Origin of the sequence: Erythrobacter sp. (assembly GCF_011765465.1) — a bacterium.
Classification (GTDB): domain Bacteria; phylum Pseudomonadota; class Alphaproteobacteria; order Sphingomonadales; family Sphingomonadaceae; genus Erythrobacter.
In genome coordinates, this window is the sequence record NZ_CP050265.1 from 1,239,511 (window position 1) to 1,294,758 (window position 55,248).

At 66.2% G+C, this 55,248-nt stretch carries 60 protein-coding genes and 1 tRNA gene (1 of these 61 only partly in view); 24 read left to right on the forward strand and 37 right to left on the reverse strand.

What is annotated here, in order from left to right:
- The first annotated feature begins 196 nt into the window (after positions 1-196).
- The 5 genes from G9473_RS05970 to G9473_RS05990 all read left to right on the forward strand — a co-directional run bounded on the left by G9473_RS05970 (position 197) and on the right by G9473_RS05990 (position 2,282).
- On the forward strand, positions 197-592 hold the full coding sequence (locus tag G9473_RS05970; RefSeq protein ID WP_291137197.1) for a metallopeptidase family protein: 396 nt from the start codon (positions 197-199) through the stop codon (positions 590-592).
- 151 nt (positions 593-743) lie between these two features.
- On the forward strand, positions 744-1,256 hold the full coding sequence (locus G9473_RS05975) for a hypothetical protein (RefSeq protein WP_291137200.1): 513 nt from the start codon (positions 744-746) through the stop codon (positions 1,254-1,256).
- The gene (locus G9473_RS05980; protein WP_291137203.1) at positions 1,253-1,756 is read left to right on the forward strand and encodes a hypothetical protein; all 504 of its coding nucleotides are present in this window, start codon (positions 1,253-1,255) and stop codon (positions 1,754-1,756) included. The genes G9473_RS05975 and G9473_RS05980 overlap by 4 nt, the downstream gene beginning before the upstream one ends.
- Positions 1,753-2,121 (forward strand): hypothetical protein, encoded by a 369-nt coding sequence (locus tag G9473_RS05985; RefSeq protein ID WP_291137206.1) that lies wholly within the window; start codon positions 1,753-1,755, stop codon positions 2,119-2,121. Before G9473_RS05980 ends, G9473_RS05985 begins: the two co-directional genes overlap by 4 nt.
- The gene (locus G9473_RS05990) at positions 2,106-2,282 is read left to right on the forward strand and encodes a hypothetical protein (protein ID WP_291137209.1); all 177 of its coding nucleotides are present in this window, start codon (positions 2,106-2,108) and stop codon (positions 2,280-2,282) included. Before G9473_RS05985 ends, G9473_RS05990 begins: the two co-directional genes overlap by 16 nt.
- Before the next feature lie 243 nt (positions 2,283-2,525).
- Here G9473_RS05990 and G9473_RS05995 read toward each other — a convergent pair.
- Together G9473_RS05995 and G9473_RS06000 are read right to left on the reverse strand one after the other, a co-directional pair.
- Positions 2,526-2,602 (reverse strand) — tRNA-Arg (locus tag G9473_RS05995).
- A gap of 65 nt (positions 2,603-2,667) precedes the next feature.
- Positions 2,668-3,108, reverse strand: a complete 441-nt coding sequence (locus G9473_RS06000) for a (deoxy)nucleoside triphosphate pyrophosphohydrolase (protein ID WP_291137212.1) — start codon at positions 3,106-3,108, stop codon at positions 2,668-2,670.
- Between the two features lie 76 nt (positions 3,109-3,184).
- Between G9473_RS06000 and G9473_RS06005 the strand changes: the two genes are divergently transcribed.
- Positions 3,185-3,370 carry a Flp family type IVb pilin gene (locus tag G9473_RS06005; protein WP_291137215.1) on the forward strand — a complete coding sequence of 62 codons (186 nt, stop codon included), beginning with the start codon at positions 3,185-3,187 and terminating at the stop codon, positions 3,368-3,370.
- Between the two features lie 117 nt (positions 3,371-3,487).
- The gene (locus tag G9473_RS06010) at positions 3,488-3,658 is read left to right on the forward strand and encodes a Flp family type IVb pilin (RefSeq protein WP_291137218.1); all 171 of its coding nucleotides are present in this window, start codon (positions 3,488-3,490) and stop codon (positions 3,656-3,658) included.
- Positions 3,659-3,755: 97 nt separating this feature from the next.
- On the opposite strand, the gene G9473_RS06015 is transcribed toward G9473_RS06010, so the two are convergent.
- The 5 genes from G9473_RS06015 to G9473_RS06035 form a co-directional block, all read right to left on the reverse strand.
- Positions 3,756-5,243: a M48 family metalloprotease gene (locus G9473_RS06015; protein ID WP_291137221.1), complete on the reverse strand. Its 1,488-nt coding sequence runs from the start codon at positions 5,241-5,243 to the stop codon at positions 3,756-3,758.
- 102 nt (positions 5,244-5,345) lie between these two features.
- Complete coding sequence (locus G9473_RS06020) at positions 5,346-6,296, reverse strand: acetyl-CoA carboxylase carboxyltransferase subunit alpha (RefSeq protein ID WP_291137224.1); 951 nt, start codon at positions 6,294-6,296, stop codon at positions 5,346-5,348.
- 42 nt (positions 6,297-6,338) lie between these two features.
- Entirely contained in the window at positions 6,339-7,190 is an 852-nt protein-coding gene (locus G9473_RS06025) for a tyrosine recombinase (protein ID WP_291138281.1), read from the reverse strand.
- Positions 7,191-7,222: 32 nt separating this feature from the next.
- Positions 7,223-9,115, reverse strand: a complete 1,893-nt coding sequence (locus G9473_RS06030) for a hypothetical protein (protein ID WP_291137226.1) — start codon at positions 9,113-9,115, stop codon at positions 7,223-7,225.
- A complete protein-coding gene (locus tag G9473_RS06035) occupies positions 9,112-9,369 on the reverse strand; it encodes a hypothetical protein (protein WP_291137229.1) in 258 nt (85 codons plus the stop codon). Before G9473_RS06035 ends, G9473_RS06030 begins: the two co-directional genes overlap by 4 nt.
- Before the next feature lie 38 nt (positions 9,370-9,407).
- Here G9473_RS06035 and G9473_RS06040 point away from each other — a divergent pair, with 38 nt between their 5' ends.
- The 3 genes from G9473_RS06040 to G9473_RS06050 are packed head-to-tail and all read left to right on the forward strand — an operon-like array spanning position 9,408 to position 11,890.
- Positions 9,408-9,977: a shikimate kinase gene (locus tag G9473_RS06040; protein WP_291137232.1), complete on the forward strand. Its 570-nt coding sequence runs from the start codon at positions 9,408-9,410 to the stop codon at positions 9,975-9,977.
- Complete coding sequence (gene aroB, locus G9473_RS06045; RefSeq protein WP_291137235.1) at positions 9,974-11,104, forward strand: 3-dehydroquinate synthase; 1,131 nt, start codon at positions 9,974-9,976, stop codon at positions 11,102-11,104. The genes G9473_RS06040 and aroB overlap by 4 nt, the downstream gene beginning before the upstream one ends.
- A gap of 15 nt (positions 11,105-11,119) precedes the next feature.
- Positions 11,120-11,890 (forward strand): cyclase family protein, encoded by a 771-nt coding sequence (locus tag G9473_RS06050; protein ID WP_291137238.1) that lies wholly within the window; start codon positions 11,120-11,122, stop codon positions 11,888-11,890.
- A gap of 13 nt (positions 11,891-11,903) precedes the next feature.
- On the opposite strand, the gene G9473_RS06055 is transcribed toward G9473_RS06050, so the two are convergent.
- The 15 genes from G9473_RS06055 to pgi all read right to left on the reverse strand — a co-directional run bounded on the left by G9473_RS06055 (position 11,904) and on the right by pgi (position 29,142).
- Positions 11,904-12,182, reverse strand: coding sequence for a hypothetical protein (locus G9473_RS06055; RefSeq protein WP_291137241.1), 279 nt, complete (start codon positions 12,180-12,182; stop codon positions 11,904-11,906).
- 252 nt (positions 12,183-12,434) lie between these two features.
- On the reverse strand, positions 12,435-14,495 hold the full coding sequence (locus G9473_RS06060) for an acetyl/propionyl/methylcrotonyl-CoA carboxylase subunit alpha (protein WP_291137244.1): 2,061 nt from the start codon (positions 14,493-14,495) through the stop codon (positions 12,435-12,437).
- An 87-nt stretch (positions 14,496-14,582) separates the two neighbouring features.
- Entirely contained in the window at positions 14,583-14,993 is a 411-nt protein-coding gene (locus tag G9473_RS06065; protein ID WP_291137247.1) for a lysozyme inhibitor LprI family protein, read from the reverse strand.
- The gene (locus G9473_RS06070) at positions 14,987-15,784 is read right to left on the reverse strand and encodes a DUF3445 domain-containing protein (protein WP_291137249.1); all 798 of its coding nucleotides are present in this window, start codon (positions 15,782-15,784) and stop codon (positions 14,987-14,989) included. The genes G9473_RS06065 and G9473_RS06070 overlap by 7 nt, the downstream gene beginning before the upstream one ends.
- Positions 15,781-16,023 (reverse strand): hypothetical protein, encoded by a 243-nt coding sequence (locus tag G9473_RS06075; RefSeq protein ID WP_291137252.1) that lies wholly within the window; start codon positions 16,021-16,023, stop codon positions 15,781-15,783. The genes G9473_RS06070 and G9473_RS06075 overlap by 4 nt, the downstream gene beginning before the upstream one ends.
- Entirely contained in the window at positions 16,023-17,033 is a 1,011-nt protein-coding gene (gene bioB / locus G9473_RS06080; RefSeq protein ID WP_291137255.1) for a biotin synthase BioB, read from the reverse strand. Before bioB ends, G9473_RS06075 begins: the two co-directional genes overlap by 1 nt.
- 237 nt (positions 17,034-17,270) lie before the next feature.
- Complete coding sequence (scpA, locus tag G9473_RS06085; RefSeq protein ID WP_291137257.1) at positions 17,271-19,424, reverse strand: methylmalonyl-CoA mutase; 2,154 nt, start codon at positions 19,422-19,424, stop codon at positions 17,271-17,273.
- A gap of 87 nt (positions 19,425-19,511) precedes the next feature.
- The gene (locus tag G9473_RS06090; protein WP_291137260.1) at positions 19,512-20,300 is read right to left on the reverse strand and encodes an enoyl-CoA hydratase-related protein; all 789 of its coding nucleotides are present in this window, start codon (positions 20,298-20,300) and stop codon (positions 19,512-19,514) included.
- A 25-nt stretch (positions 20,301-20,325) separates the two neighbouring features.
- Positions 20,326-20,775, reverse strand: a complete 450-nt coding sequence (mce, locus tag G9473_RS06095) for a methylmalonyl-CoA epimerase (RefSeq protein ID WP_291137263.1) — start codon at positions 20,773-20,775, stop codon at positions 20,326-20,328.
- Positions 20,776-21,202: 427 nt separating this feature from the next.
- Positions 21,203-22,735 (reverse strand): acyl-CoA carboxylase subunit beta, encoded by a 1,533-nt coding sequence (locus G9473_RS06100; protein WP_291137266.1) that lies wholly within the window; start codon positions 22,733-22,735, stop codon positions 21,203-21,205.
- Positions 22,736-22,824: 89 nt separating this feature from the next.
- On the reverse strand, positions 22,825-23,853 hold the full coding sequence (locus G9473_RS06105; protein WP_291137269.1) for an NAD-dependent epimerase/dehydratase family protein: 1,029 nt from the start codon (positions 23,851-23,853) through the stop codon (positions 22,825-22,827).
- 36 nt (positions 23,854-23,889) lie between these two features.
- Positions 23,890-25,245, reverse strand: coding sequence for a glutathione-disulfide reductase (gene gorA / locus G9473_RS06110; RefSeq protein ID WP_291137271.1), 1,356 nt, complete (start codon positions 25,243-25,245; stop codon positions 23,890-23,892).
- A 62-nt stretch (positions 25,246-25,307) separates the two neighbouring features.
- Positions 25,308-26,723 carry a DEAD/DEAH box helicase gene (locus G9473_RS06115; protein ID WP_291137273.1) on the reverse strand — a complete coding sequence of 472 codons (1,416 nt, stop codon included), beginning with the start codon at positions 26,721-26,723 and terminating at the stop codon, positions 25,308-25,310.
- Between the two features lie 261 nt (positions 26,724-26,984).
- Positions 26,985-27,383 (reverse strand): hypothetical protein, encoded by a 399-nt coding sequence (locus G9473_RS06120; protein ID WP_291137276.1) that lies wholly within the window; start codon positions 27,381-27,383, stop codon positions 26,985-26,987.
- 226 nt (positions 27,384-27,609) lie between these two features.
- Positions 27,610-29,142: a glucose-6-phosphate isomerase gene (gene pgi / locus G9473_RS06125; RefSeq protein WP_291137279.1), complete on the reverse strand. Its 1,533-nt coding sequence runs from the start codon at positions 29,140-29,142 to the stop codon at positions 27,610-27,612.
- 51 nt (positions 29,143-29,193) lie between these two features.
- On the opposite strand from pgi, the gene lepB reads away from it, so the two are divergent.
- From lepB to era, 3 genes are all read left to right on the forward strand, one after another.
- Positions 29,194-30,033, forward strand: a complete 840-nt coding sequence (gene lepB / locus G9473_RS06130; protein ID WP_291137282.1) for a signal peptidase I — start codon at positions 29,194-29,196, stop codon at positions 30,031-30,033.
- Positions 30,030-30,740 carry a ribonuclease III gene (rnc, locus tag G9473_RS06135; protein WP_291137285.1) on the forward strand — a complete coding sequence of 237 codons (711 nt, stop codon included), beginning with the start codon at positions 30,030-30,032 and terminating at the stop codon, positions 30,738-30,740. The genes lepB and rnc overlap by 4 nt, the downstream gene beginning before the upstream one ends.
- Before the next feature lie 189 nt (positions 30,741-30,929).
- Positions 30,930-31,826: a GTPase Era gene (gene era, locus G9473_RS06140; protein ID WP_291137287.1), complete on the forward strand. Its 897-nt coding sequence runs from the start codon at positions 30,930-30,932 to the stop codon at positions 31,824-31,826.
- Between the two features lie 5 nt (positions 31,827-31,831).
- Here era and G9473_RS06145 read toward each other — a convergent pair whose 3' ends face one another.
- The 6 genes from G9473_RS06145 to G9473_RS06170 form a co-directional block, all read right to left on the reverse strand.
- Positions 31,832-32,254 carry a hypothetical protein gene (locus tag G9473_RS06145; protein WP_291137289.1) on the reverse strand — a complete coding sequence of 141 codons (423 nt, stop codon included), beginning with the start codon at positions 32,252-32,254 and terminating at the stop codon, positions 31,832-31,834.
- Positions 32,255-32,323: 69 nt separating this feature from the next.
- Positions 32,324-33,394, reverse strand: coding sequence for an acyltransferase (locus tag G9473_RS06150; RefSeq protein ID WP_291137292.1), 1,071 nt, complete (start codon positions 33,392-33,394; stop codon positions 32,324-32,326).
- An 85-nt stretch (positions 33,395-33,479) separates the two neighbouring features.
- Positions 33,480-33,965 carry a PleD family two-component system response regulator gene (locus tag G9473_RS06155; RefSeq protein ID WP_367159662.1) on the reverse strand — a complete coding sequence of 162 codons (486 nt, stop codon included), beginning with the start codon at positions 33,963-33,965 and terminating at the stop codon, positions 33,480-33,482.
- Between the two features lie 122 nt (positions 33,966-34,087).
- Positions 34,088-34,438, reverse strand: a complete 351-nt coding sequence (locus G9473_RS06160) for a hypothetical protein (RefSeq protein ID WP_291137295.1) — start codon at positions 34,436-34,438, stop codon at positions 34,088-34,090.
- Positions 34,439-34,514: 76 nt separating this feature from the next.
- Positions 34,515-37,085, reverse strand: coding sequence for a type I DNA topoisomerase (topA, locus tag G9473_RS06165; RefSeq protein WP_291137298.1), 2,571 nt, complete (start codon positions 37,083-37,085; stop codon positions 34,515-34,517).
- A gap of 71 nt (positions 37,086-37,156) precedes the next feature.
- Positions 37,157-37,876 carry a hypothetical protein gene (locus tag G9473_RS06170; protein WP_291137301.1) on the reverse strand — a complete coding sequence of 240 codons (720 nt, stop codon included), beginning with the start codon at positions 37,874-37,876 and terminating at the stop codon, positions 37,157-37,159.
- A 276-nt stretch (positions 37,877-38,152) separates the two neighbouring features.
- Between G9473_RS06170 and G9473_RS06175 the strand changes: the two genes are divergently transcribed.
- On the forward strand, positions 38,153-38,614 hold the full coding sequence (locus G9473_RS06175) for a superoxide dismutase family protein (RefSeq protein WP_291137304.1): 462 nt from the start codon (positions 38,153-38,155) through the stop codon (positions 38,612-38,614).
- Positions 38,615-38,620: 6 nt separating this feature from the next.
- Here G9473_RS06175 and dprA read toward each other — a convergent pair whose 3' ends face one another.
- Together dprA and plsY are read right to left on the reverse strand one after the other, a co-directional pair.
- A complete protein-coding gene (dprA, locus tag G9473_RS06180) occupies positions 38,621-39,766 on the reverse strand; it encodes a DNA-processing protein DprA (RefSeq protein ID WP_291137307.1) in 1,146 nt (381 codons plus the stop codon).
- Positions 39,767-39,863: 97 nt separating this feature from the next.
- A complete protein-coding gene (plsY, locus tag G9473_RS06185; RefSeq protein ID WP_291137310.1) occupies positions 39,864-40,460 on the reverse strand; it encodes a glycerol-3-phosphate 1-O-acyltransferase PlsY in 597 nt (198 codons plus the stop codon).
- Positions 40,461-40,642: 182 nt separating this feature from the next.
- Between plsY and G9473_RS06190 the strand changes: the two genes are divergently transcribed.
- The 4 genes from G9473_RS06190 (at position 40,643) to G9473_RS06205 (ending at position 44,359) form a co-directional block, all read left to right on the forward strand.
- Entirely contained in the window at positions 40,643-41,356 is a 714-nt protein-coding gene (locus G9473_RS06190; protein WP_367159665.1) for a glutamate racemase, read from the forward strand.
- Positions 41,357-41,454: 98 nt separating this feature from the next.
- On the forward strand, positions 41,455-42,675 hold the full coding sequence (hemA, locus tag G9473_RS06195; protein ID WP_291137313.1) for a 5-aminolevulinate synthase: 1,221 nt from the start codon (positions 41,455-41,457) through the stop codon (positions 42,673-42,675).
- A gap of 83 nt (positions 42,676-42,758) precedes the next feature.
- Complete coding sequence (locus G9473_RS06200; RefSeq protein ID WP_291137316.1) at positions 42,759-43,451, forward strand: nitroreductase; 693 nt, start codon at positions 42,759-42,761, stop codon at positions 43,449-43,451.
- A gap of 134 nt (positions 43,452-43,585) precedes the next feature.
- Positions 43,586-44,359, forward strand: a complete 774-nt coding sequence (locus G9473_RS06205) for an alpha/beta fold hydrolase (protein ID WP_291137319.1) — start codon at positions 43,586-43,588, stop codon at positions 44,357-44,359.
- A gap of 14 nt (positions 44,360-44,373) precedes the next feature.
- On the opposite strand, the gene G9473_RS06210 is transcribed toward G9473_RS06205, so the two are convergent.
- The 4 genes from G9473_RS06210 to G9473_RS06225 form a co-directional block, all read right to left on the reverse strand.
- The gene (locus G9473_RS06210) at positions 44,374-44,796 is read right to left on the reverse strand and encodes a 2OG-Fe(II) oxygenase family protein (protein WP_291137322.1); all 423 of its coding nucleotides are present in this window, start codon (positions 44,794-44,796) and stop codon (positions 44,374-44,376) included.
- Positions 44,797-44,815: 19 nt separating this feature from the next.
- Entirely contained in the window at positions 44,816-45,106 is a 291-nt protein-coding gene (locus G9473_RS06215; RefSeq protein ID WP_291137325.1) for a hypothetical protein, read from the reverse strand.
- 47 nt (positions 45,107-45,153) lie between these two features.
- Positions 45,154-46,359 carry a type III PLP-dependent enzyme gene (locus G9473_RS06220; protein ID WP_291137327.1) on the reverse strand — a complete coding sequence of 402 codons (1,206 nt, stop codon included), beginning with the start codon at positions 46,357-46,359 and terminating at the stop codon, positions 45,154-45,156.
- 237 nt (positions 46,360-46,596) lie between these two features.
- Positions 46,597-47,169: a LemA family protein gene (locus tag G9473_RS06225; protein ID WP_291137330.1), complete on the reverse strand. Its 573-nt coding sequence runs from the start codon at positions 47,167-47,169 to the stop codon at positions 46,597-46,599.
- Positions 47,170-47,244: 75 nt separating this feature from the next.
- On the opposite strand from G9473_RS06225, the gene G9473_RS06230 reads away from it, so the two are divergent.
- Complete coding sequence (locus G9473_RS06230; protein ID WP_291137333.1) at positions 47,245-48,297, forward strand: DUF3137 domain-containing protein; 1,053 nt, start codon at positions 47,245-47,247, stop codon at positions 48,295-48,297.
- Between the two features lie 3 nt (positions 48,298-48,300).
- On the opposite strand, the gene G9473_RS06235 is transcribed toward G9473_RS06230, so the two are convergent.
- The gene (locus tag G9473_RS06235; RefSeq protein ID WP_291137336.1) at positions 48,301-49,494 is read right to left on the reverse strand and encodes a carboxynorspermidine decarboxylase; all 1,194 of its coding nucleotides are present in this window, start codon (positions 49,492-49,494) and stop codon (positions 48,301-48,303) included.
- Positions 49,495-49,514: 20 nt separating this feature from the next.
- On the reverse strand, positions 49,515-50,726 hold the full coding sequence (locus tag G9473_RS06240) for a saccharopine dehydrogenase family protein (protein WP_291137338.1): 1,212 nt from the start codon (positions 50,724-50,726) through the stop codon (positions 49,515-49,517).
- Between the two features lie 62 nt (positions 50,727-50,788).
- Here G9473_RS06240 and G9473_RS06245 point away from each other — a divergent pair, with 62 nt between their 5' ends.
- The 5 genes from G9473_RS06245 to G9473_RS06265 all read left to right on the forward strand — a co-directional run bounded on the left by G9473_RS06245 (position 50,789) and on the right by G9473_RS06265 (position 54,703).
- Positions 50,789-51,730: a threonine/serine dehydratase gene (locus G9473_RS06245; protein WP_291137341.1), complete on the forward strand. Its 942-nt coding sequence runs from the start codon at positions 50,789-50,791 to the stop codon at positions 51,728-51,730.
- A 107-nt stretch (positions 51,731-51,837) separates the two neighbouring features.
- Positions 51,838-53,052: a DUF3419 family protein gene (locus tag G9473_RS06250; RefSeq protein WP_291137344.1), complete on the forward strand. Its 1,215-nt coding sequence runs from the start codon at positions 51,838-51,840 to the stop codon at positions 53,050-53,052.
- Entirely contained in the window at positions 53,052-53,699 is a 648-nt protein-coding gene (locus G9473_RS06255; RefSeq protein WP_291137347.1) for a class I SAM-dependent methyltransferase, read from the forward strand. Before G9473_RS06250 ends, G9473_RS06255 begins: the two co-directional genes overlap by 1 nt.
- Before the next feature lie 73 nt (positions 53,700-53,772).
- The gene (locus G9473_RS06260; RefSeq protein WP_291137350.1) at positions 53,773-54,222 is read left to right on the forward strand and encodes an MAPEG family protein; all 450 of its coding nucleotides are present in this window, start codon (positions 53,773-53,775) and stop codon (positions 54,220-54,222) included.
- A 10-nt stretch (positions 54,223-54,232) separates the two neighbouring features.
- Positions 54,233-54,703, forward strand: a complete 471-nt coding sequence (locus G9473_RS06265; protein WP_291137353.1) for an MAPEG family protein — start codon at positions 54,233-54,235, stop codon at positions 54,701-54,703.
- A 12-nt stretch (positions 54,704-54,715) separates the two neighbouring features.
- On the opposite strand, the gene trxB is transcribed toward G9473_RS06265, so the two are convergent.
- Positions 54,716-55,248, reverse strand: partial view of a thioredoxin-disulfide reductase gene (gene trxB, locus G9473_RS06270; RefSeq protein ID WP_291137356.1) — the 3' portion only. It continues 448 nt past the right edge of the window; only the last 533 of its 981 coding nucleotides appear in the window; its start codon lies off the right edge, out of view; it ends in the stop codon at positions 54,716-54,718.

Below are 55,248 nucleotides of genomic sequence, written 5' to 3' on the forward strand. Positions count from 1 at the left end.
TGAAAACGCGGCTTGGATGCGGAGTTCGGGATCGCGGCAAACAGGCTGCGCAAACCCCGCCAAAGCGCTGGACCATGCGGCACGCCGGCGCGAAGAAAGGTGTGTTTGCGGCTTAAACCCCATAATTCAGGCCATATATAGGCCGCAGGCGGCGGATTGCACCGCCAATATTGACATAGGTTGCTAAGAACACGTCGTGTCCCGTGAAGTTCCCTCTCCGCTAGATTTCGAGCGCGCCGCGCGCCGGGTGATCGCGCGCCTGCCGCCCGAATTCCGCGAACCGCTCGCCGAAGTGGTGCTGCGGATCGAGGAATTCGCCGATGACGAGCAGCTCGCCTCGGTCGGGATGGGCGACCGTTGGGATCTTTCGGGCCTTTACGAAGGCGTGCCGCTGCCCGACCAGTCGGTCTGGGACACGCCGCGAATGCCGCCCGTCATCAGCCTGTTCCGCCAGCCGCTCCTGCGCGAAATGGAGGAAACCGGCGTCGGCTTCGACGAACTGGTGCGCCATGTCGTGATCCACGAGGCGGGCCACCATTTCGGCTTTTCCGACGAGGATATGCACGCGCTCGAGGACGCCGCCGGGGACTGAGAAGCCGCTGCGATGGGTTGAGGACGGCACGCTTTTGCCGGGCGGCCGGCATCGCCCTGCCGCGCGCTCCCTTTTCCCGTGGCTTCCCGCCATTGCCATCAGGTTTGGCAAGGCTCGCGCCTCAATCCGCCAAGGCAAGGAGGCACGGCGCATGGAACCGAACCCGCGAGGGCCGCACATCGGACGGGAAGAGAGGCTGCGGATTCTCTTTTACCTCCCGGCGACAACGCCATGGTGGTTCGAAAACATCATACACCACGTCATTGCGCGCTGCAGCGAGGAACACGAGGTCCACGTGATGGTCCCGCCGCTGTGGCGCGGCACCGGGCTCGATGCCCGTCACATACCCCTGCTCGCAGCGCTGCCCGAGGTGCGCTGGCACGTTCTCGACGGCCCCGACCATCCTGTCCTGCGAAGCGATGCCAGCGGTATCGGCGAACTTCTCGAACTGGTGAACTTCATCGCGCCCGACCTCACCTTGTGCCGGAGCGCGGACACGGCGACCCCGGCCCTTTACCCCGGCCACGTCCGCTTTATCCCGAGAACGCGCGCCTGCTCGCCCGATATGCCGATGAACTGCACGACGTGCTGGCATGGCCGCATCCGCTTCCGCCTCGTGAGGACTTCCTCGCCAGGCATGGCCTCGAGAACGCAAAGCGCGTGATCGCGATGCCGCTCGAATACGAGCACGAGGAGAATTGCTTCTCGCAGCATCACGCCTTTCCCGGCAACGCGGCCATGATCGAACAGGTCGCGCACCAGCTTGGCGAGGACACGATCCTCGCCGTGACGAACCATCCCCTGACCGAACTCTACGGCGATACCTCCGCGGTCGTTTCCGCCGTGTTCGAGCAACGCGGAAAGGTCCGGCTCATCCCCGGCGACGAGATTCACGGGCTCACCACCCTGGCGCTTGCCCGCTATTGCGACGGGTTCGTCGTCGGCAATTCGAAAAGCTGGTCGGCGGCCGCCTTCTGGGGCACGCCCATTGCCCGGCTCTCGCGCTTTGCGACCGGCGCATGGGTCAATGCCTATGACGATGTCACCGACCTTGCCGGCGACCTTGCGTTGGGCAAGGCGCGCGCCTTCGAGCCGGTCGATCCCGCACGCTGGCAGCCCGCGCTCGAGCACCACAGCGAATGGGCCGGAAAGGTTCCCGCATGACCGGCGGAAACCACGATACGCTGCTCGGCGTGAACGAGGCTCTTGACTATTACTGGTCGCCCTCGGGCCCGCTCAATTACTCGGCGAGCCGCGACCATACGATCTCGCACGACCTGCCCGACTGGTGGCGCGTCACCAACAGCCTCTACATGGCCGCGCGCGTCCTCATGCTCGAACGCGGCTATTTCCTGGGGACACGCCCGCTGCTCCACCGCCTGCCCAAGCTCGCCGGGGTCGATATCGACACCCACGAGGATTACCGCATCGCCTGCGCGCTTCACGCGCTGTACCGCGAGGATGCGGCGTTCGCAGAGGGAGGGAGCGATGACGCGCTCGCCGCTGCCTGTTCGTGGGCGACGCGCTGAGCGACTATGACTGCGCGCGCGAATGCTCGCTCGCCTTTCTCGGCAGGGCGGAAGGCGCAGCGCATCCTTTCCCGTCGCGGACCGAGGTGGTGGCGAACTTGCGCGCGTTTTTCGCAGGCGACGTTCGCCGCGCGGCGGGCCTGACCACGAAAGCGGCCTGAACGCCCGGGGGACGCGAGGAAGGGTAGGGTCGGGCTGCCGCCGCCCCATCCCTGCCACGCTCCGACTCCGAACGGGTTCGCCTCCGACTCCGGACGGGCTCGCCTCCGACTCCGGACGGGCTCGCCTCCGACTCCGGACGGGCTCGCCTCCGACTCCGGACGGGCTCGCCTCCGACTCCGGACGGGCTCGCCTCCGACCTATGACCCACCAAAAAAGCCCACCCCTTGCGGGATGGGCTTTCTTGGCGCGCCAGGAAGGATTCGAACCTCCGACCGCCTGATTCGTAGTCAGGTACTCTATCCAGCTGAGCTACTGGCGCGCGGTGAGGGGCGGCACATAAGGGGCTGCGCGCGGCTTGGCAATCCCTTCCTGCCAGTTTGTGCGTCACGCAGCCCCGACCCCGCCGAAGAGCTGCGCGGCGAGCAGGGAATCGAGCGGGGGCTTGTCGAGCCTGGCGATCTCCGCGGGCGTGAACCAGCCGACCGCCCCGCCCTCGAGCGCCTGCGGCTCGCCTTCCCACCTGCGCGCGGTGTAAAGGAGGATTACAATCGCGCTTCCCGCGTTCTCGCCCGCGCCCTCGGCGAACCCGGCGGGAACAAGATTGATTGTATCGAGCCCGATACCGAGCTCCTCGCGCAATTCCCTTACGAGACATTCCGTAGGTTTTTCAGAAGGTTCTACCTTACCCCCGGGAAACTCCCAGAGCCCTGCGTGATGCTTTCCGGCGGGGCGGCGGTGCATCAGCCAGCGCCCGTCCGCGCGCTGCAGCGCGCCTGCGCTCACCGCGATCCAGGCGAGCGCATTGTCGGGATTTTTTTCAGCCACGAGCGCCCCATCAACCTTTTCTTAAATGTCTGGGCGGATTTCTGGCGCTGTCAGGAAGACGACGACAGGTGTCACCATGATTTTGACGAACCTCCTTAAGCACATCGGGAACGACAAGTCAGGAGCCACCGCCGTCGAATACGGCCTGATCGTGAGCCTTATCGTGATTGCAGCAGTCGCTTCGTTCCAGGCGGTCGCCAACGAGAACGACAATCTGTGGAACCGCGTTCAGGCCGCGTCGAATGAGGCAATGGGCAATTAAGTTTCTCGAAAGGTCCGGAATTAGGAATTTTTTAGAAGCTTCTCATTATCTCGCAGATGGCCCGTTCGAGCAATCGGACGGGTACGGGTACCGAAGACCTAAACCAGGAGACCAGACATGACCTTCTTCAAGAACCTCGTCCGTGACGAACAGGGCGCCACCGCCATCGAATACGGCCTGATCGCCGCTCTGATCGCCGTCGCCGCGATCACCGCGATGACCACGCTCGGCAACAACCTCGAGAGCACGTTCAACACCGTTTCGGACGAAATGGCTCCGCAGAACTAAGCCGGATCTCCTTCGGGAGAAACGCAAGGGGCGGCAGGGCAACCTGCCGCCCCTTTTCGTTCGCGCTTCAAAGGCGGGGCCGGCGGGACGGGTCGCCTCAGCGGGCACGCACCACGATCTTGACCTTCTGTCCGGGCGTCAGCCGGTCGCCCTGACCCAGCGAATTGAGCACACGGAAGCGTTCTTCCTGCGCATTGCGATAGGCCATGCGCCGCGCAAGGCTCGCGATGGTGTCGCCGCGGCCGACCGTCACCACGTCGATCCGCTTGGGCACGACATTGGCCGCTTCCTGCGAAGAGATGCGGCGCATCGACTGGAACATCGGGGCGAACACCCCCGCCCGGCCCGCCGGCGTGACCGCGGCGAAATGGAACGCGCGGTCACGACTGAATTCATAGGCATAGACGACCACGTCGATCGCGCCGTTTTGCGCGTTGACCCGCGCCGTGCCGACCATGGCGGGCAGGCCATTCACCGTCGTGCGGCGCAGCTCCTGTGGGTTGATCGTCTGGTTCTGACCCGCGATTGCCGAGAACACGCCGCGCACGTAGCGGTCGAGATCGCCGGTATAAGGCCCGGTCGACATCTGCGCCTGCCCGACCTGCCCGTTGATGCTCACCGCGCGCGTGCCGTTCACCATGTAATAGCCCTGCGGCACGGTGAAGGCGAGGCGCAGGTCCGGGTGGATGAAACTCTGCCCCTCGATGATCCCCTGCTCTGGGTCGTCGCCGTAGAGCAGCCCGTCGATCCGGGTTAGGAAGGTGTCGCGATTGAGCTGGCCCGGCGCGAGCGGACGCGCCTTGGCGAGCGCGGCCTGCACCCGGCTTGCCGGATCGGGGTGGGTCGAGGCCCATTCGGGAATCGAGGCGTTGCGCCCCTGTATCCGGGCCTCGAGCGAATTCTGCGCGGCAAGGCTCGCCAGCACCGTTCCCATCGCGCGCGGATCGTAACCGGCGCGTGTCAGGTAAAGGATGCCGAGATTGTCGGCCTCGATCTCCTGGCTGCGCGAATAGCTCAGCGTGAGCAGCTGCGAGCCCTGCAGGAACCCGCGCGAAAGCGTGTCGCCCAGCCCCGAATCGCCGAGCAGGATCGAGCTGCCGATCGCGCCGAGAATGCCGAGGATCGAATTCCTCTGCGCGGCCTGCTGGCGGCGCTGCGAATGGCGCGCGGCAACATGGCCGACCTCGTGGCCGAGCACGGCTGCGAGTTCCGCCTCATTGTCCATCAGCGTCACCAGTTGACGGGTCGTGTAGATATAGCCGCCGGGGATCGCGAAGGCGTTGTTGACCGGCGAATTGAGCAGGCTGACGGTGAAGCTTTCGCGCGCATTGCCAAGCCCGGAATGGACCGCGATGCCCTTGCCGACCTGTTCTACATAGGCCGCCTGGGGCCCGCGCATCGCGCCGCCGAACTGGTCGAGGAACTGGGGATGGTATTTCGCCCCCTGCTGCGCCTCGGCCGGAGTGATCGGCGTCGAGGCACTGGGAATCTCCCCGCCCATGCCTACGCATCCCGTCAGCGCGAGCGCGCCTGCCGATACGGCTGCGAATTTCAGGCTGCGGGCGAATTTCGATCTGCGGAACATGGGTTTCGGGCCTCCTCTCCAGCCTCGCCGGGTCGTGATGGTTAACCAATACACCGCGCGCCGGGAAGTTTCGAGAAGGCCGCGCCCCGCCTTGGGCAGGCCCTAGCCGCCCAGTTGCAGGAAGCGGTCCTCGCGCTTGGCGATGAGCGCCTCGACAGAGAGGCCGGATAGCCCGTCGATCTCCTCCGCGATCGCCTTGCCCAGCGCCTTCGCCGCCGCTGCGGGTCCGCGATGCGCGCCGCCTGCGGGTTCCTTCACGATCCGGTCGATAACCTTCAGGCGCTTGAGATGCTGGGCCGTCACCTTCATCGCCTCGGCCGCCTCGGGTGCCTTCTCCGCCGTGCGCCACAGGATCGAAGCGCATCCCTCGGGCGAGATCACCGAATAGACCGCGTGCTCCATCATCAGCACCCGCTCGGCACTGGCGAGAGCGACCGCGCCGCCCGAACCGCCCTCGCCCACGATCGCGGCGACCATCGGGACGCGCAGCGCGAGACACGCCTCGGTTGAACGGGCGATGGCTTCGGCCTGGCCGCGCTCTTCCGCCTCGATCCCCGGAAAGGCGCCCGAGGTGTCGACCAGCGTGACCACCGGCAGGCCGAATCGCCCGGCGAGCTCCATCAGGCGGATCGCCTTGCGATAGCCCTCGGGCTTGCCCATGCCGAAATTGTGCTTGATCCGGCTTTGCGTGTCGTTGCCCTTTTGATGGCCGATCAGCATGACCCGGCGCCCGTCGAGCTTGGCGAAACCGCCCATGATCGCCTGATCGTCGCCATAGAGCCGGTCGCCGCCCAGCGGCACGAATTCCTCGAAGGCGTGCTCGACATAGTCGCGGAAATGGGGGCGCTGCGGGTGGCGGGCGACCTGCGTCTTCTGCCACGGGGTGAGCGAGGCATAGGTGCTCGCCAGCAGGTCCGCGCTCTTCGCTTCGAGCCGGGCGATTTCCTGCGCGACATCGACATCGTGTTCGGCATCCACCGTGCGCAGCGCGGCGATGCGTTCGTCGATGGACTGCACCGGCTTTTCGAAGTCGAGATAGGAAACCTTGGACATATCCCGCATGGCGCTATCGGGATGTTGCGCGCTGGGCAAGCCTCATGCGCTCCTGCCGCCCAGCGGATGACGCGCATTCACCAGTTCGACGAGCCGCGCGGCATCGACATGGGTGTAGATCTGCGTGGTCGCGATGTCGGCATGGCCGAGCAGGGTCTGCAGCATCCGCAGGTCCGCCCCGCCTTCGAGCAGGTGGGTGGCGAAGGCATGGCGCAGCACGTGCGGGGAAACGCCCGCCGGATCGAGCCCGGCGCGCACCGCGAGCGCCTTCAAGAGCTGGAACAGGCGCACGCGGGTGAGATGGCCCGATTTGCCGCGCGATGGGAAGAGGAAACGCGAGGGATCGTCCCCGCGCGCCTTGCGCCACCGCGAAATCGCCTCGGCGGCGCGCGCGCTCACCGGGACCATGCGGGTGGTCCCGCCCTTGCCCGTCACCGTCAGCAGCGGCGCATCGCGCGGCACGGCGCTCACCGGAAGCGCAACCAGTTCGCTCGCCCGCAGGCCAGACCCGTAGAGCAGTTCGATCAGCGCGAGCAGCCGCACCGCCTCGACCTTGCCGCTTTCGGCCTCGCGCTCGGCGGTCTGGAACAGCGCGTCCACCGCCTCGTGGCCGAGGACCTTGGGCAGCGGGCGGCGCGTGCGCGGGGCGGGCAGCGCGCCCGACGGATCGTCCGCCCTCCAGCCCTCGTCCAGCGCGAAGCCGAAGAATTGCCTGAGCGCCGACGCCTTGCGCGCCGCCGTGGACGGCGCGAGCGAGCTCCATGCCCCGGCGAGCTGCGCGACCTTGGCCCGCGGCGCGCTCGCAAGGTCGCCAATGGCATCCTCGGCCTGCGCGAGGTCGCGGGCATAGGCGGCAAGCGTGTTAGCCGCCGCGCCGCGCTCGCTCGCCAGCATATCGAGGAAGGCGTCCGTTGCCCGCGACACGCTCAGCCGCGGGCGACGGCTTCCGCCGCGATCATCCGCGCTTCGGCTTCGAGCCCGACGCGGTTCAGCGCGCTGACGATGTGATAGAGGTGGCGCGGGGTCATCTGCGCCCAGCTCTCGCCCTGCATCCCGAGCCCGGCGAGCAGCGCGACGAGCGCCGGGTTGCGGACCTCGGCGGCGCGTTCGATCGTCGCGCTCCAGCGGCTGCGGCGGACAAGATCAATGCCGAGCCTTGAGGCGAAGCCGTCGCGCTCGGCATCGGCGATGCGGCCCAGTCCGGCAAGCCCGGCGACAAGGAAGGCCGCCTTGCGCGGGCTCGCGTCCTCGTATTGGTCGACGAAGGCATCGACCGCGCCCTCGCTCGCCCGGCCGCCTCCGGGATCGGCCAGCGCGACCAGCGCCCAGCCCATGCTGCCCTCTTCCACCGCGCCGCGCCACGCGGCGGCATCGCGGTCGAGCCCGGCGGTGAGCATCGAGGCGATGAGATCGCCCGCAGCCTCGGCGAGGTCTGCGTTGGCGGGGATGCGCGCAGCGGCGTAGGCAGTCGCGACGATCGCGCCGTAATCGGGCGCGTCGCCCTCGCCCCACAGCCGCCGCATCGCCGCGACCCTGTCGGCGGGCGCGGGCGCGAGATAGGCTTCGCGCAGCGCCCCGGCGCGCGCGGCGGGATCGCCGCCGACCTGCGGATCGGCATAGACCTGGCTCAGGAGGTTCACCATCGCATCGGCCGAGAACACACCGCTCGCCGCCGCTTCCCCGGCGAAGGCGAGGCGGTCGGCGGGCGAAAGCTGCGGGGCGGGCGCGGCGGCGAGCGCGTAATAGGCCCCGGCGCCTTCCATCAGCCGCTCGGGAACGGGCTCGCCCAGGGCGGTCGCAAGCCCGAAGCGCCACGGGCTCAATTCCTCGACCTCGTCCCACTCAATCTCCACCGCACGCCGACCGCGCCCGGCCGCGCCCGCGTAACGCCGCGCCAGCAGCACGTCGATGCGCGGTGCGATCCCCTGATTGAGAGCGCGATCGAGTTGCGCGGCGGCCAGCACGTCCTCGCCCGCATATGCATTGCAGATCGCCTGCCACAAAACCCATTGCGCATCCTCCCGCACGGACCCCTGCAGGCGGACGGCAGGACACGCGCCGGTGAAATCAGTCAGCGCGACATAGGCGGCAAGCGCCTCGTTAGTGAGCGCCGCATCCCAATTAGCGGTATCGACATCCTGCGCGATCGCGCGCGCGGCCATCGGCTCGCCCATTCGGTTCAGCAGCCCGGCACGCAGCGCGGCGAACTCGACCGGGTCCATACCCTCGGGCGCGGCAAGGCGGCTGGCGAGCGCGCGGCGCAGCAGGATGTGCCCCCAGCGCGAGACGAGCCGCGTGTCGGTCCCGGCGATCACCGCGCGCACGAGCGAAGCGGGCTGGCGTGCGAAGGAGCCGGTGGCAAAGCCGCCTTCTTCCGGCGAGATCACGCCGACCTCGGCCAGCGAACGGCGCGCGGCGGGCGGGATGTCGAACTTGGGCTTGAGGCCGAGCAGGTCGTCCAGTTCGTCGGGCGAAAGCTCTTCGAGTTCCTCGATCGACGGGAGCGCAGCGAGCTGTTCGGGCGAAAGCTGCGGGACCGGCCGGGCGGCATCGCCCGCTCCGGGCGAGGCGGCGCTGTCCCCTTCGCCCGGAGCGGGCGCAGGGCGCGGCGCGACAGTCGGCGCGGCGACGGGCGGCGCAGCTCGCGGGGCACTCGGCGCAGGGGTCGGCGAAGGCGTGGGCGCGGGATCGTCGAAGCCCGGCGGCAGCAGCGATTCGGGCCGGCTCTGCGCCCCCAGCCCTCCGCCAAGCAGCGCAGCGGCGAGCGCCCCCGCAATGGCGAATGCCGCCGCCCCGGCGGCCCCGCGCATCGTTTTCATCGCGCGCCCTCCCCCGAGGCAACCGCGACCGGGGTCTCGACCGGCTCCGCTATGGGACGGATCGGCTCCTCCCCGCCGTCGATCCAGGCGAGCGCAAGCACCGCGATCACCGCTGCACCGACCAGCAGGCCGAGGCGCGCACGGGCCGGCGCGACCGGACCGCGGCGCGCACGGCGCCCATTGCCGACACGGCCGCCGATACGAGCGCCGATGCGACCTTCGCCGGATGCGCGCGAGGAGGACAGGCGAGACATATTGCGCGCGCTCTAGCCCATCTATAGGCCATGCGGCAATGACCGGTGAGACCGCCCTCGACGATATGCGCATCGCCCGCCTGGCGGCGCGGATCGACCGCCCGATCGTGCTCGTCGGGCTGATGGGCGTTGGCAAGTCCACGGTCGGCCGCCGCCTCGCCGCGATGCTTCAGCGCAGCTTCGTCGATGCCGACGAAGCGATCGAGGAAGCAGCCCAGCGCAGCGTCGCGGAAATCTTCGAGGAATTCGGAGAATCCTATTTCCGCGACGGCGAGAGGCGCGTCATCGCCCGCCTGATCGACGAGGCTGCGGGCGTGATCGCGACCGGCGGCGGCGCCTTCGTCGACCCGGAAACCCGCGCGCTGATCCTCGAGCGCGCCATCGCGGTGTGGATCGATTGCGACATCGACACGCTGGTCGAGCGCACCTCGCGCCGCAACACACGGCCCCTGCTGAAAAGCGGGGACCCGAAGGAAATCCTGACCCGCCTCTCCCGCGAACGCCGCGACTTCTATGCCGAGGCTCCGATCAGGGTGGAAAGCGTCAACGGTCCCCACACCGACACCGCGCGGGCCATCATCGAGGCAATCGAGGAGCATCTCGCGTGACGACGCAGCGCAAGGTCATCCCGGTCGCCCTTGCCGGGCGCTCCTATGACGTGGTGATCGAGCCGGGCTGCGTGCTCGATCGCTTCGCAAAGCACGCCCGCGACTATCTGCCGAAGGGCCGCAAGGTCCCCTTCGTCGCCGACCGCGCGACGCACCGCCTGTTCAGCGAAGCGGTCGGGCGCAGCCTCGCCAGCGTAGGCAAGGAGGCCGAATGGTTCGTGGTCGAACCGGGCGAAGGCGCCAAGAGTTGGGCGGTGCTCGAAGAGCTGTGCGACTGGCTGCTGGCGCTCGGCATCACGCGGTCGGACCATGTCTTTGCGCTCGGCGGCGGGGTGGTGGGCGACCTCACGGGCTTTGCCGCCGCCATCCTCAAGCGCGGCTGCGGCTTCGTCCAGATCCCCACCACCCTGCTCGCGCAGGTCGACAGTTCGGTCGGCGGCAAGACCGCGATCAACACGGGCGCGGGCAAGAACCTGATCGGCGCCTTTCACCAGCCTTCGCACGTGTTGATCGACCCGCTCGTGCTGGACACACTGCCTGAGCGCGAGATGCGCGCAGGTTTCGCCGAGGTGCTCAAATACGGCCTGCTCGGCGATGCAGCCTTCTTCGACTGGCTCGAGGCGAACGGCGAGGCCGTGCTGGCGCGCGAACCGGAGGCCCTCACCCACGCCATTGCCACCAGCGTCGCCACCAAGGCCCGGATCGTCGCCGAGGACGAGCGCGAGACGAGCGGCGCGCGCGCCCTGCTCAATCTCGGCCATACCTTCGGCCATGCGCTGGAAGCGGAAACGGACTTTTCGGACAGGCTGCTGCACGGCGAGGCGGTCGCGCTCGGCATGGTGCTCGCCGCCCGCTATTCGGCCCGGCGTGGCGAATTGTCGCATGACGAGGCCGAGCGCGCCGCGCGGGTCATCGCCGCGTCGGGCCTACCCTCGGAGATCGCCGCGCTCGGCATGGACTGCACCGGCGAAACGCTCGTCGACCATATGCGACACGACAAGAAGATGGAGGGCTCGGGCACGCTCCCCTTCCTCCTGCTGCGTGACATCGGCGCGGCCTACATGGCGCGCGATGTCGAACTGGCCGACGTTGCCGCCTTCCTCGACGAGCAATTGCAGGCGCATTGAGAAAGCGAGAAGGGCATGACCCGCTTCATCGACCTGTCGATCCCGATCACCAATAACGTCGTCTCCGATCCCGAGGTGATGCGCCCGCGCGTGACCTACATGACGCATGAGAGCACGTGGGAGCAGATCGCGATGTTCTTCCCCGGCCTCACCCGCGAAGACCTGCCGGACGGCGAAGGCTGGGCGGTCGAGCAGGTCGAGCTTTCGACCCATAACGGCACCCACATGGACGCGCCGTGGCATTTCCACTCGACCACGGACGAAGGCGCGCGACCCGCCCCGAGCATCGACGAGGCGCCGCTCGACCGCTTCTTCCGCCCCGGGGTGAAGCTGGACTTCTCCCACCTCCCCCACGGGCACGTGGTGAGCGCAGCCGAAGTCGAAGCGGAACTTGCGCGGATCGGGCACGATCTCGCGCCGCTCGACATCGTGCTGGTGCAGTCGGGGGCGGTTTACGGAACCGAAAACTTCACCGACCAGGGCGTCGGCCTCGGCGCGGAAGCGACGCTGTGGTTGACCGAAAGGGGCGTCGAGGTCGTCGGGACCGATGCGTGGAGCTGGGACGCGCCCTTCAGCCACACGGCCCGGCGCTGGGCCGAGACGCGCGACCCCTCGATTATCTGGGAAGGCCACAAGGCGGGGCGCATCCGGCCCTATTACCAGATCGAGAAGCTGACCAATCTCGCGGAGCTCCCCGCGACCGGCTTCACCCTGTCGTGCTTCCCGGTCAAGATCGAGCGCGCGAGCGCGGGCTGGATCCGCGCGGTCGCGCTGATCGAGGATTAGCCGGTATCGAGGCTTAGCCGACCGGGCGCGCCGGCCCCTTGGCGAGCTTGTCCGAAATATCCGTGACCGTGCCGCCCTCGCCCGCTTCTTCGGCGATCATCGCATCGTGTTCGGCAAACAGGCGTTCGATGTCCGCCCGCCTTTCGAGCAGAAGATGCGCGATGCCAGGCGCAAGGCTTTCCCCCTCTCCGATCTGGCCGAGCAGTGCGGCGATGTCGCTCGCGGTCGCGTCCTTGGCGGTCTTGAAGAAGTGACCCTTGCGGTCGAAATATCCGGTTCCCTTGCGTGCCATCGTCCTGATCCCTCCCGATGCGCTCCTGGATTGGCGCGAATCGAGCTACGGATTCTCCGACCGAACGGAGGCGGCGACCATCACATTTACGTGAATTGGCAGGCGAGGCACAGAAATTGTCGTTTCATTACAAGAAAACCCCGCTCACACCCACGAAACAGGCAAAATAATTGCCCGTTAGCCTAATTTCCTTGTCTCGACACCGGTAGTGCGCGGCCCGCAAGGGCCGCGCTTCAGGCCCCCGGCAGGGCCCTATTCGAGCTCGAGGATCACCGCGTCCACCGCGAGGCTTTCGCCTTCCTCGGCGTTGATGCTGGCGATCGTGCCTTCCTTTTCGGCGCGCAGGATGTTCTCCATCTTCATCGCCTCGACCGTTGCGAGCGGCTGGCCGGGCTGGACCTCCTCTCCCTCGCTCACGTGCAGTTTCACCAGCACGCCGGGCATGGGGCAGATGAGCATCTTGGACAGGTCCGGCGGCTCCTTTTCGATCATCAGGCTCTCATGTGTCGCAAGCCGCAGCGGCAGGACCAGCGCGCGATGCGCCGCGCCGCGGGTGGTGACGACCCAATGATTGCCGGACCGCTCGACGATCAGGCCGAAGGCGCTGCCGTCCGCGTCGGTCGCGCTCGCCTGCGCCATGCCGGGCATCCAGTCGCAGGTGCCTTCGACCTTGTGCCCGTCCACCATCGCATGGCCGTCGCCGAGGACCACCTCGAAGCGCTTGTCGCCCAGCTTGACCAGCCATTCGGATGTCACGCGCTGCACGCCCTCGCGGCCGTCGTCGCCATCGAGCTGTCCGGAAATGCGCCGCGCGCGGCTTGCCCAGGTGAACTCGATTCCCGCCGCGATCGCTGCCAGCCGCCGTTCGAATCCCTCGCTCACCGGAGCGCCCTCGAAGCCGTCGGGATATTCCTCGGCGATGAAGCCCGTGGTCAGCTCGCCCGAACGAAAGCGCGGGTGCTGCATGATCGCGGAGAGGAAGTCGACATTGTGGCCGAGCCCCTTGAGGCGGAAGCGGTCGAGCGCCTCGACCTGCAGGTCCGCCGCCTCGTCGCGGGTCGGCGCCCAGGTGATGAGCTTGGCGATCATGGGGTCGTAGAACATCGACACCTCGCCGCCTTCGAACACGCCGTCGTCGACGCGGATCGAGCCCGCCCCGTGCGCGACCCCGCGCCGGGCCTTGCCCTGCACCTCCTCGTCCTCGGTCCAGCCGGGGATCGGGGGTGAATAATGGGTGAGGCGACCCGTCGAGGGGAGGAAGCCGCGATAGGGGTCTTCGGCATAAACGCGGTTCTCGATCGACCAGCCGTGGATGCCGATGTCATCCTGCGTCATCGAGAGCTTTTCTCCGTAAGCCACACGGATCATCTGCTCGACGAGGTCGATGCCGGTGATCGCCTCGGTCACCGGGTGTTCGACCTGAAGCCGGGTGTTCATCTCGAGGAAGTAGAAGCTTTCCCCCGTCGGGTCCGCGCCCGACACGATCAGTTCGACCGTGCCCGCCGAATGATACCCCACCGCCTTGGCAAGAGCGACGCATTGCTCGCCCATGGCCTTGCGCATCTTGGGCGTGACGAAGGGCGACGGCGCTTCCTCGACAACCTTCTGGTGGCGCCGCTGGATCGAGCATTCGCGCTCGTTCACGTAGAGGACGTTCCCGTGCTTGTCGCCGAGCACCTGGATTTCGATGTGGCGCGGGTTCTCGATGAACTTCTCGATGAAGACACGGTCGTCGCCGAAACTGCTCAGCCCCTCGCGCTTGGTCGCCTCGAAGCCTTCGCGCACGTCCTTTTCGCTCCAGGCGAGGCGCATCCCCTTGCCCCCGCCGCCGGCGCTGGCTTTCATCATCACCGGATAGCCGATGTCGTTGGAGATCTCGACCGCGTGGTCGGTGTCACGGATTTCGCCGACGAAGCCGGGGACGACATTGACGCCCGCCTCACGCGCGAGCTTCTTGGATTCGATCTTGTCGCCCATCGCCGCGATTGCATTCGCGGGTGGGCCGATGAAGACGATGCCTTCCTTGTCCAGCGCCTCGACGAAGCTCGCGCGCTCGGACAGGAAGCCGTAGCCGGGATGGATCGCCTCAGCCCCCGTCTGCTTGGCCGCAGCGATGATCTTGTCGGCGACAAGGTAGCTCTCGGCCGCGGGCGACGGGCCGATATGCACCGCCTCGTCCGCCATCCGCACGAAAGGCGCGTGGCGGTCGGCGTCCGAATAGACCGCGACCGTCGCGATGCCCATTTTCTTCGCCGTCGTAATGACCCGGCAGGCGATCTCGCCGCGATTGGCGATCAGGATTTTCGAGAACAAGCGAACCCCTTTCGAGCAAATGCGCACTTCGTGGCCTTGGCCTATGCCGCCTTGGCCCCGGCCCTGCAACCTATCGGATTTGCGCGCTCACGGGTTGTCCCGGGCAAGCGCGCGCAATTGCTCGGTGCGCGCCTCGGTCAGGGCGGTCTTGCAGGTGGCGACCAGCAGCGGCTCCATGCTGCCGCCGCGCGCGTCATAGCCTTCGAGCCGGCAATGCGCGTCGCGCAAGCGCAGCCATGCGCGCTGCGCTTCGAGCAGGCTGGCGAAGAAGCCGGGGCGCTCGTCCTTGCGGAAATTGTCGTCCTCCCATTCCGCATCGCGCGCCTTCATGGCGGCGGCGGTTTGTTTCCACTGGCGGTTGAGCGCGCGGTCGGCTTGCTCGTATTCCAGCCCAGCGCACCAGTTCATCTCCTGCTGGCGCGTGGGCTCGTCGCAGTTCCAGTCCGCATTTGGCGGCGCGGCCTGCGCAAGAAAGAGCGGGGCGAGGAAGGTCAGCATGGCGGAATCCTTTCGGCGGCGAAGGCGGTCAGTGCCGCAGCATAGGCGGGCGCGCCGCGCCTGTCGCCTTCGCCCGCGACAAGGGTTTCCACGGCGCGGGCGAGCATGGCGACGTTTTCGGGCGACAGCGCACCGAGCGGTTCGACATAGACGCCGATGGTGAACGCGATGGCTCCCGTCCGCGGCAGGCGGCGCAAGGTCTGGCGTTCGGAGCGTACGAACAGCGTCTCGCCGGCGTTGGCGGGCGTGACATCGGCGAATTGCTCTTGCGCCTCGCCGTCGGCCAGCCAGCGGCGCTGCTCCGTCGGCGCGATGAACCAGTTGCAGCGCCCGTAGATCGCACCGGGGCGCAAAGTCGCCATGAAACGGTCTACCCCGCTTGCAAGCTGTTCCTCGTACCCCGCGATCGGCGCATGGAGCGCGCGCAGGGGCAGCCCGAGCTTGTCGGCGGGGCGCCAGTCGGTCGGCCACGCGACGGCGGCGCCGATCAGGCGGTAGACCTCCTCGCCATCGGCGCGGCTAAGCAGGCAAATATCCTCGTGCGAAGACAGCGCGACTTCGGGCAGCGCGCCCCGGGCCCCGAGCATGGCCGCCAGTTCGCGGCCCGGTTCCTCGGCCTTGGGAGTGAGTTGCACGCCTTCCGGCCAGTCTGCGAAAGCGGCGGCGCGTGCCGCAAGGTCGGGCCCAGGCTGGAGCCATTCCGCCTCGCCCAATCGGCACAGCCCCATGCGCAGCTGCCCGCCCCCGCGTGCCCTGGGCAGCAGCGCGTCGACGCAGAAGCCGAGGGTCATTCCGATCCCTTGCGCTGCAGCCCCTTGATCGTGACGACCGCCCAGGCGGCATAGACGACGATCGCGATGGTCGCGATCATCTCGTTCTCGAGCATCGCGCCCCCGCGGCAATCGGCCATCCTCCGATAGCTTTCCTCGTCCCAGCCCGCGCCGAAGCCGCATTTGAAGTAGTTGCCGGCGATGATGAGCTGGACCGCGATCCAGTAGACGACGCTGACGAGGATGGGGCGCTTTTTCATTATTCGGCCGGTTCCCGGTGATCGATGCGGCGCTTCGGCTCCTCGCCCTGCAAGGCGGTCATCCCGAGCTTGGCGAGAAGCGCACCGTCGCTGTCGTCGCCCGCATTGGGCGCGGTGAGCAGCTTGTCACCGGTGAAGATCGAATTCGCGCCTGCGAGGAAGCACAGCGCCTGGGTCGCCTCGGACATGGATTCGCGGCCAGCAGAGAGGCGCACCATGCTCATCGGCATGGTGATGCGCGCGACCGCGACGGTGCGGGCGAACTCGATATCATCGATCTTCGCCATAGGCGTATCGGCGAGCATATCGCCCAGCACCGTGCCCTTGACCGGCACCAGCGCGTTGACCGGCACGCTTTCGGGATGTTCGGGCAGGGTCGCGAGCGTGTGGATAAAGCCGACCCGGTCATCGCGCGTTTCGCCCATGCCGACGATCCCGCCCGAGCACACGTTGATCCCCGCGCTTCGCACGTGATCGAGCGTGTCGAGCCGGCACTGGAAATCGCGCGTCGAGATCACCCGCTCGTAATATTCCGGCGAGCTGTCGATATTGTGGTTGTAATAGTCGAGCCCCGCCTCGGCGAGCTGGTCTGCCTGATGCGGTTCAAGCATCCCCAGTGTCATGCAGGTCTCGAGCCCCATGTCGCGGACGCCCTTCACGATCTCGACGATCTTCGGCATATCGCGGTCCTTGGGATTGCGCCACGCCGCGCCCATGCAGAACCGCTGCGAGCCCGCATCCTTCGCCTGCGCCGCGCGCTGGAGAACCTCCTGCACATCCATCAGCTTGGTCGCCTCGACGCCGCTGTCGGCATGGACCGACTGCGAGCAATAGCCGCAATCTTCGGGGCAGCCGCCGGTCTTGATGGAGAGCAACGTGCAGAGCTGGACCTGTTCGGGCGGGTGGTGGTCGCGGTGAACGCTGGCGGCGCGGAAGACCAGCTCGGTGAAGGGAAGGTCGAAAAGTGCCGCGATTTCCTCGCGGGTCCAGTCGGTGCGGATTTCAGTCATTTTCGCTCTCTCTGCGGCGCGCCATCACGCTTACCGCTATCATGATGCCACCAAGAACGAGCGGAACGTAGCCCAAAGGCCAGTGCAACTCGCGGAATGCCTCACATTGTGTTTCCAGCCACCCTGCGGGATTTGACCAGCAACGCAGCGCGACCTGTTTGACCGGAGAGGTCAAAAGACCAGCGAGGACAAGTAGCCCACCGACGGTCGGGAGGGACCGCGCAGGCCGTCCGGATTTCACTCCGCCGCCTCGTCCATCTCTCCGTCCGCCGGCGGCATATTGTGCCCCAGCAGCGTCAGGATATCCGCCGCGCATTCGACCACGTTCGAGCCGGGGCCGTAGATGCCCTGCACCCCCGCCTCGCGCAGGAAGTCATAATCGCTCGCCGGGATGACGCCGCCCGCCGTCACCTTGATGTCGGCGCGGCCCGCTTCCTTCAGTAGCCGGATGAGTTCGGGGATCAGCGTCTTGTGACCGGCCGCAAGGCTCGAGCAGCCGATCACGTCGACCCCGTTTTCGAGCGCCATGTCGCGCGCTTCTTGCGGGGTCTGGAAGAGCGGGCCGGAGACGACCTCGAAACCCATGTCGCTGAACGCGCTGGCGATCACGTTGGCGCCGCGGTCGTGGCCGTCCTGGCCCATCTTGGCGACCATGATCTTCGGCTTGCGCCCCATGCGCCGCTCGACCGCCTCGACGCCATTGGTCACCTGTTCCCAGCGCCGGTCGAATTCGTAGGCGGTCTTGTAGACGCCGCTGACGGGCTTGGGCGTCGCGTCGTGGCGGCCGAAGACCGCTTCCATCGCCTGCGAAATCTCGCCCAGCGTCGAGTCATGCCGTGCCGCCTCGACCGCAAGTTCGAGCACGTTGCCGCCCGCCTTGCAGCCCACGGTCAGCGCCGCAAGCGCCTTTTTGCAGGCGTCCTCGTCGCGGTTCGCGCGGACCCATTCGATGCGCTCGATCTGGCCCTTCCTGACCTTGGCATTGTCGATGTCGAGCGTCTCGATCGGGTCTTCCTTATCCTTGCGATACTTGTTGACCCCGACGATCACCGTCTCGCCCCGGTCGACCTTGGTCTGCTTTTCCGCCGCCGCGCGCTCGATCGCGGCCTTGGGCGCGCCGCTATCCACGTAAGCGGTCATCCCGCCCGCCGCATCGACCTCGGCGATCAGCTTTTCGGCCTCGTCCACCAGCGTCGCGGTCAGCGCCTCGATGTAGTGCGAGCCGCCGAGCGGATCGACGACATTGGTGATGCCGCTTTCCTCCTGAAGGACGAGCTGCGTGTTGCGCGCGATGCGGGCGGAGAAGTCGGTCGGCAGCGCGATCGCCTCGTCCAGCGCATTGGTGTGGAGCGACTGCGTCCCGCCCAGCGTCGCTGCCATCGCCTCGATCGTGGTGCGGATGACGTTGTTGTAGGGGTCCTGCTCCTGCAAGCTCACGCCCGAGGTCTGGCAGTGGGTGCGCAGCATCTTCGACTTGTCGGCCTTCGCGCCGAGATCGTCCATGACCCGGTACCACAGCGTGCGCGCCGCGCGCAGCTTGGCGATCTCCATGAAGAAGTTCATGCCGATGCCGAAGAAGAACGACAGGCGCGGCGCGAAGGCGTCGATGTCGAGCCCGGCCGCCATCGCGCGCTCCACGTATGCCTTGCCGTCGGCGATGGTGAAGGCGAGCTCCTGCACCGCCGTCGCGCCTGCCTCGTGCATATGATAGCCCGAGATCGAAATGCTGTTGAATCGCGGCATATTGGCCGAGGTATAGGCGATGATGTCGGAGACGATCCGCATACTCGGTTCGGGCGGGTAGATATAGGTGTTGCGGACCATGAACTCCTTGAGGATGTCGTTCTGGATGGTCCCGGACAGTTTCTCCTGGGAAACGCCCGATCGTTCGGCGGCGACGATATAGAACGCCATGACCGGGATGACCGCGCCGTTCATGGTCATCGACACGCTCATTTCATCGAGCGGGATCTGGTCGAACAGGATCTCCATGTCGCGCACGGTGTCGATCGCGACGCCCGCCTTGCCGACATCGCCGACGACGCGCGGGTGGTCGCTGTCATAGCCCCGGTGGGTGGCAAGGTCGAAGGCGACCGAAAGACCCTTCTGCCCGGCGGCGAGATTACGGCGATAGAAGGCGTTCGATTCCTCGGCGGTCGAAAAGCCCGCATATTGCCGGATCGTCCACGGGCGCCCGGCATACATCGAGGCTTTCACCCCGCGCGTGAAGGGCGCGAAGCCGGGCAGGCCCGGGTCCCAGCCTTCGTGGTCCTCGCCCGTGTAGAGCGGCTTGATGTCGAAGCCCTCTGGCGTGTTCCAAGTGAGGTCGCGGCCCTTCACTTCCTTGTCGGCGAGGGCTTTCCAGTCGGCGGGGGTCGGTTTGTCGGTCATGGCTCGCTCTTAGACGAAATCATGCCCCCGGCGAAAGGTCGCGCCGGGGGCCGGGTGTGACGAAGCATTTCGGGGCTGGCGGTTCGCCTAATGCCCCTTGAATTCGGGTTTGCGCTTCTGGAGGAAAGCCATGCCGCCTTCCTTGGCATCGTCGCTCGCGCCCGCGATACGCTGCGCTTCGGCTTCGGCCAGCAGCACCATCTGCAGGTTCTGGTCGATCGCGGTGGCGATGTTGCGCTTGATGTGCGCGTAGGCGAGCGTCGGGCCGTTGGCGAGCTTGGCGGCGAGCGCCTTCGCCTCGTCCATTAGCGCATCGTCCTCGACGCACTTGTAGACGAGGCCCCAATCCTCGGCTTGGCTTCCCGAAATCTTCTCGCCCAGCATCATCATGCGGGTCGCGCGCGCACGGCCGATCGCGCGGGTGAGCAACCAGGTCGATCCGCCGTCGGGGACGAGGCCGATGTTGACGAAAGCCTGGAGGAAATAGGCGCTCCTGGCCGCAATGGTGAAATCCGCCGCAAGGGCGAGCGAGCACCCGACACCCGCAGCAGGGCCGTTGACCGCGCAGATCACCGGGACGTCGGCGCGGATGAGCTGGCTGATCGCGGGGTTGTAATGCTGGATCAGCGCCTCGTGGCTGCCGCCCTTGCCGCCCAATGCGCTGCCGCTGCCGCGCGCCGAAAGGTCCGCGCCCGAACAGAAGCCCTTGCCCTCGCCCGTGATCAGCACCGCGCGCGTGTCGCCGAGATCGTAGAAGGCCTGCCCCAGCTCGTCCGCCATCTGCGGCGGCATGGCGTTGAGGCGTTCGGGCCGGTTGAGGGTGATCGTGGTGAGCGGGCCGTCGCGTTCCACGCGGATGGTTTCATAGTCGGACAAGGTGTTTTCTCCGGTTTGCGAGCCGTCAGTTGGACCAGTGCGCGCCTTCCTTGGGCGTCTCCATGATCTCCGTAAGCATGCCCATCATGTCCTTGGGATGGACGAAAAAGATAGGCGTGCCGTGGGCGCCGATGCGGGTGGGGCCGAGGATGCGCTTGCCCATTTCCTCGAATTCCTTGCGCGCTTCCTCGATGTCGGGGACCTCGAAGCAGACATGATGCTGCCCCCCCAGCGGGTTCTTCTCGAGGAAGCCGCGAATGGTCGATTTCTCGCCGAGCGGCTCGATCAGCTCGATCTGCGTGCCGTTCATCCCGCTGTCGGTGGGCGTGTCGACGAAGCAGACCTTTACGCCCTGTTCCTCGAGATCGAACGGCTCATGGATATGCGTCGCGCCCAAGGTGTCGCGGTAGTGCTTGATCGAGTCCGCGATGGAGGGGGTGGCGACCCCGATGTGATTGAGACGGCCTAGTTTCATTGCGAGCACGCAAAGCGAGCCACTTCGCCCGAGATACTCGTCGACATTGCGTCGCTCATTTCTCCAGGACTCGGGCCATCTTCCATTGCTCGCTCCACCGTATCCCCTTCCCCGAGATAGCGGAATGTCATGGAGCCACAATTTACCTCACGGCGGGCATAACTTCTGCCGGAAGAGCCATCTCTCTGCGTTACGACCTCTAAATTGCCATTGGGCAGAACTGTGGAAGAAAGGAGGGTATAAGACGCTCCATCTGAACGGACAGGAACTGGCACTCCAGCACTCTCCTCGTCGGTTGATGCTACAGTGCTGTCCCCCGCCGCAGATTGCTCATTATGCGCGGCGGTCTCAGTGCCTTGGCAACCCCCAAGAGCCAGCGCGCCAAGCATTAAAGGAAACGCGGAAATCATTTTCTTCATAGTTCACCTCACAACGGAATATTGTCATGCTTCTTCCACGGGTTCTCGAGCTGCTTCGTCCGCAGCCGCCTGAGCCCCAGCGCGACCCGCCGCCGCGTCGCGTGGGGGTGGATCACCTCGTCGATATAGCCGCGTGAGGCCGCGACGAAGGGGTTGGCGAAGCGGTCCTCGTATTCCTTGGTCTTCTGCGCGATCTTTTCGGGGTCGTCGCGGTCCTTCCTGAAGATGATCTCCACCGCGCCCTTCGCGCCCATCACCGCGATCTCGGCGGTGGGCCAGGCGTAGTTGAGGTCACCGCGCAGGTGCTTCGATGCCATCACGTCGTATGCCCCGCCGTATGCCTTGCGGGTGATGATCGTGATCTTGGGCACGGTCGCCTCGGCATAGGCGAAGAGCAGCTTCGCCCCGTGCTTGATGATGCCGCCGAGTTCCTGGCTCGTGCCGGGAAGGAAGCCGGGCACGTCGACGAAGGTCACGATCGGGATTTCGAACGCATCGCAGAACCGCACGAAGCGCGCGGCCTTTTTCGACGAGGCGATGTCGAGCACGCCCGCGAGCACCATCGGCTGGTTCGCCACCACGCCCACCGTGCGCCCCTCGACCCGGCCGAAGCCGCAGATGATGTTCGCCGCATGGCCGGGCTGGATCTCGAAGAAGGTGCCCTCGTCGAGGGTCTTCTGGATGACCTCGTGCATGTCGTAGGGCTGGTTGGCGTTGTCGGGGATGAGCGTGTCGAGGCTCGGCTCCTCGCGGTCCCACGGGTCGCTGACCGGAAATTCGGGGGCTTCCTCGCGGTTCGACAGCGGCAGGTAGTTGAAGAACTCGCGCGTCGCGAGCAGCGTCTCGATGTCGTTCTCGAACGCGCAGTCGGCGACGGAAGTCTTGGTCGTGTGCGTGATCGCACCGCCCAGTTCCTCCTGCGTGACGACTTCGCCCGTCACGGTCTTAACCACGTCGGGGCCGGTGACGAACATATAGGAGCTGTCCTTCACCATGAAGATGAAGTCGGTCATTGCGGGTGAGTAGACCGCCCCACCCGCGCACGGGCCCATGATGAGGCTGATCTGCGGGATGACGCCGGAGGCGAGCACGTTGCGCTGGAACACCTCGGCATAGCCGCCGAGGCTGTCGACGCCTTCCTGGATGCGTGCCCCGCCCGAATCGTTGAGGCCGATGACGGGCGCGCCGACCTTCATCGCGGTGTCCATGACCTTGCAGATCTTCTCCGCGTGGCGTTTCGACAGCGAGCCGCCGAACACGGTGAAGTCCTGCGAGAAGACATAGACAAGCCGCCCGTTGATCGTGCCGCTGCCGGTCACCACCCCGTCGCCGGGGATCTTCTGCGCTTCCATGCCGAAATCGGTGCAGTCGTGCTCCACGTAAGTGTCGAGCTCCTCGAAACTGCCCTCGTCGAGCAGCACGTCGAGCCTCTCGCGCGCGGTCAGCTTGCCCTTGGCGTGCTGCGCGGCGATGCGCTTCTCGCCCCCGCCCATGCGGGCGGCTTCGCGGCGGCGTTCCATTTCGGCGATGTTTGCGGACATTCGTCGGCCCCTCGATTGGTTCGGTTCTCGCCGAGGTCGTTGCCGGAGCCTCGGCGGAGCGTCAACGTGTCAAAAGCGCCAAGGCCCGATCAACGCACGCGCACGATGCCTTTCTCGACGAGGCTCTTCGCGGTCGCCTCGATGCTGTCGGCGGCGGCGATGTAGTCGATCCCGAGCACTTCACGCGCGTGCGCCCCGGAGACGTCGCGGTGGCGGCCGAGTTCGGTCTTCACCTGCTTGATGTCGGCCATGAAGGGGGCGAGCAGCTTGACGATTGTCGAAGGCAGGCGGCGGGTGGGGACCTTCCCCGAAAGGTCGGGCACGCGTTCACGCAACACCTCGGCGACCTCGCGTAGCCACAGGAACCTGTCGGACACGGCAAAGCGTTCGTCCCGCACCGCTTCGGCAGGCGCATCGAGCGCGCGAACATGGGCGAGCGCGACGTCGCGCACGTCGACGATGCCGAAACCCGCATCGGGCAGCGCCGGAATTTCGCCGGTCAGGAGCTTGCGCACCAGTTCGATCGAGGTCGAAAGGTCCTCGTCATAGACCGGCCCCAGCACCGCGACCGGATTGATCGAGCAGAAAGCCATGTCGGGCGCGTTCTGCGCGACCCATTCGCGCGAAGCCTTTTCCGCGACCGTCTTTGACCGATGGTATGGCGGCACGTCCGGGTTTTCGAGCACGGTCCAATCGCTCTCGTCGAAATGGTCCCGGCCCGGCGGGTGGCCGTAGGCGATCGCGGCGGCGGAGCTGGTCAGGACGAAGCGCTGCACCCCCGCCTTCTTCGCGCATTCGAGCGCCCGCAGCGCGCCGGCGCGGGCGGGTTTCACCAGTTCGTCGGGATGTTTCGGCGTCGCGAGCGGAAAGGGCGAGGCGACATGGGCGACCGCTTCGACGCCCTCCATCGCCTCGGCCCAGCCGGCGTCGTTCTCGAGATCGGCCTCGAACACGCGCAGGGCTTCGCCCGCATCGCGCCAGCGGTCGCGCAGGCGCGGCTCGCTTTTCGAGCGGTCGCGCACGGTGGTGTGGACCGTCTTGCCGCCGCGCAGCAGCAGCTCGATGATCTCGCCCCCGATATAGCCGGTCCCGCCGGTCACCAGCACCGTGTCAGCCATGCGTCTCTCCCTCGCCTGCCCTGACCTTGCAGCGGCCTATTTGAAGAGCACCAGCTCCTCGGCCATGGTCGGGTGGATCGCCATGGTCGCATCGAAATCGGCCTTTGTCAGCCCGGCCTTCACCGCGACCGCGGCCATCTGCATGATCTCGGGCGAATCCGGGCCGATCATGTGAAGGCCGACGACCTTATCGTTCGCCGCATCGACGACCATCTTGTAGAGCCCACGCTCGTTCCGTCCCGCGACCACGTTCTTCATCGGGCGAAAGTCGGCCTGGTAGACCTTGACGTTGCCGAGCACGTTGCGCGCCTCGCCCTCGGTCATGCCGACCGCTGCGATGGGCGGGTGCGAGAACACCGCGCTCGGGATGCAGGAATGGTCGACTTTCACGGGCCCGCCCTTGCCGAAGACCGTGTCGGCGAAGGCGTGCCCCTCGCGGATCGCGACGGGGGTGAGCTGCACCCGGTCGGTCACGTCGCCGACGGCGTAGATGTGGTCGATATTGGTCTTGCTGTAGTCGTCGACCCGGACCTCGCCCCGCTCGCCCAGTTCGACCCCGACCTCTTCGAGGCCCAGCCCTTCGGTGTTCGCGACCCGGCCCGTCGCGGCCATCACCGTGTCGAAAACCCGCTCCTCATGGCCGGCGAGCTTGACGTCGAGCGCCCCGTCCTCGCGGGCGCGGATATATTCGAACTTCGTGTTGAAGAGGAATTCGATCCCCTTGGTCAGCGAGATCTGGAGCAGCCGGTCGCGCAGCGCCTCGTCGTAGGACCTGAGGATCGTGTCCGAGCGGTTGGCGAGCGTCACCTTGGCGCCGAACTCGTTGAAGATTCCGGCGAATTCATTGGCGATGTAGCCCCCGCCGAGGATCAGGATGCGCTTCGGCACGGCGTCGAGATGAAACGCCTCGTTCGAGGTGATGATGTGCTCGCTCCCCTCGCACTCGGGCACGTGCGGGCGCGCGCCGGTGGCGATGAGGATGTATTTCGCGGTGACGGTCTTGCCGCTTTCCAGCGTGATTTCATGCGGGCCCGTTATCCGCGCGCGCTCCTTGAACACGGTCACGTCGTGGTTCTCGAGCGTCTGGGTGTAGAGCCCCTCGAGGCGCGTGATGTCCTTCTGCACGTGATCGCGCAGCTTCACCCAGTCGAAGCTCTTGCCTTCGATGGTCCAGCCGAAATTGGTCGCGTCCTCGAGGTCCTCGGCGAAATGCGCGCCGTAGACGAGCATCTTCTTGGGCACGCAGCCGCGGATGACGCAGGTGCCCCCGACGCGGTATTCCTCGGCTGCGGCGACCCGTGCGCCGTGGCCTGAGGCGATGCGGCTCGCGCGGGTCCCGCCCGAGCCGATGCCGATGGTGAAGAGGTCGTAATCGTATTCGCTAGCGGTCATCTCGCCTCCGTTGGTCGTGCGGGGGCGCTATGCAGGCGAGAGGCTCGCTTGCCAAGGGAAGCCTAGCTTCCCTGCGAGGAGGCGCGGCGACCGCCCCCGCCCCGACGCCGCCGGTTGCCGCCGCCCTGGCCCTGGCCCTGTCGCGGGCCGGAGCGGTTGGGACGACCCTTGCGCGCCGGGTGCTTCTGCTTTGGCTTGGCGCGCTGTTCCTCGCCCTGCGCCCTTTCCTCGCGCCTTGCCCCGCCTGCGGGCTTGGGCCGGACCTTCTTCTGCGACACGCGCGTCGCGCCGCGCGGCGCGGGTTTGGTCGGACCGACGCCTTCGACCACCGCGCGGAAATTGTCCGGCAGCGCCAGCCGCTCGAAATCGGCATCGGTCGTGCGCCGGATGTCCTTGAGATAGGCGCGCTCGTCCTCGGCGCAGAAGGCGATCGCCACTCCGTCGCGGCCCGCGCGCGCGGTGCGGCCGATGCGGTGGACATATTGTTCGGGCACATTGGGCAGTTCGTAGTTGATGACGTGGGAGACGCCCGGAATGTCGATCCCGCGCGCGGCAACGTCGGTTGCGACCAGGATCGCCGTGCGGCCCGAGCGGAATTCGTCGAGCGCGCGCTGCCTTTGCCCTTGCGACTTGTTGCCGTGGATCGCATTGGCGGCGATGCCTGCCCGGCTCAGTTTCTTCACGACGCGGTCCGCGCCGTGCTTGGTCCGGGTGAAGATGAGCACACGGTCACGCTCGCCCGGAACCTTGTGGCGGCCCGACAGGATGAGTTCGAGCAGCGACTGCTTCTCGTCCTGCTGGACCATGAAGAGATACTGGTCGATCCGTTCCGCGGTCGAGCTTTCGGGCGTGACCGAAACCTGCACCGGATTGCGGCAATAGCCGCTCACCAGTTCCTTGATCTGTTTCGGCATGGTCGCGCTGAAGAACAGGGTCTGGCGATCCTTGGGCACGAGATCGCGGATTTTCCTGAGCGCGTGGATGAAACCAAGATCGAGCATCTGGTCCGCCTCGTCGAGCACCAGCACTTCGACGCCCGACAGGTTGAAGGCGTTCTGGTCGATGAGGTCGAGCAGGCGGCCCGGCGTCGCGACGAGGATGTCGGTCCCGCGGTGCAGCTTGTTGCGGTCCTTGTTGACGCTCGTTCCGCCGACGATGACCTGCACCTTGAGGCCGGCGAGCGCGCCGTAGTCCTTGGCGCTCGCGGCGATCTGCACCGCGAGTTCGCGGGTCGGGGCGAGCACCAGCATCCGGCAGCTCTTGAAGGGGATGCGGTTATCCGCATCGCGCAACCGGTCGATCGACGGCAGCATGAAGGCCGCCGTCTTGCCCGTGCCCGTCTGGGCGATGCCGAGCAGGTCGCGCCCCTCCAGGACCGGCGGGATCGCCTGCGCCTGGATCGGGGTCGGCACGTCGTAACCCTTGAGGTCGAGCGCCTGGAGGACGGGCTGCGACAGCCCGAGGTCTTTGAATGTCATGTAAGATTGAACTCGCAAATATGCGGCGCGCTCTGTGCGGCGACCCCATGAAAAGGGCACGGCGCACGCGCGGCGCGGGGGAATGGAACGCCCCGCGTGAAAAGGGATGTCGGTAGACTGGTTGCGATACGCCGCCGGGGGCGGATGGATCAGAGCCGCCGCTTCACGCGGGCTTGTGGCGTTCGCTTGCACGCCAGATGGGCGCTTGGTCCGCGAAAGTCAAAGACTATCGCTGCGGCGCACCCGCAGCCGCGCGTGCGGTCAGGACCGCTCGCGCAGGTCGGCATAGACGAGCCGGGCCGAATAGCTCCCCGGAACCGCCGTGCCGCTCGCGTCATGGGCGGGCTCGAAGGTGTGGTGCTTGACCAGCACGTCGCACAGCCGCTCGTTGATATAGGTGCGGCGGAATTCGGCATCGAGCTTGCAGGCAGTCACCTCGCCCGCCTCGTCTACCGTCAGCGTGTAATCGATCGCCGAACGCATGATGCGCAGCCGCCTCGACGTCTTCAGGAAAGCCCATTCCCCGTCGAAGGAGACGAGCTTCACCGGGGTCGCCTCTTCCGCGTCATCCGCAGCCTCGGCCTGCATCGGTTCCTCCGCCATGACAGGCGTGCAGAACATGGCAGCGGCGGCTGCGGCGAGAGGGAAGCGCAGATTCATGGAGTGGTGGCCCGTCTGTTCGAATGCGACACTAGGATGAACGGTCAAAATAAGGGTCTGACCGGAGTATGCAATTTATATCCCGGCATGGCGCGCACTTCGCAAGAAATCGTAATATCGCTTCTCCGACGCGCAACCATTCATCCTCTTTCTGCAATCATGAACCAACAGCGTAGAACTTATGACATCCGCATTGCGGAATCGCCCGTTGCGACCGAAGAGCAGCTCAGCGCAGACCCGCCGCCTCCATCAGCGCGGTTGTCGAGGGGTCGAAATCGCCTTCTCCGGCATCGATCCGCTTGGCGATCGCCTTGCCCAGTTCGACCCCGAACTGGTCGAAGGGATTGATCCGCATCAGCACCGCATTGGCAAAAGTGCGGTGTTCGTGGAAGGCGATGAGCGCGCCCAGTGTCGCCGCGTCGATATCGTCGAGCAGGATCGTCGTGCTCGGCCGGTCGCCGGGATAGGCGCGCGCAGGGTCGTCGGCCTCGCTCCCCGCCATCAGCGCCGCCCCTTGCGCAAGGCAGTTCATCAGCAGCGCACGATGATGCGCGGGGTCGAGCAGGTCGCCCGGCGCGATCGAGGCGATGAAATCCACCGGCACGAGATGCGTGCCCTGGTGGAGCAGCTGGAACACGGCGTGCTGCGCGTCAGTCCCCACCCCGCCCCAGGTTATCGGAGCGGTCGGGCCGGACACGGGCTCGCCTTCGAGCGTCACGCGCTTGCCGTTCGATTCCATCTCGAGCTGCTGGAGATAGTCGGGCAGCAGGCCGAGCCGTTCGTCATAGGCGAACACCGCGCGGGTCTGGCATCCGCGCAGGCGGGTGTAATACTGGTCCGCGAAAGCGGCTAGGAGCGGGGCGTTGTCGCGGCCCTCGCTTCCACGGAAATGATCGTCCATCACCTTGGCCCCGGCGAGCAGGGCGCGGAAATCCTCCATGCCGACGGCCAGCGCGACCGGAAAGCCGATCGAGGACCACAGCGAATAGCGCCCGCCCACGCTTTCGGGGAAAGGCAGGATTCGGGTTTCATCGACGCCCCATTCGACCGCGCGATCGGGGTTGGCGGTCAGTGCCACAACCCGGCCATAGGGGTCCGAAACGCCATTGTCGCCGAGCCATTTCATCGCGCTCGCCGCATTGGTCATGGTCTCGGTCGTGGTGAAGGTCTTGGACGCGACCGCTACCAGGGTCTTGGCCGGATCGCAGGCCGCGAATGCCTGCTCGAGCGCAAGCCCGTCGATGTTCGAGACAACGTGCACGTCGACCCGCGCGCCGTCGCGAGTGAGCGCGTCAACCGCCATGGCCGGGCCGAGCGCCGAGCCGCCGATGCCGATGTGGATGAGGTGGTTCACTTCGCCCAGCGCGCCGTCATGGATGGCCTCGACCAGCATCCCCATGCGGGCAAGCAGCGCGCCGGCTTCCTCGACCTCGGGCTCCGGCCCGCTGCCGCGCATCGCGCCGTGATTGGCCGCCCGCCCCTCGGTCGGGTTGACGATTCCGCCCGAAAACAGCGCCTCGCGGGCAGCGGCGAAATCGCACGCCTCGGCCAGATTCTCGAAAGCCGACAGCGCCTCGTGCGACAAGTGAGTCTTCGACCAGTCGAACAGCATCCCCACTTCGCCCAGCTCGCCCAGCGATGCCTCGATCCGCCGCGACAGCTTCGCCGTGCGCTCGGGATCGCGCGCGAACAGGTCGGCAAGCGTGACAGGCTCGAGCGCCGCGAGGCGTTCCCATGCGGCGGATATCGGATCACTCATGCGGCAAACCCCCTTGGCGCTTTGGACGGGCTGCGAGTAAGGGGACTGGCGATGGATGTTAAGACCCAATCCGTGCCCGCCGATGCCTCGCAGGACGAGGGGAGCCGGGCGAAGGACGAAAGCTGGCTGGGCTTCGCGCGCTTCCTGCTGCTGGTGCTGCTGGGCGTGCTGGCGTTCCGCACGCTGGTCTTTTCGCCCTTCTCCATTCCATCGGAAAGTATGCTGCCGCGTCTGGTCAACGGCGACTACATCCTCGCGGCGAAATGGCCCTACGGCTACTCGCGCCATTCGCTGCCGTTCGACGCGCCGCTCGGCGAAGGGCGGCTGCTCGCGCGTAACCCGGCGCGGGGCGATATCGTCATATTCAAGCACCCGCTCGACCGTTCGGACTATATCAAGCGGGTGATCGGCCTGCCGGGCGACACCATCGGCATGGCCGGCGGCCAGATCGTGCTCAACGGCGAGCTCGTCCCGCGCGAGGCGGTGGCCGATTTCGAGATCGCGGTCTCGCCCAACACGACCTGCGCCTGGGGCGGCAAACCGATCATCGGCGCGGATGGCAGCGCGGTGTGCCGCTACGCCCGGTTCCGCGAGACCCTGCCGGGCGGGCGGCGATACGAAGTTCTCGATTTCGGCCAGACCGTCGCGGACAGCATGATACCCGTGACCGTGCCCCAGGGGCATATGTTCGTGATGGGCGACAACCGCGACAATTCGCGCGACAGCCGCTTTCCGGCAAAGGCGGGCGATGCGGTCGGCATCGTCCCGCTCGAAAACCTCGTCGGGCGGGCGAGCGTCATCATGTGGTCGACCGACGGCAGCGCCGAATGGATGAAGCCGTGGACCTGGGTTTCCGCCGCGCGCTGGGATCGCATCGGGACCGGGCTGTGAGCGGCGCCGGCGATCTCCCGACCGCAACGCGCGACTGGCTGGTCGAGGCCGGTTTCGGCGTCTCGGACGAGCGCGTCTGGCTCGAGGCGCTAACCCATGGCAGCTTCAACGGAAGCAGGGCCGCGGCGACTTCGGGCGGGCGCGAGATGGATTACCAGCGGCTCGAATTCCTCGGCGACCGCGTGCTCGGCCTGTCGGTGGCGAGCTGGCTCTACCACGCGGGCGACGCGCCAGAGGGGCGGCTCTCGCAGCGCCTCAACGCGCTCGTCAGCGGGCGCACCTGCGCGCGGATCGCTCGCGGGCTTGGCGTGCCCGATCACATCCGCCTCGGCAAGCAGGCGCGCGAGGACGGCGGCGCGGACAGCGACAAGATCCTGGGCGATGCAATGGAAGCGCTGATCGGGGCGAATTTCGTCGAGAACGGATACGACCATACCCGCGACATCGTCTATGCGCTGTGGGAGGACGAACTCGCGGGCGATGCGGGCAAGGCCAAGCATCCCAAGAGCGCGCTGCAGGAATGGGCCGCGGGCAACAGGCGCGCCATGCCGAGCTATTCCGTGGTCGATCGCAGCGGCCCCGACCACGCGGCACGCTTCACCGTCGAAGTCACCATCCCCAGCGTCGGCAGCGCCGAGGCGACCGCATCGAGCAAGGGCGAAGCCGAGAAACTCGCCGCGCAGAAATTCCTGGAGCAATACGGATGAGACGAAGCAACGCAAATGTTCCGCATATGTTCCACGTGGAACGTTCAAGCCGCAAGGAGCGCGCGCGATGAGCGAGACGCCAGGACGCATCGAAACCGCAAGGTTTCGCAAGGCCAAGCGGCCGCCCGCAGCCGCTCTTCGCCCCGGACTTGCTCCGGGGCGAAGAAACAGCGGCGAGGAGGTCATGCAATGACCACACAAAAATGCGGCGTGGTTGCCGTGATCGGTGCGCCCAATGCGGGCAAGTCGACGCTGGTGAACCAGCTCGTCGGCCAGAAGGTCGCGATCACCAGCGCCAAGGCGCAGACGACCCGCGCGCGGATGCTCGGGATCGCCCTGCACGGTCCTGTCCAGATGATCCTCGTCGACACACCCGGCATCTTCGCGCCGCGCCGCCGCCTCGACCGGGCCATGGTGAGCGCGGCCTGGGAAGGTGCCGAAAGCGCCGATGCGGTGCTGCTGCTGGTCGATCCGGTCAAGCAGCGGCGGCATGAACTCGAACCGCTGCTGGAGGCGCTCAAGGACCGACCCGAACGCAAGATCCTCGTCCTCAACAAGGTCGATGTCTCGAAGAAGGAGCCGCTCCTCGCGCTCGCGCAGGAGCTGTCGCAGAAAGTCGATTTCGCAGAGATCTTCTTCGTCTCCGCCCTCACCGGCGAAGGCGTGCCGGAAATGAAGGACGCGCTTGCCCAACTGATGCCGGAGGGGCCGTGGATGTATCCGGAAGACCAGGTATCCGACGCTTCCGAACGCCTGCTCGCCGCCGAGATCACGCGCGAACAGCTCTACCGCCAGCTGCACGAGGAACTGCCCTACGACAGCGCGGTGCGCCCCGAACTCTACCAGCACCGCCCCGACGGCAGCCTCGAGATCCACCAGCAGATCGTCGTCGCACGCGAAAGCCAGCGCCCCATCGTGCTCGGCAAGGGCGGTCAGCGGATCAAGGCGATCGGCGAGGCGGCGAGGAAGGAATTGTCCGACCTGCTGGGCGTGAAGGTCCACCTGTTCCTCCACGTCAAGCACGCCGAGGGGTGGAGCGAGGACAAGGAGATGTTCGAGGAAATGGGGCTGGACTGGGTGAAGTAGGTGCGTCAGCCGTGCTTCGCCAGAAACTCCGCAATCGCCGGATCGGTGAATTCCCTGACAGGATCGCTCGAGCGTCCAAAATGATCGAATTCGCCAGCATCGAACGCTTCGTAGACCTCCGACCACTGATGGGGATACGGCCCGCCATCCCCTTTCGGCCAGAAGTCGATGAGCAGCTCGATCAGCTCTCCCTCAAAAGAATTCGCCAACATATCGGCGGTCTCATAATCGAGCTCGCCGGTGTGATATGACCGGGCAAGAATTACCGCCAGTTTGTCGAACACCGCCGTAGCAAACTCCGGGCTGCGCCTCAGCGGCTTCTCCCGATCAACAAGAATGCCGCCGTGTTCGAGCAGATCGGCCTTTACGCCTGCGAAGTACGCTTGGGCGGCATCGGCGACTTCCCGTTCTGCATATATGGCGGACATGAAACCCCGGGTAGCGTGGCCGACGAGAGAGGCCAAGCCTTCAGCGCCGCCTGCGAGCGCGGCGGGACATCAAGGCCGGGGCGAAGGGGGCAGTTGTCCAGCCGGGACCGCGGGCGGCTGAGGCAGTGCGGGCCGTGCCAGTTTCGAGCGCAGCCACACCCGGCACGGCGTTTCCACCATCCGATAGCTGAGGTCCGACACGACCAGGACGGCCAGCCAGGCCGCAATCAGGACCGGCCAGACGAGCACCTCGGGAATCGGCTGCGAGCCGAACAGCAGGATGTTGAACCCCATGAATATGGGGATGTGCCACATATAGATCGAATAGCTCCTGTCGCCCAGCCACGTCAGCGCCGGGTGACGCAGGAAACTCATGCGAAGCGAGAACACGACCAACGCGGGAAAGAACGCGAAGCCCAGCTTCGCCCCGCGGCTGGCATCGGGCACGAACATCGCCGCGAGGGCGAAAGCCAGAAATGCGAACAGGACCGGCACCCTGTCGGCCTTGCGGTAACGGAACATGACGACCCCGGCGAAAAAGCCGCACAGCCCCCGCCCGATACGATCGACGGTCAGGTCGTCCCCGACGGTCATCAGCAATCCGACGACCGCGAGGCAACCCGAAACCTGGTAAAGCCGCTCGGGAAAGCGCGAGACCAGGAAATAGAAGATGACGTAACAATAGATCTCGACGGAGATGGACCATGACGCGACGTTGAAGCTTTTGCCGGTCTCGAGGCCGGATTCCTGCAACATCAGCAGATTCAGGGCGAAATGCCATGCACCATTCTCGACCCGTCCGCCCGAGGCCGGATTTCCGAACCAAAGGACGAATGCACACACAATCAGGGTTGCAAGGTGGAGCGGGTAAAGCCGCGCGAACCTTGCCCAGAAGAAATCCCGCCCCGACACCTCCCCGGCCTTTCGGTCGGCGTAGATATAGGCGAATATGAAGCCGGAGATGACGAAGAAGAGGTCCACGGCGACGAAACCGTTCTTGTGGAGCCAAGAAAAGACCGGCAGCCCGTCGAGCGGGCCGGACTGGAACTGGCCCGTCAGGTAATGCTGGTGGTAGATGAACGCGACCGCGAGCGCGGCCACTCCGCGCAGCGCGTCGATCTCGGCGAGCCTCCCCTTCATGCCCCGGCGCTAGCATTCAGGGGTTAATTTTTCCGATTGTCCGGCCCGCCCTTGGCGGACCGGGAGCCCAGTGCGGCGGCCTGCCTTACGCTCGGCCCAGCTGCTCCAGCTTGGCTTTCAGCGCGGCCTCGTCGAAGGGCTTGACGATATAGTCGTCCGCGCCCGCCTTGATGCCTTCGTGGATGTCGGTCGCATCGCCCTTGGAGGTGCAGAAAACCACCACCGGCGGCTTGGGCGTCGGGATCGCGCGCAGCTGGCGGACGAATTCGAGCCCATCCATTTCCGGCATATTCCAGTCGGTCAGCACGAGGTCGGGCATGGCCTTCTTGCAGCGGGCGAGCGCCTCGATCCCGTCCTGCGCTTCGACAGGCACGTAGCCGAGGCTCCTGGCGATCTTGCTCGACACCTTGCGGATCACGCGGCTGTCGTCGACGATCAGGCAGGCTTTCGCCTGTGCCTGCGCGCCCGCGCCCGCGCCGTCGCGCATCGCCTTGGCGGCGCGCACGATGGCATCGGTATCGCTGGTGTCGGCGCGCGAAGCCGCTGGGCGCGCCGCGCCTGCATCGACCACGTCGCTGCCCCCTGCCGCGTCTTCGGGCGTTTCGACCGGGTGCGTGTCCTCCGCCTCGGCAAGCTTTTCCGCCAGCGTCTTGCCCGCGTGGCGGCCCCGATGCGGCCCGGTGTTGCGCTTGATCAGATTTTGAATGGCTCGAACTCCCCTGCCTGCGCCGCGCCGTGGCCATAGCCGGTGTCGTAATCCTCAAGCCCCGGCTCGCGCGAGCCGCCGCCGCCGCCTTCGCCGGGCGTCATGCGGACGTGAAGATAAGGCATCCAGACATCGCCGAATTCGGCTTTCTGGTACCACACGTCGAGCACGTCGTAGCTCGCCCACATCCCGTCCGGTTCGCGCAGGCGGATGCCTTCGCCGATGCGCGGGACCGCAGCGAAGCGGATGCGCGTCTGGGTCTGGTGCGTCTCGTTCTGGACTTCGATCTCGATCACGGTTTCGGCCCTCGGGTCATGGGCCGGAGTGATACGGAACAATGCTTGACGATTTACCAACGCGCGAAAGGATGTCGGAGGGGCAGCGGTGTCCTGCCCCTACCCGCCTCGCCGCTACCTACTGCGCTGCTTCCTTTGAGGATTTCTTCGCCGCCGCCTTTTTCGCCGGGGCCTTCTTCGCCCCCGTTTTCTTCGCAGGCGCCTTCTTGCGGCCCTTCTTCTTCGCCGGGCCCTTGGCCGCGCGCGCGTCGATCAGTTCGATCGCCTGGGCAAGCTCGACATCCTCGGGTTTCACGTCCTTGGGGATGGTCGCATTGGTCGTGCCGTCGGTCACGTAAGGCCCGTAGCGTCCCGGCATGACCTTGATCTCGCCGCCGCTGGTCGGGTGTTCACCGAGCGTCTTGATCGGCTCCGCCTTGCCGCGCGACCCGCCCTTGCGATTGGCCGCTTCGGCGAGCAGCGCGACCGCAGCGTTCATGCCGGTTTCGAACACGTCGCGGGTCGAGGACAGCTTGGCATACTTGCCGTCATGGCGAAGATAGGGGCCATAGCGCCCGATCGCCGCCTCGATTTCCTTGCCGGTTTCGGGATGCGCCCCGATGATGCGCGGCAGGCCCAGGAGCTTGATCGCCCATTCGAGATCGAAATCGTCCACGTCCTTGGGGATACTCGCGCGTTTCGCTTCCTTGCCCTCGCCCATCTGGACATAGGGGCCGAAGCGTCCCGACTTTCGGTGGATTTCCTCGCCCGTCTCCGGGTGCTTGCCCATGAGGCCGTCCTCGGCCGGGTCCGCCCCGTCCGCGCCCGGCTGGGCGAAGCGGCGGGTGTACTTGCATTCGGGATAGTTGTTGCACGCGACGAAGGCACCGAAGCGTCCGCCGCGCAAGCTGAGGCGCCCCCCTTCACGGCCCTCCTGCTGGCACAGCGGGCAGGCGCGCGGGTCGGCCCCATCCTCGCGCGGGGGAAAGAGGTAGTCGGAAAGATAGTCGTCGAGCACCTCCGTGACCTCGGAGGGGAGCTTCTCCATCACTTCGTCCGCCTTGGGCTTGAAGTCGGCCCAGAACTTGGCGAGCAGTTCCTTGTAGTCCTCGCGACCGTCGGAGACGACGTCGAGCTCGTCCTCCATCCCGGCGGTGAAGTCGTAGGCGACATAGCGCGGGAAGAAGCGTTCGAGGAAGGCGGTCAACAGGCGGCCCGATTCCTCGGCGAAGAAGCGGTTCTTCTCCATCCGCACATAGTCGCGGTCGCGCAGGGTCTGGATGGTCGAGGCATAGGTCGAAGGACGTCCGATGCCGAGCTCCTCGAGCCTTTTCACAAGGCTAGCCTCGGAAAAACGCGGCGGGGGCTGGGTGAAATGCTGGTTCGCCTCGACCGCACGCTTGGTCGGGGAATCGCCCTTGCGCAGGATCGGAAGAAGGCCGTCCTCGTCGTCGTCCTTGTCGTCGAAGCCTTCCTGGTAGACTGCGAAATAGCCGGGAAATTTCACCACCTGCCCGGTCGCGCGCAATTCATGTTGCCCGGTCGCATCGCGAAGCGTGACGGTGGTGCGCTCCAGTTGCGCGGTCGCCATCTGGCTCGCCATGGCGCGCTTCCAGATCAGCGCATAAAGCTTCGCCTCGTCGCCCGAGCCCGCCCGGTCGCGGGCGAAATTGGTGGGCCGGATCGCTTCGTGCGCTTCCTGAGCATTCTTCGCCTTGGTGCTGTAATGGCGCGGCTTTTCGGGAAGGTAGCTCGCCTCGTAGCGCTCCTTGATGGCCTCGCGGCAGGCGGCAATCGCGCTGCCGTCCATCTGCACGCCGTCGGTCCGCATATAGGTGATCGCGCCCGCCTCGTAGAGCGATTGCGCGAGCCGCATGGTGTGGCTCGCCGAAAAGCCGAGCTTGCGCGAGGCTTCCTGCTGCATGGTCGAGGTGGTGAAGGGCGGCGCGGGATTGCGCTTGAGCGGCTTCGTTTCGACTTCCTCGACCGTGAAGCGCCCTGCCTCGACCGCGGCCTTGGCTTCCATCGCCATGCCCTCATGGCCGAGGCTGAGCTTCTCCAGCTTATCACCCTTGTAGCGCACCAGCCGCGCGTCGAACTCCGTCCCGTCGTGCTGGAGCTTCGCGATCACCGACCAGTATTCGTCGGCGCGGAAAGCCTCGATCTCGCGCTCGCGGTCGACGATCAGGCGCAGCGCCACCGACTGCACGCGGCCCGCGCTTTTGGCGCCCGGCAGCTTGCGCCACAGGACCGGCGACAGGGTAAAGCCGAACAGGTAATCGAGCGCGCGCCGCCCGAGATAGGCGTCGATCAGCGGCTGGTCGAGCTCGCGCGGTTTCGCCATCGCCTCGGTCACGGATTGCTTGGTGATCGAATTGAACGTCACCCGCTCGACGTTGGCGGGAAGCGCCTTGCGCTTCTTCAGGAGCTCCAGCACGTGCCAGCTGATCGCCTCCCCCTCGCGGTCGGGGTCGGTCGCAAGCACAAGCCGGTCGGCCTTCTTGGCGGCGTCGGCGATGTCCTTGATGCGGCTCTGCTTGTCCCGGTACGGCTCCCAGTCCATCGCGAAGTCCTCGTCCGGGCGGACGCTGCCGTCCTTGGGCGGGAGGTCACGGACATGGCCGTAGGAAGCGAGAACCTTGAAGTCAGGCCCAAGGTATTTCTCGATGGTTTTCGCCTTGGCGGGCGATTCGACAATGACAAGCTGCATGAGCGGTGGAAGCGTTCCTTACGTGTGCGTACGCGCGAAGGTGGGGTCGTCCCGCGCAGCTCGTCAAGCGCCTATTCGAACACCGCCGCGACTTCCTCGCCCTCGTCCGCGAGGCCGCGGAAAGTCGCCACGGCAAACGCGGTGAAGAGGACCACCATGACATCCTCGCCCGCCGCGTCGAAGAAGACGGCGCCAATCGAGCCCGGCCCGCCGGTGGCGGCGCTCGCCAAGTCCAACAGGACGGACACGATCAGGCCGATGGCGATCAGGACCACGGCCACGCCGAAGATCGGCCAGGACGATCCCGAAGTCATCTGCCAGCTTGTCCCGAAGGAATCCATCGCCGGCTCGTCCCGCGCGAGCAGGACCGGGATCAGCGGAACCCACCGCACGGCGACGATGATCCCCGGGATGACGAGCGCGAGGGTGGCAAGCACGATACCGAGGATCGAAAGCACGTAAACGAGCACGAAGGCCCAGAACCGTCCGAAACCCGGAGCCGGCTGGCGCGCCAGGAGCGCGGCGTAGAACCAGTAGGTGATGAGCACGCCGACCACGAAGCTGCCCAGCGCGACCAGCGCCCCGACAAGCCCGCCGCCAAGATCGCCGAAGGGCGCAGTGAGTGAGATCGGCACGCCGAAGAGGCTGAAATCGCCGCTGCCCTCGAACAGGCCCGCGGCCGTATCGATCGGGACCGCGATGGCGAGAAAGACCAGCACGATGCTCCGGCTGGCGCTGATTTCCTCGAAGGTCGAGGTGAGAAGATCTCCGAAGGAAATGGTGCGGTTCATGGATTGTCGACCCCTTTGCGTATTCGCCCTAGCTGCCAAGTTCGCGCGCGAGGTCAAGGGCGAAGTCGCTTCCTCGGCGCGGCGCGCGCGACGCTCGCTTCGCCCTTCCTTGGGAAACGCGGATGCGGCTCGGCCTGTTGCACCGACATGACAGGAGAAAAACCAATGTCACGCGATTTCAGACATTTCACCGCTGCCGCGCTCGGTGCGGGCGGCCTGCTCACTCTCGCCGCCGCCCCCGCGCTGGCCGACCACCACATGTAGAACGAGGCCCCGATGACCGTCCGCGCCGACGTGACGACCGCCGCGGGCGAGCCCGCCGGCCACGTCATCTTCAAACAGACCGATCACGGCGTCGTGGTCAAAGCGCGCCTCATGAACCTTTCACCCGGCGAACACGGCTTCCACATCCACGAAACCGGCGCGTGCTCGCCCGATTTCAAGGCCGCCGGGGGACACTACGATCCGCTGCGCGCCAAGCACGGCTTCGATAGCGAGGGCGGCTACCACGTGGGCGACCTGCCCAACCTCATCGTCGAGGCGGACGGCACCGCGAGCGCCGACTTCTTCGCGCCCCAACTCACGCTCGAAGCCTATGAAGACGACCGCTATCCCTTCACTCTCGCCGATGCGGACGGCTCGGCGGTGATGGTCCACGCAAAAGGCGACGACTACCAGGCGCAGCCTCCCGGCTCGACCGGCGAGCGGGTCGCCTGCGGGGTGATTTTCGCCGATTAAGCTTCGTCAGGCGGGGCCGCCCGACAGGCTCACCATGCCGCCGTCGTGGCGCTCGAGTTCGCCCGCCAGTTCCAGCTCGAGCAGCGCCATGTGGACCGCCGCCGGGCTCGCGCCCGATTGCCGGATCAGTTCGTCAACGGCGATCGGAGCCTTGGTGAGCAGGCGACCGACCGCGTCCCCGCCCTCCTCGCGCGCCTCGCCCCATTCGAGCCCTCGCAATTCCTTGTAGTCGAATGCGCTCGCCCCCTCGGCCACGCGAAAGGTCGATCGCGGCTGTCCTGTAAAGCCTTCGAGCAGTTCGACCACGTCCTCCACCGCCTGGACCAGCACCGCCCCGTCGCGGATCAGCCGGTTGCACCCGGTCGAGCGGGTGTCGAGCGGCGAGCCGGGGATCGCCATCACCTCACGCCCCGCCTCGCCCGCCAGCCGCGCGGTGATGAGCGAGCCCGATTTCGGCGCGGCCTCGACCACCAGCGTGCCGCTGGATAGCCCGGCGATGATCCGGTTGCGGCTGGGAAAGTGCCGCCCGCGCGGCTCGGTCCCGGGGGGCTGTTCGGCGATCAGCAGGGCTTCGGAGGCGATCCGTTCCTGAAGCTCTTCGTGCTGCGGCGGATAGGCGACGTCGATCCCGCTCGCGATCACCCCGATGGTGGCCGGCATCGCGCCTTCATGCGCCGCCCCGTCGATCCCGCGCGCAAGGCCGGAGACCACGGTGAAGCCGGCCTCCGCCAACCCGGTGCCGAATTCGCGCGCCAGCTTGACCGCAGCGGCCGAGGCGTTGCGCGCGCCCACGATCGCGACGCAGGGCCGCGTCGCGAGCGCAAGGTCGCCGCGGCAGGTGAGGATCGGCGGCGCGCTTTCGAGTTCGCCGAGCAGCGCCGGGTAATCCGGCTGGTCGTGGAAGAGATAGCGCGCGCCCGCTGCAATGACGCCTTCGACTTCACGCTCGATCCGTTCGGCGGGGGCGGGGCGGTAGGCGTCCTTCCCCCGCCGCGCGAGGTCGGGCAGCGCGTCGAGAGCTTCCGCCGCCGTGCCGAACCGGGCGAGGAGCTGGGCATAGCTGACGGGGCCGATATTGGGTGAGCGCAGCAGGCGGATACGCGCGAAGGCTTCGGATTGCGACAAGCCGCCTGTCTGCGTTGCCGTTGCCATGCGCCCTTCCTGCGTCATCCCAGCGAAGGCTGGGTTCCCCCGTTCGGCCAACCCCCGCCTCCCGGCTTTCCGCGAGAAATCAAGGATGCGGGCCTTGTCACGCCTTCCCCCCGACCTTGGGCTCCTCGCCCTTCATCAGGCGCGAGATGTTCTCCCGGTGGAGCCAGAAGATCAGCACCGCAATGGCGGCGAGAACCGGGAAGTAATCGGCATAGCCGAACAGGGGTGCGGCGGCGGCGGCGGCGACCACCGCGCTCATGCCGGCAAGCGAGGAGATGCGGAATATGCCAAGTACCGACAGCCATACCAGCGCATAGGCCAGCCCGATCGGCCAGCCAAGGCCGAAGGAGACGCCCGCATTGGTGGCAACGCCCTTGCCGCCCTTGAAACCCAGCCAGACCGGGAAGCAGTGGCCCAGTACCGCGCCTGCTGCGGCAAAGGCTTTCGCCACGTCGCCCGATTCGCCCGGCCACAGCATCCCCGCCGCGATGACCGGTGCCAGTCCCTTCACCAGGTCGAGCAGCAGGGTCGCCGCCGCCAGCCCTTTCGATCCCGTACGCAACACGTTGGTCGCGCCGATATTGCCGCTGCCCTGCTTGCGCACGTCGCCCTTCCCCGCCGCCAGCGTCAGCAGCAGGCCGAAGGGGATCGACCCCGAAAGATAGCCCAGCAATGCGGCGAGATAGACGTCCATGTGCACCCTTGTCAGTCCCCCGGCCGGGACGTCGGCTTTCCTTTTGGAAACGCCTAGGTAATAGCACGAGGCCCGGCAAGCATTCGAGACGAGAAACGACCATTCCCGACCCATCCGCGCCTATCCTGCTGTTCGATTCCGGCGTCGGCGGGCTGTCCGTCTACGACGCGCTGCGGCGGATCATGCCCGATGCGCCGGTGATCTACGCCGCCGACCTTGCAGGGCTCCCCTACGGCACCAAGACCGAGCCGCAGGTCGCCGCGCGGGTTGCAGGGCTGCTGGGGCGGATGAGCGAGCGTTTCGCCCCGCGCCTCGTCTGCATCGCCTGCAACACCGCCAGCACCATTGCGCTCGGCATGGTGCGCGACGTGCTCGAAGTGCCGATCGTCGGCACTGTCCCCGCGATCAAGCCTGCTGCCGCCGCGACGCGCTCGGGCGTGATCGGCCTCGTCGGGACCGGCGCGACCATCCGGCAGACCTATGTCGACGATCTCGAGACGCGCTTTGCCGCGGGCAAGCTGCTCCACCGCATCGCCGCCCCCGGCCTCGTCGCGCTGGCCGAGGACAAGCTGCGCGGCCACCCGCTCGACCTCGTCGCCGTCGAGGAGGCGCGCGCGGGTCTTGCCGCGATGGAGCGCGGGGAAGAGATCGACACGCTGGTTCTCGCCTGCACCCATTTCTCGCTGCTCAAGGAGGAACTGGGCGCGGCTTTCGGGCTGGACGTCGCGCTGGTCGACGGGGCGGACGGCATCGCCCGGCGGATCGCGCACCTGCTCGAAGGGCAGGAGATCGCGCCTGCGCCATCGCGCTTCGTCGTGACCGGCCCGCTCGAAGCCGCCGCCGGGCTCGAGCCGTGCCTTGCCGCGCGCGGGTTTTTGGCGGTCGAACCATTCTGAAACCTGCAAACCGCTTGCAAAGATCGCGGGTGGTCAAATCCGGCCGCGAACCCTAGATAGCGGCGCGAAGGGATATTCCAGACAAGAGCCGGCGCGACGTGAATTACGACCAGATCTTCGATGCGGCGATCGACCGCCTCCACGAGGAAGGCCGCTATCGCGTCTTCATCGACATCATGCGCAACAAGGGCGCCTATCCCAACGCGCGCTGCTTTCACGGGCACAACGGGCCCAAGCCCATCACCGTGTGGTGCTCGAACGACTATCTCGCCATGGGCCAGCACGACAAGGTCATCGGCGCGATGGAAGATGCGCTGCACGATGTCGGCGCCGGCAGCGGCGGCACGCGCAATATCGGCGGGAACACGCATCTCCATGTCGAACTGGAGGCTGAACTCGCAGACCTCCACGGCAAGGAAGGCGCGCTGCTGTTCACCAGCGGATATGTCTCGAACGACGCGACATTGTCGACGCTGGCGAAGCTGCTGCCCGGCTGCATCATCTTCTCCGATGAATTGAACCACGCGAGCATGATCGCCGGCATCCGCAATTCGGGCTGCGACAAGCGGGTGTTTCGGCACAACGACGTCGCGCATCTCGAAGAACTGCTCGCCGCCGAAGACCCCGCGACGCCCAAGGTGATCGCCTTCGAAAGCGTTTATTCGATGGACGGCGACGTCGCCCCGATCCACGCGATCTGCGATTTGGCCGAAAAGTACAACGCGCTCACCTATATCGACGAGGTCCATGCGGTCGGGATGTACGGCGCACGCGGTGGCGGGATTTCGGAACGCGACGAGGCGGCGCACCGGATCGACATCATCGAAGGCACGCTGGGCAAGGCATTCGGCGTGATGGGCGGCTATATCGCGGCGGACAAGCGCGTGATCGACTGCATCCGCTCCTACGCGCCGGGCTTCATCTTCACGACCTCGCTTTCCCCCGTGCTGGTCGCGGGCGTGCTCGCCTCGGTCCGGCATCTGAAATCCTCGAGCGTCGAGCGTGACGCGCAGCAGGCCAACGCCGCCATGCTCAAGCTGAAACTGGCCGAGGCGGGCCTGCCGGTGATGGATTCGACCACGCATATCGTCCCGCTGATGGTGGGCGATCCGGTGCGCGCGAAGCAGATCAGCGACATCCTGCTCGCCGAATACGGCGTCTACGTCCAGCCGATCAACTTCCCCACCGTCCCGCGCGGCACCGAACGCCTGCGCTTCACTCCCGGTCCGATGCACACCGAGCCGATGATGGACGAGCTGACGAGCGCGCTGGTGGAGATCTGGGACCGGCTGGGGCTGGCTCTGAGGAAAGCGGCGTGATCCGCCCGGCCCTGCCGTAGCGTCCTTTGCCCGGCTTGCGGCCTGCGCTAGCTCTGCCCCTGCATCGAATCGGGGAGAGAGACGTGGGCGGATCGCCTGACCAGACCTACAGCGAAGTCGTCATGGGGCGCCGCAGCATCCGGGGTTATCTCGACAAGCCCGTGCCGCGTGCGCTGATCGAGGAAATCCTCGGCATGGCGATGCGCTCGCCCACCAGCATGAACACCCAGCCCTGGCATTTCCACGTCATCACCGGCGAGCCATTGGACCGCATTCGCAAGGGGAACACGGAGAACATCCTCGCCGGCGTCCCTGACAGCCGCGAGTTCCGCCGCGGCCATCCCTTCGAAGGCGTCCACCGCGAACGCCAGGTCGAGGTCGCCAAGCAGCTCTTCGGTGCGATGGGCATCGCGCGGGACGACAAGGAGGGACGGCAGGACTGGGTGCTGCGCGGCTTCCGCCAGTTCGATGCGCCGGTCTGCGTGATCGTCACCTATGACAAGGAGCTTTCCGACAGCGACGACACCGCCTTCGATTGCGGCGCTGTGACGACCGCGCTGGTCAACGCGGCGTGGTCGAGGGGTCTGGGCTGCGTCATCAATTCGCAGGGCATCATGCAGTCGCCGGTCGTGCGCGAACACGCCGGCATTCCCGAGGACCAGGTGATCATGAAGGCGGTCGCGATGGGCTGGCCCGACCCGGACTTCCCGGCCAATGCCGTGGTCTCGAAGCGCAAGAGCGTCGAGGAAGCGGCGCGCTTCGTCGGCTTCGACTGAACATCCGGGCTTGCCTGACCGCGGCAGGCTATGATCGATCGACCATGGCAAGGTTGCGCGACCACGGCTCCCAAAAGCCTTGGACCGCTTTTCGATCAACGGCACAAACGCGCGCCCGCCGCGTTTTGTCGATAATGGAACACGGAGACGCCCGCGCCGGACGAGCACAGGAAAACCCCGAACGGGTGCTTCCCACGGGCCTGCGAGCGCGGCTCCTTTACTGGCTCGAAATTCCGCGTTTCCTGAAAACGGTCGCCACCCTGCCGCTGCGCCTTGTACGCCATTGGCCTCGGCGCCGGACCGCCCGCGCAGGCGAGCCCCTTCCGGTCGTCGTCGTGCCCGGCTTCGGTTTCACCGATAGATCGACCCTGTTCCTGCGCTGGTATCTGAGGCGCTGCGGTTTCGCCGCGCAAGGCTGGGGGCTGGGGCGCAACATGGGACGCAAGACGATCGGGCTCCACAACGCTCGCGCGATCCGTGCCGTAGAAGAGCGAGCGCGCCGCGCGGGGCAGCCGGTCGCGCTGGTCGGCTGGAGCATGGGCGGCATCGTCGCGCGCATGGTCGCCCGCGCCCGGCCCGACCTCGTCACTCGCGTCGTCTCACTGAGCGCGCCCTTCACCGGCAATCCCTACGACAACCGCGCATGGCCGCTATACGAGGAAATGGCCGGCCACCGGCTCGACGACCCCGTCGCCAGCCGCCAGATCGAACGCAGCCGGGAGCCGCCGCCCGTCCCCTCGCTCGCGATCCATTCGAAAAGCGACGGCATCGTTGCCGCGGAATGCTGCATCGAGCGCGACCTGCCGCGCACCACCAATATCGAGGTGCGCGCGGGCCATTTCGAAATCGGCTTCAAGCCTTCAGTGCTCGCGCTCGTGGCAGAGGAACTCGCAGCGCAACCCGTCTAGGTCCGGGGTGCAGGTCACGGCTTGCGCCCGCCGCGCAGCCAGCCGGTGATCGAATAGCGCCGCCGCGGGACCCAGGGCGCGACCATCGACACGCTGTGAAGCTGCGGGACGGCGAACAGGTTGAGCGCATTGAAAGACGGAACCAGCGCCTCGGCACGGGCCTCGCCCGGCGCATGAAAGACCAGCAGCCCGCCCCAGTCCGCCGTCCAGTCGCACGAGAGGTTCATGACATAGGCAGCCTTGCGGTTCTTGCCCGCGACATCGTCGTCGTGCGCGGTCAGGAAATGGCCCGGACCATAGGCGGTCGCCTGCGCGTCGGCATAGGAAGCGGCGCCCGCGCCGATTACCGTGCGGACAAAATCGAGCGCGGGCTCGTCCGACAGGAACCGCGCGAAATCGTCGAGCACCGATCCGCGCGCGCCGGTCCGCTTCCGCATCGGGCACGCGGATCGTTTCCTATCGGAACTGGAAGCCCGCGCGCGCCTGCGCGTTCACCGCCTGGTCGAGCGCCTCGCGTTGGCCTTCGTCCATTTCGCCCTGCGTCTTGCGATCCAGTTCGAACAGCTTTTCGCCCGCATTGATGACGAGCCGCCATTCCTCTTCGGCCGCCTTGAGGTGATCGAGCAGGCGCTCGGCGTCCTCGGCGACGAGAAAATCGGGAATGTGGACGCGCCCCGCGCGCGCGAACTCGCGGGCGAGCGCCTCGGGATCGAGCGCGGGATTGATGCGAAAAGCCGGGCGCGTCATGCCGGACCCATAGGCCCGGCATGGCGCGATGGCGAGAGGCGAGCGCCCTAGCGCAGGTTCACGACGTTGTCGGAAGCCGGGCGTTCCCGCTCGCCGGTGAAGCAGCTCATCATTGGCTCGTCGGTGACGATCACCTTTTCGGCATTGCCGAAGCCATTGAAGCCGGTCTTCATCGCCGCCCCGTAGGCGCCGAGCATCCCGATCTCGATATAGTCGCCCGCCTGGATATCGCCCGGCAAGGAGAACGGCCCGGCCATGTAGTCGGCATCGTCGCAGGTCGGCCCGTAGAAGGCGAAATCTTCCGGCGCATCGCGCAGGTCATCCTCGAGCGCGCTGACCGGAAAACGCCACGCGACGTGTGCCGCGTCGTAGAGCGCGCCATAGGCCCCGTCGTTGATGAACAGTTCCGTCCCGCGGCGCTTTTCGACCTTGACGATCATCGAGGAATATTCCGCGCACAGCGCGCGGCCCGGCTCGCACCACAGCTCCGCATTGTAGGCGATGGGGAGCGCATAGAAGTGCTGGTGGATGATCGCGAAATAGTCCTCGAGCGGGGGCGGCTCCATGCCCGGATAGATGCTCGGGAAACCGCCGCCCACGTCGATCATGTCGATCACGACCGAGGCCTCGGCAATGGCCGCGCGGGTGCGGTCGAGCGCCTGGACGAAGGCGAAGGGAGTCATCGCCTGGCTGCCCACGTGAAAGCACACGCCGAGCCAGTCGCAATGCTGGCGCACCTGCTGCAGCAGCGCGGGCGCATCGGTGAGGTCGCAGCCGAACTTGCTGGCGAGCGAAAGCTCGGAATATTCTGAGGAAACGCGCAGCCGCACGCACAGGCGAAGGTCATGCGCCGGCTCGCCCGTTTCGGGGTCGCGGCAGGCATCGACGATCTTTTCGAGCTCCTCGAGCGTGTCGAGGCTGAAGGTCTTCACGCCGTGCTGGTGGTACGCCTCGCGGATCGCGCTCGGCGTCTTGATCGGGTGCATGAAGCACAGCACGGCATCGGGCAGCGCCGCGCGCACCAACCGCACCTCTGCGATCGAGGCGACATCGTAATGGGTCACGCCCGCATCCCACAGCACCTCGATCAAATCGGGTGCGGGATTGGCCTTGACCGCGTAGAGCACCTTGCCGGGAAACTTGCCGACAAAGAACTCCGCAGCCCGGCGCGCAGCGTGCGGCCGGTTGAGGATGATCGGTTCATCCGGGCAAAGGGCCCGGGCTACAGCCTTGGCGTCGGGATATGTGCGCAATTCAAGGGACCCCCAGAGGTTTAGCGTTGAACCAAACGGTTTGAGCCTGCCTTGCGGTCATGTCCCTTGGGGCAGAGGAAGCGCGCATATAGAGACTTCGCACAGCGACGCAATGATAAATCTCGCGCGCTTGCGGGCCGCACACCGGCTCGCCGCGTTCGGCGTTGTAAATCAACGCAAATGCGCGCCCAAGTTCCTCGCGGATGCGCTGTGTCGGCGGGCCGTGCCGCCGATCCGTCAGAACGAGATCGCAGGGACCTGGTCGACCGTGCCCTTTTCGCTGTCGTCGAGCCGGTTGAAATCGGCCTCGCGAAAGCCGAGCGCGCCCGCGAACAGCACGGCGGGAAAGGCTTCGCGCGCCGAATTGAACCGCGCGACCGCCGCGTTGAGCGCCCGGCGGGCGGCGGCGAGCTTGTCCTCGACATCGGCGAGTTCGCGCTGCAATTCCTGGAAATTGGCCGACGCCTTGAGATCGGGATAGGCTTCGCCCAGCGCCAGCAGGTTGTCGAGCGCGACGCGAAGCCCCTGTTCGCTCGCGCTGTCCGGCCCGCCCCGCGCGGCGCGGTTGCGCGCCTCTATCACCGCTTCGAGAGTCGAGCTTTCGTGGCCCGCATAGCCCTTCACCGTCTCGACGAGGTTGGGGATGAGATCGTGCCGCTGGCGCAATTGCGCGTCGATATCGGCCACGCCCTGCCGCACGTTCTGGCGCAGCGAGACGAGGTTGTTGTAGATGCCGATGACCAGCACAAGCGCCGCCACGGCGATGACGAGGACCGCAGACGTCCAGAACCAGCCAAGAATATCGACCATTTGCTCACCCCTCCTTTACGGGTCGGCCCTATGTTAGCCGCAATTGGTTAAGCAAAAGCGGCGGGAAATCATACGATGCGCGCGGACGTGAGCGGGCTGATGCAGGGCGAACTCGGCGACTGGCTCGCGGGCCAGGGCGAGATGCGCGCACAGGCGAAGGAGCAGGCCGCCTCGCGCTGGACGTGGAGCGCAGCGGCGCTGATGCCCGCGCTCGCCTTTGTCTGGTTCGGCCCCGAATGGGGATTCGACCTCAAGGCGGTGATGACTTTCTTCGGCGTGGTCGGCGTGATCGTTTGGGGCTACCAGCCGATCGCGCAGGCGAAGAAGGCGATCAAGATCGGGATCAATGCCGGGATAGCGAAGAGCCTCGGCATATCCTACGAACACGACGTCGAACCGGGCGCGGAATTCGAAGCGGCGAAACGCTATGGTCTCGTGCCGCGCTATGATCGCGACAGTTTCGAGGACCATTGGCACGGCGCGCTCGAAGGACACGAATTCTCGCTCTACGAAGCCCATCTGGAAGAACGCCGCGGCTCGGGCAAGAACCGCCGCTGGGTCACGGTGTTCCGGGGTGCGATCGTGAAGATGCGATTCGGACGCGAATTCCGCTCGACCACGCTGCTCCAGCGCGCCGGGCGGCACAAGGCATGGTTCGGGCTCGGCGGGACGAAAGACAGCGTCGATTTCGACGGCCACCTGCTTGCCTATGTCGATCAGGTCCATCCCGCCTTCGAGGATGCCTTCGACCTTTATTCGGATGACGCGGTCGAGGCGCGCGTGCTCGTCCACCCGGCCTATGTCGAACACCTCGTCGCGCTCGAAAAGACGTTTCGCGGCAAGGCGGTGCGCGCGCTGTTCATGCGCGGCGAAGTGATCGTCGCGGTCGAGCAGCGCGAAAACCTGTTCGAAAGCGGCTCGATGGACCCGGAAAAGGACCGAATGCTGGCCGAGGAAACCGCCGACAACTTCGCCGCGCTCGCCAGGCTCGCCCTGTCGATCAATCAGACCGAGCGCGGGCGCGTGGTGGCGAAGGAACGCCCCGCCCCGCCCGCGCCCCCGCGCGAGGACGCGGCGCAATACGCCAAGCGCCGCGCAGGGGGCGGCTTCGGGCGCAAGGGGTTGTGAACGTCAGCTGAGCCGGCCTTTGAAATCCTCGTATTCGAAGCGTTTGACGCAGTCGAGCGCGTCGGTTTCGGAATCCCACAACCAGATGCTCGGCAATTGCACGCCGTTGAAGGTGTTGGTCTTGACCATCGAATAATGCGCCTGGTCGAGAAAGGCGAAGCGGGCGCCCGGCTCGGCGGGGACCGGCAGGCGATAATCGCCGATCACGTCACCCGCGAGGCAGGACGGCCCGCCGAGCCGGATCGGGATCTGCTCCTCGTCCGCCAGTTCGTTCAGCATGGCGGGGCGATAGGGCGCCTCGATCACATCGGGCATATGGCAGGTGGCCGACACGTCGGTGACACCGATGGGCACTTCGTTGAAGCCGGTATCGAGCAGCGTGCCGACGAGGATTCCGGCATCGAGCGCGACCGCTTCGCCCGGCTCGATGATGATTTCCGCGCCCGTGTCCTCGGCCGCGTCCTTCAGGAATTCGACCAGTTCTTCGCGCTCGTAATCGGCGCGGGTGATGTGGTGGCCGCCGCCCATGTTGATCCACTTCAATTGGCCGAAAAAAGGCTCGATCGCATCGAACACCCTGTCCCACGTCCGCGCGAGGGGCTCGAAGCTCTGTTCGCACAGGTTGTGGAAGTGAATGCCCTCGACGCCTTCCATGTGCTCCTCGGTCAGCTGGTCCAATGGAAAGCCGAGCCGCGAGCCGGGCGAGGACGGGTCGTAGCGCGGCACTTCGCCTGTCGGAACCTGTGGGTTGATGCGAAGGCCCACGCTGACATCGCCGCCGGTCGCCGCGGCAGCATCGAGGATCAGCGCGGCGCGGCGCATCTGGCCGGGCGAATTGAAGATGACGTGGTCGGAAAGCCGGCAGACCTCCTCCAGTTCGTCGGGCTTGTAGGCGGCGGAATAGGTCGCGATCTCGCCGTCGTAGAACTCGCTCGCGAGCCGCGCTTCCCAAAGGCCCGAGGTGGAAACGCCGTCGAGATATTCGCCGATGATATGCGCGGTCGACCACATGGAAAACGCTTTGAGCGCGGCGAACACCTTGATGCTCGCCCCGTCGGCACTCGCTGCATCGCGCAGCTGTGCTAGAACCTGGCAATTGGCGCGCAGCTTCGCCGCGTCGACGACGAAGGCGGGGCTGTCGACGCGCGACAGGTCGAAATGGGCGAAGGCGCCCGGGTCGCCGGCTTTGGTTTCCATCAGGGTCGGCCTTTGCGCGCTCAGAAATCCACCGGCCCCGAAAGCTCCTTAACCTGCCACGGCAGGCCGTGATCGTTGAGCATTTCCATGAAGGGGTCGGGGTCCATCTGCTCCATGTTGAAGACGCCTTCCCCGCGCCACTGGCCGCTCACCATCATGGCAGCACCGATCATCGCAGGCACGCCGGTGGTGTAGCTGACCGCCTGATTGCCCGTTTCCTCATAGGCCGCTTCGTGGCTGCAGATATTGTTGATGTAGAACGTCTTCTCACCCGACCCATCGATCGCCTCGCCGGTCGCGATGACGCCGATGTTCGTGTTGCCCTTGGTCGTCTCGCCGAGCGTTTCGGGCTTGGGCAGGACGGCTGCGAGAAATTGCAGCGGGATGATTTCCTTGCCCTGGTATTTCACCGGATCGATCCGGGTCATGCCGACATTCTGCAGCACTGTGAGGTGCTTGATGTACTCATCGCCGAAAGTCATCCAGAAGCGCGCGCGCTCGATTTCCGGATTGAACTTGGTGATGCTCTCCAGTTCCTCATGATACATCATGTAGGCGCTTTTCGTGCCCACCGCCTCGAAGTCGAACTCGTTCCGCGTGCTCATCGCCGGTGTCTCGACCCACTCGCCGTTCTCCCAGTGGCGCGCGGGCGCGGTGACTTCGCGGATGTTGATCTCGGGATTGAAATTGGTCGCGAATGCCTGCCCGTGATCGCCGCCGTTGCAGTCGAGAATGTCGAGCTGGCGGATCGACTTGAGCTTGTGCTTCTTGAGCCACATGGTGAAGACGCTGGTCACGCCCGGATCGAAGCCGGAACCCAGCAGCGCCATCAGCCCGGCTTCGGCAAAGCGGTCGTGATAGGCCCACTGCCACTTGTATTCGAACTTGGCCTCGTCCTTGGGCTCGTAATTGGCCGTGTCGAGGTAATCGACGCCCGCTTCGAGGCAGGCGTCCATGATCGGCAGGTCCTGGTAGGGCAGCGCGAGATTGACCACCAGCGACGGGTTCACCTTGCGGATGAGGTTGACCATCGCCGGGACTTCCTCGGCATCGATCTCGTAGGTGGCGACATCGACGCCGGTGCGCTGCTTCACGCTTTCGGCGATTGCATCGCACTTGGAACGCGTGCGGCTGGCGAGGTGGATGTCGGTAAAGATCTTGGGGTTCATCGCCATCTTGTGAACGCAGACCGAGCTTACCCCGCCGGCGCCGATCACGAGGACTGTCGACATTGTGGTGTCCTTTCGAATTCGAATCTTGCGCGTGCCTTAGTCGAATGCGCTAGAGCGGACAAATGATCCGCGACACCTCCTTCCCGACCCGCAAAGGCGCGCACGCCGCCGCGACGAGCATCGCTGCGATCCTGCCGCCGACTCCGCTGCTGCCGGTGGAGATAGGCGGGGTGCGCTGCCATGCGAAGGCGGAGAGTCTGCAACCCATCGGCGCGTTCAAGATCAGGGGCGCGTGGTGGGCGCTGTCCCATGTCGAGGGGGAGCTCGTGGTCGCCGTTTCCTCGGGCAATCACGCGCAGGGTGTCGCCTGGGCGGCGCGCGAAATGAGAAAGCGGGCGGTGATCGTCATGCCGCGCGATGCGCCGCGGGTGAAGCTCGACAACACCCGCGCCCTGGGAGCCGAAATCGTGCTTTACGACCGGACCGGCGAGGACCGCGACGAGGTCGCCGCGCGGGTGATCGCAGAGCGGGGCGGCACGCTGGTCCACGCCTTTGGCGACCGCTACGTAATTGAAGGGCAGGGCAGCGCCGGAGTCGAGATCGCCGCGCAAATGGGCCGATCGCCCTCGCGCATCGTCGTGTGTTGCGGCGGCGGGGGGTTGGCTGCGGGGCTCTCCCTCGCCTGTCCCGAGGCAGCGATCCATATCGTCGAGCCACAAGGCTGGGACATGGTGGGGCGGGCAATCGCCAAGGGAGAAATCGTCCAGGCCGGACCGGACGCGCCCGCGACGATCTGCGACGCGCTCCAGCCGACCGCCACGAAGCAGGTCAATCTCGACGTGCTGCAGGACCGCGCGCAGCCGGGCGTCACCGTCACCGACGACGAGGTGCGCAGCGCCCAGCGTTGGGCCTTTGCGAATTTGCGCCTCGTCCTCGAGCCGGGCGGCGCGGCGGCGTTGGCGGCGGCGCTGGCGGGGAAGGTTCCGCTCGACGAGGACAGCGTCATCATGCTCACCGGAGGCAATGCCGATCCCGTAGCCTTCGCCCGGACGCTCGCGAGTTAGGACAAGGCGTTGCCGCGCGGCTGGTAGAGGCGTGTGGATATAGTCACATTGCCGACACGCAGGGCGAATATGACCGCGTCCTGACGAAACCCCGGAGACGAGGACGAATGGCAACTCAGGCAAAGCGGATCATCGAGGACGCGGTGGTGCGCAAGGATGCGAAGGTCGGGGACAAGCTGCTCGACAGGGCCTTTGCCCTCGCCTTCAAGGGGCTGGTCTATGCCCAGATCTGGGAAGATCCGGTGGTCGACATGGAAGGGCTGGAGATCGGTCCCGACACCCGAGTGATGTGCATTGCGAGCGGGAGCTGCAACGCGCTATCTTATCTCACCGCCGGCCCGGCACAGGTGACTGCGGTGGACCTCAACCGCGCGCACGTGGCGCTGGGCCAGCTCAAGATCACCGCGATCCGTCACCTGCCGAATTACGAGCGTTTTCACCGCTTCTTCGGTCATGCCGATCACAAGGAAAACGCCGAAGTCTATCGCACCATGATCGCCCCGCATCTCGATGCGGAATCGCGCAAGTACTGGGAAAAGCGCGACATTCGCGGGCGGCGGCGGATCAGCTATTTCACCCGCGGGCTCTATCGCAAGGGCCTGCTGGGCAATTTCATCGGGCTCGCCCACCTTTTTGCCAAGCTCTACAAGATCGACCTGTCGAAAGTCCTCGAAGCGCAAACGCTCGAGGAACAGCGCGAGGTGTTCGAGCGCGAGCTGGCCCCCGTTTTCGACCGCAAGTTCGTCCGCTGGCTCACCAGCCAGCCCGCCTCGCTCTTCGGCCTCGGCATACCGCCTGCCCAGTTCGAGCACCTTGCAGGCGATGAACGCATGGCAGAAGTGCTGCGCCGACGGCTCGAAAAGCTCGCCTGCGATTTCGAGATCAAGGATAATTATTTCGCCTGGCAGGCATTCGCGCGCTCCTACGACCGTTCCGAAAGCGCGCCGCTGCCGCCCTATCTCCAGCGCGCCAACTGGGAAGTGATGCGCGAAAGGGTGGACCGGATCGACGTCGTCAATGCCAACATGGTCCACTGGATCGGCGACCGGGAGGAGAAGAGCCTCGACCGCTTCGTGCTGCTCGATGCGCAGGACTGGATGAACAACGCCCAATTGGACGAATTGTGGGCGCGCATCACCCGCGCCGGCCGCCCCGGCGCGCGCGTCCTGTTCCGCACCGCCGCCGAGCCGAGCCTGCTGCCCGGACGGCTCGACGAGGCGATCCTGTCGAAATGGCGCTATCTCGAGGAGCAGTCCGCCGACCTCACCCGGCGCGACCGCTCGTCGATTTACGGCGGCGTCCACGTCTACGAGCTGGCTTGATGGCGCAGGCGCAGGGCACGAGCCACGCGGCGCTGATGGACAGCGTCTACAAGGGCCAGCGTCACATCTACGACCTGACGCGCAAATATTACCTTTTCGGCCGCGACACGCTGATCGCCGGGCTGGATGCAAGGCCGGGAATGCGGGTGCTCGAAGTGGCCTGCGGAACCGGACGCAACCTTGCGAAAGTAAGCGCGAAATGGCCGGGCGTTCGGCTTTACGGGCTCGATATATCCGAGGAGATGCTGAAGAATGCGAGGAAGACGCTCGGCCCCGAGGCACGCCTCGGGCAGGGCGATGCCTGCTCCTTTTCGCCTTCGGCCCTGTTCGGCGAGGAGATCGCGGGGTTCGAGCGTATCATCTTGTCCTATTCGCTCTCGATGATACCCGATTGGGAAGGCGCGCTGGACCATGCCGCTGCGCACCTCGCGCCGGGCGGAGAGCTTCACGTGGTCGATTTCGGCGACCTCGCCGGCCTGCCCGCGCCGCTGGAGAAGGGCCTCCACGCCTGGCTCGCGAAATTCCACGTCGAGGCCCGCAGCGCCCTTCCCGAAACCGCCCGGCGCGTCGCGCGCGAGCTCGGGCTCGTGCACCGCGAGACGCGCGGCAGGCTCGGCTATTTCCAACTGCACGTGCTCGCCGCCTGATCGGTTGCAATTGACAATCGGCCTGCCCTTTCGCAGGACGGGGGTGCATCAGGGACCAACAGGGGATCGCGCAATGCAGGCCCAGATACTCGCGCCCGCCGCCGTGCTGGTGGTGTGGACGCTCATCGTCATGCTGTGGATCATCCCGTCGCGCTTCGGCGCGATCGCGAGGATCGAGGACAAGTCGAAACTGCCGCAGAAACAGGGCGTGCGCGGCGGCGATCTGGAGGGGGTGATTCCCGACAAGGCCAACTGGCCGGCGCACAACCACACCCACCTGCATGAGCAGCCCACGCTGTTCTACGCCACCGTGCTGATCCTTGCGGTGATGGGGCCGGGCGCGCTCGATGTGACGCTGGCGTGGATCTATGTCGGCCTTCGGGTGCTGCATTCGCTGTGGCAGATCCTCGTCAACACCATCCCCGTGCGCTTTGCCCTGTTCCTCGCCTCGAGCATCGCGCTGGTCGTGCTGGCGGTGCGCGCGGTGATGGCGACCGCCTTCGCCGATCCGGCGGCGATCTGAGGCGCGGGAGATGCGCGACCAGATCATCCTTTCGGGCATGGCGATCCTGCAGCCGGCGGTCGCGCTTATGGTGTGGACCATGGTGATGTGGGCGTGGATGTATGCAACACGCCTTCCCGCGATGCAGAAGGCCAAGGTCGATCCGGACAGCCTCGCGCGCGATCCAGACGCCTCGCTCGACCGCCTCTTGCCGCGCGAGGTGCAGTGGAAAGCGCATAATTACAATCACCTGCACGAAGCGCCGACGCTGTTCTACGCGGTGGCGATCGTGCTCGCCTATGTCGGGCACGGCGAAGGGATCAACGTGACGCTCGCCTGGGCCTATGTCGCCCTGCGGGTCGTCCACAGCATCGTGCAGGCGACGGTGAACAAGGTCGCGCTGCGCTTTGCGCTGTTCGCCCTGTCGAGCCTCGTCCTCGCCGCGCTGATCGTGCAGGCAGCGGTGGTGGTCTTCGGCCTGGCGGACCAGGCCGGAGGCTAGGAGGAGGCGCGGTTACTCCGCCGCTTCGGCCGCCGCTTCCTCGTTGCGGGCCGCCTCCAGTGTCGCCAGGAACCGCTCCCCGTCGAGCGCCGCCATGCAGCCCATCCCCGCTGCGGTCACGGCCTGGCGATAGACATGGTCGCACACGTCCCCGGCCGCAAAGACGCCTGGGATCGCGGTCTTGGGCGTGCCCGGTTCGACTTCGAGATAGCCGCCCTCGTCCATCGGCAGCTTGCCCTTGAACAGCTCGGTAGCGGGCGCGTGGCCGATCGCGACGAAGGCGCCGTCGACCTGAAGCGTCGAGGTTTCGCCCGTCACCGTGTCTTCCAGCACGAGGTGATCGAGCGCGCCGTTCTCTCCCGCCTCGAAGCTCTTGACGGTCTTGTTCCACAGGGTCGAAATCTTCGGGTGCTTGAGCAGGCGGTCCTGCAGGATCTTCTCCGCGCGCAGCTCGTCGCGGCGGTGGATCAGGGTCACGTCGTCCGAATGGTTGGTGAGGTACAGCGCTTCCTCGACCGCGGTGTTGCCACCGCCGATCACCGCGA

Coding starts and splice junctions, on each gene's coding strand:
- G9473_RS05975 (WP_291137200.1), top strand. CDS start 744: ATGGAACCGAACCCGCGAGGGCCGCACATCGGACGGGAAGAGAGGCTG.
- G9473_RS05985 (WP_291137206.1), top strand. CDS start 1,753: ATGACCGGCGGAAACCACGATACGCTGCTCGGCGTGAACGAGGCTCTT.
- G9473_RS06005 (WP_291137215.1), top strand. CDS start 3,185: ATGATTTTGACGAACCTCCTTAAGCACATCGGGAACGACAAGTCAGGA.
- G9473_RS06010 (WP_291137218.1), top strand. CDS start 3,488: ATGACCTTCTTCAAGAACCTCGTCCGTGACGAACAGGGCGCCACCGCC.
- G9473_RS06015 (WP_291137221.1), bottom strand. CDS start 5,243: ATGTTCCGCAGATCGAAATTCGCCCGCAGCCTGAAATTCGCAGCCGTA.
- G9473_RS06020 (WP_291137224.1), bottom strand. CDS start 6,296: ATGTCCAAGGTTTCCTATCTCGACTTCGAAAAGCCGGTGCAGTCCATC.
- G9473_RS06025 (WP_291138281.1), bottom strand. CDS start 7,190: ATGCTGGCGAGCGAGCGCGGCGCGGCGGCTAACACGCTTGCCGCCTAT.
- G9473_RS06030 (WP_291137226.1), bottom strand. CDS start 9,115: ATGAAAACGATGCGCGGGGCCGCCGGGGCGGCGGCATTCGCCATTGCG.
- G9473_RS06035 (WP_291137229.1), bottom strand. CDS start 9,369: ATGTCTCGCCTGTCCTCCTCGCGCGCATCCGGCGAAGGTCGCATCGGC.
- G9473_RS06040 (WP_291137232.1), top strand. CDS start 9,408: ATGACCGGTGAGACCGCCCTCGACGATATGCGCATCGCCCGCCTGGCG.
- G9473_RS06050 (WP_291137238.1), top strand. CDS start 11,120: ATGACCCGCTTCATCGACCTGTCGATCCCGATCACCAATAACGTCGTC.
- G9473_RS06055 (WP_291137241.1), bottom strand. CDS start 12,182: ATGGCACGCAAGGGAACCGGATATTTCGACCGCAAGGGTCACTTCTTC.
- G9473_RS06065 (WP_291137247.1), bottom strand. CDS start 14,993: ATGCTGACCTTCCTCGCCCCGCTCTTTCTTGCGCAGGCCGCGCCGCCA.
- G9473_RS06070 (WP_291137249.1), bottom strand. CDS start 15,784: ATGACCCTCGGCTTCTGCGTCGACGCGCTGCTGCCCAGGGCACGCGGG.
- G9473_RS06075 (WP_291137252.1), bottom strand. CDS start 16,023: ATGAAAAAGCGCCCCATCCTCGTCAGCGTCGTCTACTGGATCGCGGTC.
- bioB (WP_291137255.1), bottom strand. CDS start 17,033: ATGACTGAAATCCGCACCGACTGGACCCGCGAGGAAATCGCGGCACTT.
- scpA (WP_291137257.1), bottom strand. CDS start 19,424: ATGACCGACAAACCGACCCCCGCCGACTGGAAAGCCCTCGCCGACAAG.
- mce (WP_291137263.1), bottom strand. CDS start 20,775: ATGAAACTAGGCCGTCTCAATCACATCGGGGTCGCCACCCCCTCCATC.
- G9473_RS06100 (WP_291137266.1), bottom strand. CDS start 22,735: ATGTCCGCAAACATCGCCGAAATGGAACGCCGCCGCGAAGCCGCCCGC.
- G9473_RS06105 (WP_291137269.1), bottom strand. CDS start 23,853: ATGGCTGACACGGTGCTGGTGACCGGCGGGACCGGCTATATCGGGGGC.
- gorA (WP_291137271.1), bottom strand. CDS start 25,245: ATGACCGCTAGCGAATACGATTACGACCTCTTCACCATCGGCATCGGC.
- G9473_RS06115 (WP_291137273.1), bottom strand. CDS start 26,723: ATGACATTCAAAGACCTCGGGCTGTCGCAGCCCGTCCTCCAGGCGCTC.
- G9473_RS06120 (WP_291137276.1), bottom strand. CDS start 27,383: ATGAATCTGCGCTTCCCTCTCGCCGCAGCCGCCGCTGCCATGTTCTGC.
- pgi (WP_291137279.1), bottom strand. CDS start 29,142: ATGAGTGATCCGATATCCGCCGCATGGGAACGCCTCGCGGCGCTCGAG.
- lepB (WP_291137282.1), top strand. CDS start 29,194: ATGGATGTTAAGACCCAATCCGTGCCCGCCGATGCCTCGCAGGACGAG.
- era (WP_291137287.1), top strand. CDS start 30,930: ATGACCACACAAAAATGCGGCGTGGTTGCCGTGATCGGTGCGCCCAAT.
- G9473_RS06145 (WP_291137289.1), bottom strand. CDS start 32,254: ATGTCCGCCATATATGCAGAACGGGAAGTCGCCGATGCCGCCCAAGCG.
- G9473_RS06150 (WP_291137292.1), bottom strand. CDS start 33,394: ATGAAGGGGAGGCTCGCCGAGATCGACGCGCTGCGCGGAGTGGCCGCG.
- topA (WP_291137298.1), bottom strand. CDS start 37,085: ATGCAGCTTGTCATTGTCGAATCGCCCGCCAAGGCGAAAACCATCGAG.
- G9473_RS06170 (WP_291137301.1), bottom strand. CDS start 37,876: ATGAACCGCACCATTTCCTTCGGAGATCTTCTCACCTCGACCTTCGAG.
- G9473_RS06175 (WP_291137304.1), top strand. CDS start 38,153: ATGACCGTCCGCGCCGACGTGACGACCGCCGCGGGCGAGCCCGCCGGC.
- dprA (WP_291137307.1), bottom strand. CDS start 39,766: ATGGCAACGGCAACGCAGACAGGCGGCTTGTCGCAATCCGAAGCCTTC.
- plsY (WP_291137310.1), bottom strand. CDS start 40,460: ATGGACGTCTATCTCGCCGCATTGCTGGGCTATCTTTCGGGGTCGATC.
- G9473_RS06190 (WP_367159665.1), top strand. CDS start 40,643: ATGCCCGATGCGCCGGTGATCTACGCCGCCGACCTTGCAGGGCTCCCC.
- G9473_RS06205 (WP_291137319.1), top strand. CDS start 43,586: ATGGAACACGGAGACGCCCGCGCCGGACGAGCACAGGAAAACCCCGAA.
- G9473_RS06210 (WP_291137322.1), bottom strand. CDS start 44,796: ATGCGGAAGCGGACCGGCGCGCGCGGATCGGTGCTCGACGATTTCGCG.
- G9473_RS06215 (WP_291137325.1), bottom strand. CDS start 45,106: ATGACGCGCCCGGCTTTTCGCATCAATCCCGCGCTCGATCCCGAGGCG.
- G9473_RS06225 (WP_291137330.1), bottom strand. CDS start 47,169: ATGGTCGATATTCTTGGCTGGTTCTGGACGTCTGCGGTCCTCGTCATC.
- G9473_RS06230 (WP_291137333.1), top strand. CDS start 47,245: ATGCGCGCGGACGTGAGCGGGCTGATGCAGGGCGAACTCGGCGACTGG.
- G9473_RS06235 (WP_291137336.1), bottom strand. CDS start 49,494: ATGGAAACCAAAGCCGGCGACCCGGGCGCCTTCGCCCATTTCGACCTG.
- G9473_RS06240 (WP_291137338.1), bottom strand. CDS start 50,726: ATGTCGACAGTCCTCGTGATCGGCGCCGGCGGGGTAAGCTCGGTCTGC.
- G9473_RS06245 (WP_291137341.1), top strand. CDS start 50,789: ATGATCCGCGACACCTCCTTCCCGACCCGCAAAGGCGCGCACGCCGCC.
- G9473_RS06250 (WP_291137344.1), top strand. CDS start 51,838: ATGGCAACTCAGGCAAAGCGGATCATCGAGGACGCGGTGGTGCGCAAG.
- G9473_RS06255 (WP_291137347.1), top strand. CDS start 53,052: ATGGCGCAGGCGCAGGGCACGAGCCACGCGGCGCTGATGGACAGCGTC.
- G9473_RS06260 (WP_291137350.1), top strand. CDS start 53,773: ATGCAGGCCCAGATACTCGCGCCCGCCGCCGTGCTGGTGGTGTGGACG.
- G9473_RS06265 (WP_291137353.1), top strand. CDS start 54,233: ATGCGCGACCAGATCATCCTTTCGGGCATGGCGATCCTGCAGCCGGCG.